This window comes from Streptomyces sp. 5-10, assembly GCF_014712245.1.
Classification (GTDB): Bacteria; Actinomycetota; Actinomycetes; order Streptomycetales; family Streptomycetaceae; genus Streptomyces; species Streptomyces violaceusniger.
This window is the reverse complement of the sequence record NZ_JACVYG010000017.1, coordinates 1-57,671: the sequence shown is the minus strand read 5'-3', so window position 1 is coordinate 57,671 and position 57,671 is coordinate 1. Positions and strand designations below refer to the sequence as shown.

Genomic DNA, 57,671 nt, shown 5'->3' with positions numbered 1-57,671 from the left:
CAGACCCCGCCCAGCAGGCGGTGTGCCGGGGGATGCCCGATGGGCATGTAGGTGACGCCTTCGTCAGGTGCCGGGCTGCCTGGGAGCACGGCGACTCCGAGACCGGTGCTGACGAGGCCGCGGAGGGTGGCCACGTCCTCGCCCTCAAAGGCGAGATCCGCCTTGAACCCCGCAGCCGCGCACATCTCGTCGAACACCTGCCGCAGCCCGTGCCCCAAGGTCAGGGCAATGAACCGCTCGCCCGCTGCCTGGCGGAGTTCGACCGTCTCCCGCTGAGCCAGCCTGTGCCGGGCGGGGACCGCGAGGAACAGTTGCTCGTCGCGCAGGACGACCGAGTGCAGGGTCTTGTCCTCGGGGATGGGCGCGGTGATGACGACGTCGATCTCCCCGGCGCGCATCCGGTCGAGAAGGGCCACCGCCGGGCCTTGGGTGAGGGCGAAGCGCACGTCCGGGTGGGCGGCGAGGAAGGCGTCGAGCAGCCGGGGGACGTCGCGCACGCCGAGGGTGTGCAGGAAGCCGAGGCAGACCTGCCCCCGCTCTGGGTCGATGACATCTGCCAGCTCCTGGCGCGCCGCGCGCAGAGTGGCGAGCGCCTCGCGTGCGACCGGCAGGAAGGCCCGGCCGGCTGCGGTCGGCACGACCCCGCGGCCGACCCGCTGAACCAGCGGCGCCCCGATGGTGTCGTTCATTCGGCGCAGGGCGTGGCTCACCGTCGGCTGGGGCACCCCGAGCCGGTTGGCGGCACGCGTCACGTGTTCTTCCTCGAGCACCGCCACGGCAATCGCCAGATTGGGGGCCATCAGCGCCAACCAATCCTTATCTGAATCAATCACAGTCAAAACATTATTGGATGTATCGAATGAAGGCGACCAGTGTGGAGGCGTCGAAGGAACCCGAGTCGAAAGCGAGAAACCCCGCGATGACCGAGATGACCGAACAGGGCGGGCGTCTGGTGCCCGGTTGGGACGGCCGGTATTTCGAGGACTTCACCGTCGGCGACGTCTACCGCCACCCGTTGGGCCGGACCATCACCCAGACCGACAATTCCTGGCTGACGCTGCTCACACAGAACACCGCGCCCCTGCACTTCGACGCGCACTACGCGGCGCAGACGGCCTGGAAACGGCCGCTGGTCGACTCGACGTTCACCCTCGCGCTCGTTACCGGGCAGTCGGTGACGGACGTGAGCCAGCACGTGTTCGCGAACCTCGGGTGGGACGAGGTGCGGCTGCCCGCCCCCGTCTTCGAGGGCGACACGATCTACTCGCAGTCCACGGTGGTCATGGCGCGGGAGAGCAAGTCCCATCCCGAGGCCGGCATCGTCCGGGTGGAGACCGTGGGCTACAACCAGGACGGCACCGTCGTCATCAGCTTCCTGCGCACGTTGATGGTCTTCCGGCGCGGACACGGTCCCGCTGGCGTGCCTGCGCCGAAGGAAGCGGGGGCGGACGCATGAACGTGGATGCCCGCAGCTGGCTGTTCACACCCGGCGACCGGCCGGAGCGGTTTCCCAAGGCCGTCGCCTCCGGGGCCGACGCGGTGATCCTCGATCTCGAGGACGCGGTCACGCCCGACGCCAAGCCCCAGGCGCGCAGGAGCGTGCTGGCGTGGCTGGCGCAGGGCCACCGGGCGTGGATCCGGATCAACGACCGTCGGTCCGGGTACTGGGCGGACGACGTCGGCGCCCTGGCGAGCAGCCACGGCCTGCTCGGTGTGGTCCTGCCCAAGACCGAGAGCGCAGCGGACGTCGCGGAGACCGCCGCATTGGCCGGAGTCGGCGTCGTCGCACTCATCGAGACCGCGCGCGGTGTGGAGAACGCCGGGCACATCGCGCGGGCAGCCGGGGTGGTGGCCCTTGCCCTCGGCTCGGCGGACCTGCGGCTTGACGCGGGACTCGGCGATGACCCCCTGGCATGGGCGTATCCGCGCAGCCGGCTGGTCTTCGCCGCCCGGGCGGCTGGGCTGAAAGGCCCGCTGGACGGGCCGGACATGCAGCTCGACGACGCCCTGATCACGCGTGTCCAGGCCGAGCAGGCCCGGGCGGCCGGGTTCGGCGGAAAGCTGTGCATCCATCCCCGTCAGGTCTCCGCCGTCAACGAGGCGTTCGGCTACACCCGTGAGCAGGCGGCCTGGGCCCGTGCCGTCGTGTCCGCCGCCGAGCACAGCCACGGCGCCGCCGTCCGGGTCGGCGGCGAAATGATCGACCGCCCTCGCCTCGAACTCGCCATGCGCATCGTCACCGCCGAACAGGAGAAGTGATCATGACAATCATGCCGGAACGCGTCGGCGGGCTGATCCCCGGCGACCCCGCCGACGTACTGCGATGGATCCGCAGGGACGCAAGGATCGTCGTGCCGATCGGCTTCGGCGAACCCCCCACCCTCCTCGACACCATCGAAGCCCATGCCGAAGAACTCGACGGCGTCCAGATACACCGCATGGACCCCTATGCGACTCGGCCCTACATCCAGGGCACCTACGGCAAGCATCTGCATCACGTCGACTACTTCCTCGGTCCCGGCTCGCGCCAGGCCTTCTGGGACGGTCAGTGCGACCTCGTGCCCAATCATTTCTCCGAGATGCCGCTGCTGCTGCGCCGGATCCGGCCCGACCTGGTTATCGCCCGTGCCAGCGGGCCCGACGAGCACGGCTACTTCAGTCTGGGCACCAACGCCGACTACGCCGCGGCCTTCATCGGCGAGGTCCCCTTCTTCCTCGAGGTCACCGAGCAGCAGCCGTTCACCTATGGACAGAACCAGGTCCACGGCAGCCAGGTCGCGGGCTGGATCAAGACCGACGCCGGGTTCCCGAAGGTCTCCCACCGCGCGCCCGCACCGCAGGACGGGGCCATCGCGGGCCACATCGCGGAGCTGATCCCCAACGGCGCCTGCCTCCAGGTCGGGGTCGGCTCCATCCCCGACGCCCTCCTGAACGCTCTGAGCGGCCACAAGAACCTGGGCATCCACACCGAGTGCCTCTCGGACGGGCTGATGCACCTCGTCGAAAGCGGAGCGGCCACGGGCATGCGCAAGCGCAACTTCCCGGGCAAGCACGTCACGACATTCTGCGTGGGCACCCCGGAGTTGATGCGCTGGCTCGACCACAACACTGCGGTGCAGATGATGCCGGTGAACTGGACCAACGATCCGCGCGTCGTGGCGACCGAGCCGAAATTCGTGTCGATCAACGCGACCACCGAGGTCGATCTGATGGGTCAGGCCGCCAGTGAGACCATCGCCGGACGCTACTGGTCCTCCTCCGGCGGACAGGCCGACTTCGCCCGCGGCGCCATGTACTCCGAGGGCGGCAAGGCGTTCCTGGTCCTGCGGTCCACCACGAGTTCGGGGCGCGGCCGGATCCGCTCCACGCTGACTCCGGGCAGCGTGGTCACCACCCTGAAGAACACCGTCGACCACGTCGTCACCGAGTACGGGGTCGCGAACCTGCGCGGCGCCAGCCTCCACGAACGAGCCCGCCGCCTCATCGCCATCGCGCACCCCGACCACCGGGACGAACTGCGCTTCAACGCCCGCAAGACCGGGCTTCTCCACTGAGAAGGGACCCTCACATGTCCACCACCGTCGCAGAACAGCTCATCGACGTGCTCCACGCCGCCGGCGTGCGCCGGATCTACGGCCTGGTAGGCGACAGCCTCAACCCGATCGCGGACGCCATCCGCCGGCACCCGGACTTCGAGTGGGTGCACACCCACAACGAGGAGGCCGCTGCCTTCGCCGCCTCCGCCGAGGCGCAGATCACCGGGCGACTCGCGGTCTGTGCCGGAAGCTGCGGCCCCGGCAACACCCACCTCATCCAGGGCCTGTACGACGCGCACCGCAGCGGTGCCCCCGTACTGGCGATCGCCTCCCACATCCCCTCGAGCCAAATCGGCACCGGCTACTTCCAGGAGACCCACCCGGAGCGGGTGTTCGCCGACTGCAGCCACTTCTCCGAAATGGTCAACAGCGCCGAGCAGATGCCGAGGCTGCTGCGCATCGCCATGCAGACCGCAGTCGGCAGAAGCGGAGTCTGTGTCATTACGATCCCCGGCGACATCGGGGCTCGGCCCGCGGCACACCCGACCGGTACAAGCCCCCTCGTGTACGGCACGCCGACCGGACTCCCGGCGGCAGAGGACATCCGCGAGCTGGCCGAACGCATCAACAAGGCCAGAACCGTGACCCTCTTCGCCGGAGCAGGGATCCGCGACGCCCGCAAGGAGGTGCTCCAACTCGCCGAAACGCTCAACGCTCCGATCGGCCACTCGCTCGGCGGCAAGGAGTGGATCCAGTACGACAACCCCTACGACGTCGGCATGAGCGGCCTGCTCGGCTACGGCGCCTGCTACGACGCCATGCACGAAGCGGACCTGCTCCTCCTGCTGGGCACGGACTTCCCCTATGACACCTTCCTGCCGGGCAGCCACACCGTCCAGATCGACCGGGACGCCTCCCGCCTGGGCCGGCGCACCCCGCTCGACCTCGGCGTGACCGGTGACACCGGCGCGACGATCCGGGCGGTCCTGCCTTTGCTGAAGGCCAAGACCGACCGGCGTTTCCTGGACCGAATGCTGAGCCGCCACGCCAAGGCCCTGGAGCACGTCGTGGCCGCGTACACCCGCGGCATCGACACGATGCGCCCCATCCACCCGGAGTTCGTCGCCGCCCAGATCGACGATCTCGCCGCCGACGACGCGATCTTCACCGTCGACACCGGCATGTGCAATGTGTGGTCGGCGCGCTACCTCACACCGTCCCCGCACCGCCGGGTGATCGGCTCGTTCCGGCACGGCTCGATGGCCAACGCCCTGCCGCAGGCGATCGGCGCCCAGACCGCCGCTCCCGCCCGGCAGGTGATCTCCCTGTCCGGCGACGGCGGCCTGGCCATGCTCCTGGGCGAACTGCTGACCGCCCGCGAACGGAACCTGCCGCTCACCGTGGTGGTGTTCAACAACGGCTCACTCGGCATGATCCGCCTGGAGATGATGGTCTCCGGCTACCCGTACTTCGCCACCGACCACGGCGCGGTGGACTACGCCGCCATCGCGGCCGCCTGCGGGCTCGACTCGATCGCCGTCGACGATCCGACCGAGGTCCGCCCCGCCCTGGCCAAGGCCTTCTCCTCACCCCGGCCCTTCCTGGTGGACGTCCGCACCGACCCCAACGCCCTCTCCCTCCCCCCGCACATCACCGCCCAACAGGTGCGCGGCTTCGCGCTCGCCTCCACACGCACAGTCCTCGACGGCGGGGTCGGCCGCATGCTCGATCTGGCCCGCAGCAACATCCGCAACATCCCACGGCCCTGAGCTTGCTGAGCGGGATGCGTACAGCGCGCTGGTCGATGGTATTGCTCGCGTACAGCAGCACCCAGACCGGCCGCTACGGGGTGGGCCGGTTCTCCATCGTCTTGGCACCGGCGAGGACCCTTCTCTGGGGTCGGCTGCACGTGATGCGGGCCCTCGACAGCGTTTCTTGCAGCTCAGTGAGGTTTTCTCAGCGACCTTGCGATGGGCTCTCTCAGCCGACGATGCGAGCCGTGGCGAGGTCGGCGAGGATCTGATCCACGGTTTGGTGAGGTGTCTGGTTCGACGTGTCCAGCCAGAGCCCGCGGCGTGGGGTGTCCCGGCGTACCTGAGTCAGAACTGCCGTGAAGCCCCTGGTAGGGCAGGTCTCACCACAAGATCATGTCCGTAACCACCTGAGGCTTCACATTGGTCACCTATGTTGCCACGCTCGATGTCCCCCGCCAGGTCGTGGGTTACCTCGCTCGGCTGCTGGCCGCGCACCGTCGCCAGATCGGCACTCCGCGCGAGCTCGCGGGCGCTCGGGCCGTTCCGGCAGGCCGTGCTGGTGCTGCGCTGGTTCCGGGAGCGTGGCTGCATGCACTGCCTGGCACGCGACGCCGGGATCTCGCAGGCCACCGGCTACGGCTACCTGCACGAGGGCATCGACGTCCTCGCCGACCAGGCCCCCGACCTGCACGACGTCCTGACGCGCTGCCAGGAAGAGGGAATGACGCACGTGATCCTGGACGGCACCCTGATCGAGTCAGACCGTGTCCTTGGCGAGCGCGAGAACGGCAACGACCTGTGGTTCAACCAGAAGCACAAGGCATTCGGCGGCAAGGTGCAGGTCTTGTCCGCCCCTGACGGCACCCCACTGTGGGCCTCCGATGTTGAACCCGGATCGACGCCCGACATCACCGCGGCCCGGATCCACGCCCTGCCCGCCCTCTACAAAGCGGCCGCCCGGGGTCTGCCGACCCTGGCGGACAAGGGCTACATCGGGGCGGGCATCGGCATACGCGTCCCCGTCCGCCGACCGAAGGGCCGCTCCGAGCAAGCCCTGCGAGGACGGTGGAGTTCGCCCACCGCGGCGCCGTCCTGCTGCGCCCGCTGCCCCAGGACCCGGCTCGGGGGCGCTGGCTCGGATACAAGGACACGGTGCGGGGGCCGGCACTGGACTGGCGCACCGACCTCGGTGTCATCCGGCTCGTGCACTGCGGCGACTCCAAGGCCGCCGGCGATGTCGCCTCGGCTGGGGCGACGTCGCGGCTCTGGCCGGCCAGGTGCTGCCCTGGTGGCCCGACCTGCTGCGTCTTCGGAGTGTGATCCGCGAGTGGAAGCCTGGTGCCCGGGCGGCCGTGGTCGAAATCCCGGCCAACAGCGATGAAAAGATCCTGCGCAGGGCCGCGGCCAGCGAAGACTTCCACGTCACCTCGCGGGTGGCCGCGACAGACATGGCCAACGACATTCGCAACAACCGGATCGACCACACGACGCACGAGATCGAGATCTTCTGCAAGGACGGGTACGGCGAGACACCGAACCAGGTCGTCGCCGGCGCTGTGCCCGACACCAGCCACCACCCGCTGCCGTGCGACGGGGACCGCCAGGCCCTCCAGGCCGGCTGGCACAGGATCGCCCTGCACACTCACCCTGACGCCGTCGCCGCGCTCGAGGTCGCTGTCGGCCGCGATCCGGAGCTGCTGCCCTTCGGAGCCGTGACCGAGATCCCCGTGCAGTCGGGCACGATCAGCGACCGGTGGACCCGCCGGCTGACGATGTGCGATCCGACCGCCGCCCACGCCGTCCTCGCCCAGGATTCCAAGGCAGAGGCGTTCTTCATCGACCCGCTCACCGACATGCCCGTCCTGCGCACCCCCGGCGACCGGGGCAAGCAGGTGTGGCGGTTCTATGCCCCGCTGTCCCTCCCGGCCGACGGCGCGGAACTCGCCTCGGTCGTCCTGCACCACACCGTGTGGGTCACCACCAGCGACGGCCACGTCCACCCCGCGCCATGCACGCCGACCGAGCACCTGTGGTGGGGCGACGGCTGGGGCGACCGGGCCAGCGAGGCCGCCGCCGTCGTCGACCAACTCCTGGACGACCTCGGCGCCACCGTCGACCTGCACCAGCACTGGGACGCGCCCAAGGGCCTGACCGCCCTGTTCAACGAGGAACACAAGAAGGGCGCTGAACTCACCCGTGCCGCTCTGCTGCACGCCCGGATGACCCCGCCGCGCACACGCTGAACCGCCCCTTTTACGCGCCCTGGCCCTGCTCGGCTGCTCCTGGCCTTTCCGCCGCCCGCAGGCCGACCGCCCTGGCGAACGAGGCTGCTGCGCTGCGCCGCCCATTCCGAGCTGGGGCTTACGGTGATCGGTGGTGCGGGCCGGGTGCTCTACAGCAGCCCTCCCAGCGGCAGGACACGCTCAGCAAGCTGTCCGCGCAGCCGGTCTCCGGCGGTGTCGGCTTCGGCGAGCCAGTCGGCAGTGATCAGCAGTCCGGCGTGCTCGGCGATTTCCTCGGGCGGCAGGGCGGTGAACGCGGCGGCCTGGTCCAGGTGCAGCCCGCCGTCCTCGGCGCGTCCGAGGCGGTCGTCGGGGCGGGCGTGGGCGGCGGTGTACAAGGCCAGGAGCCGGGTGGCGGCGCCCAGTTTCTTCATGCGGATCTTCCGGTCACCGACGACTTTCTGGGCCCGGCCGGAGATCCTCGCGCGGGTGGTCTTGCCGAAAGTGAACGGGCGGGGCTGCTCCGGCAGCAGTGTGGGGACGGTGACCTCGGTGGGGTCCTCGGGGCGGGAGGCCATCACCTCGGCGACGGTTCCGGGCAGGCGCAGCCAGCCGCCGCTGACCAGCCGCCCAAGCACTCGCTCGGCATCGTCTTGGAGCCAGCCGATCAGGTCCTGGCCGGTGACGTTCCCGGTGCCGGCGCGCGCGGCCCGCAGGGTGAGCATGAGCACCGCCAGGCGCACCTCGACCTCCGGGTGCGGGGAGTGGGCGGCGACGTAGTCCAGCACGGCCCGGGCGTGCACGCCCTGTGGCCGGGTCAGCAGCCGTTCGACCCCCTGCTGGTTGCCGCCTGCCTTGTCACCGACTGCCGGCTGGTTGCCGCCTGTCGTGTCACCGGCCGTCTGGCCGCCGCGGTTGGCGTGCATCTCGCGGGTGGTCTGCGCGGCCTTCTCGGCACGCTTCGCCTCGTGGCGCAGGGCGCCGTCGCCACTGACCTCGGCCCACCAGGCGAACGCGCGGGCCTTGCGCTCGTGGAGTCCGGCGAGGAGGGCGAGGTCGGGCTCGGTGCGCTGCTGGTAGGCGCGGAATGCGTCCCCGAGTTCGATGAGCTCCATCCGCAGGACGTCGGGCTGAAGGTCGTGCGGCACGATCCGCTGCGCGATCTTCCCCCACCGCTTCGCCCGCCGAGAGACCCTGGGCGAGTCGGCGCGGGCACGAGGGACCGACGTCGGCGCAGACGCAGCACCGGCCGCGGGGGAGGGGCCGTGGTCGGAGAAGACCGCCGCCGCACCATGACCGACCGTGCCGTCGGAGGGATCCCGCTGCGCGCCCGGTTTCCCCGCCGCCTGGCCCGTCCCGGCCGGGGCCGTACGGGCCGGGGGCGGGGCGGTGTCCAGGACGCGGCAGCCGGTAGTGGCGGCCGCGCACCGCGCGCACATCTCCGCGATCCGCCACAAGCCTCCCCGCACGGTGCGCGTACACCGTCAGGACCACCGGACCACCGGACCACCGGACCGCACCGCTTCTGCCACTGGCCGCGCCCTACCCCGCGGTCCGGCGGCGGGGCTGGTGTCGGTATCGGGGGTGTGCCATGCGCAGTCGGCGGTGCGGCAGGCGCACCATGCCTCGCTGCGCGGTCCGCCGCCTGTGCGAATGCGGGCCAGGAGCATGTTGACGTGTTCGACCGCGGCCTTGCGTCCCGCGGCGGCGCCGGGGAAGCGTTGGTCGGTGCAGGCCGGGCAGGAGCAGGAGAGCCGGACCGAGCCGGCGGAAGGGCGGCCGTAGGGGTCCAGGCGCACCGTCCATACCCGCCCTGCGACGCGGTCCTCCTGCCATGCGCCGGTCTCCACCGCCATGTACGTACTCCCAGCGTTGCTTGATCCGTTGCCCGGGTGGTCCCTCATCATCGGGGATGATTGCCGATCGGCCCCCGGGGAGCGGAAGTTTCAGCCCGGCGTGCCCTGCCGGCGCAGGAGAAGATCAGCATTCGGCTGGATCCGGCCACGCCAGATGGCTGGCTCGGCTTGGATAGTGCGTCGAGACCAGGCACCGGCCATAAGCCGGAGCACGAGCGCCGGGCGAGCACGCCGACGCCATGGCCAGGGACACCCGACAGCGTCGTGACCTGTGACCCGCCGCTCTCAAAGGCGGCGGGCAAAACTCTGCTGCGGTGGGCCCGCCCTTCAATCACTGGGCGCGATTGTTTCGAGCTGCGAACCGGGCTGCGCAACAACGCGAACGTCACGGAGAGTCGGTGGCGGATGAGCCGTTCGCTCAACCACAACACGTGCAGCGCGGTTCGGAGTCACCAAGGACGGGGGCATCCATCCGACTGGTGAATCAGCGCGCCACCTGCGTCAGGAGCGTCCTGGCTCTTGCGGCGCCGGCTCACGCGAGCATCCCGGCGGCGACCAAGGCTGCGGAGACCTGTGGGACTACGACTAGGTCAGGTCTCCGAACCTTGCGGTCCGTCTATGCCAGGAGCCCTCACCTAGGTACTGGTGTTGCGTGTACGTGCGGACGAACAAGGGGGAGCACATGAAGTTTCGCAGGACATCTCTCCGGCGGCGTCAAGCGACCGTTGCCGCGGCTGTCGTACTGGCGGGGGCCTTCCCTCTGGCTACGAGCACGCCAGCAGAAGCACATACTGTGTACAAGGAGATCCACCGCGGGTTCTGCCTGTACTCCATGACGAGTGCACATGGGTACGCCCAAACGACCAAGGACCGTCCCAACTGCAACGGTCACGCCTGGCTCTATGTACAGACCAAGAGCGGCTGGAAGAGCGGCTGGAAGCATAACGCCGAGCGGGTGACAATCACGGCGCCCGCCAACGACCCCATCAAGCACAGTTGGCACAAGACTCAACGCAACGAAACTGCTCGGCATGTGGCGCACTGACCAGTAGCACACGCTGGTCCCTGCGGAGCGACGCCGCTCCGCGGTGGGCAGCAGTGGTAGAGCACGGGGGCCAGGACTCTGTCGGCGGTGGTCAGCTTGTACCTCGACATAGGCCAAGGTGACCTGTAGTGAGGGCAGTTGCTGACCCGAGGCGACCTTGGACAGGGTCGAAACCGTGTACGGCGTGCGCCGAGCCAGCTCCCTGTAGGTGATCTGACCGGCGTCCTGGCGCAGTTTGCGCAGTTTCAGGGCGAACCGCTGCACCGGCCCTCTCCCAGGGTCCAACGGAGCCTCTGGGCGGCCTACTCGATCCCCCGCTCCCCGCGTTTCCTCTGTTCCCGTGTTCGACGTCGTCGCCTGCGGTCGGCACCGCGTGTACCGCAACCTACGGAGCCGCCAAAAAGCCAGGCAAGGCTCCGCCCACATCGGGGTGGTGCCGTTCGGCCACTGGCCCACCTGGGATGACGTGATTGTTGCGGACCCTGGATCGGGGGTGCGCAACAACTCAGGCGGCCCCAAGAGTTGGCGGCGGCCAACAGTTCGCTTAGCCGCTCACGGACCCGGCCCAGTGGAAGAGAGTCCGTGCTCTGTCAAACCGCAAAACCGCACATGAGGAGAACCAATGCGCACTCGATCGCGGACCAGCCGAGGGCTGGCGGCCGCTGCCCTGATCACCGGAGGGCTGACCGCCGCGACCACGGCACCCGCCTCTGCCGCACCCACCGCCGCCCAGTCCTGCTATGGCAACGCCCGCGTCTACTCAACGACGCAATACGGGACAGTTCACGAGTGGCCGGCACAGGGGTACGCCAAGACAACCTCAGCGTGCAACGACATCAACGTCAAAACCGGGAAGGCCGTCAGTGTGCGCGTCTGCTTCGAGCGGACCGCGACATGCAACAGCTGGAAGTGGACCAACGCTGACGGCTCCTGGAGGGCCGTCGCAACCGATGTGAGCGATGGGACCAACTTCTGGCTCCAGTTCGGGACGCCCAGTTGGGGCCACGTCGCCATGTAACTGAAGCGGCCCAATCGCCGGAGAACGGTAGCAGCAAAGTCGTCAAAGTAGACGGCTGGAATCCCCAAACCTGGACGAATATGGGAGGTCACTGTCATGCGTTCTTGGGTTCTCAAGGCGCCGGTCCCGCTGGCACTTGCTGTCGTACTGGCCGGAGCAACCACTGCCCAAGCTGACAGGAATCACTATCTGAGCAGCACTGGTGTATATGGCATTGCGAGCCACTACACGGAAAATGGCGCCAAGAAGATGAACGGCTACGTCCGCGACACAGCCGCTGACGGTCATTGCGCCATGCTGTGGATGGACTTCACGACAAGTCCGCACAACCACCATGACGCTCAGGCCTATATTGCCTGCGGGAGCGGCGATGAGGCATGGGGGGTTGCTCGTAGCAGCACGGACTCCTCCATCAACGGTATAAGGGCTGCCGTGTGCATTTCCGGAGTCCATGGCTGCTATGACCAGGACAATAAATCCCAGGAGTGGCCATACAGGTCATGGGACGCTAAGACCTGCTGGTGGTATCGAGTAGACACAGGGGCTAGCGGAAAATGCGGGGAGGGAGATCCCCTCGGCTGACCCATCGGCGACCTGCTGTGCGTCCTCGGCATCGCAGGCAGCCACCCGCGGGGTCCTGGCCCGGTCCACATCTGCCAGGACTTCGCGTCATGCCGCAGGGCAGGTCTCGCGGTATGACGTGCCGGGCAGGAACTGCTGCCACTCCTGCGGCGTGAGGTTGCGGCCCGCCGTGCGGCACAACTCCGCAGCAGCGTGCTTGGGGTTGATGTTCCACAGCATGACGGACTGGTCGTCGCCGCCCGTGGCCAGGGTACGGCTGTCCGGGCTGAAGGCGAGCGATCTGACCTGCTTGGTGTGGCCGGTCAGCGTGGCCAGCGGGCTGCGCCGGGAGATGTCCCACAGCACCACCGACTTGTTCGAGCTGGCCGTGGCCAGAATGCGGCCATCCGGGCTGAAGGCCACGGCGTGCGCGGGCCCGGTGCTGTCGGTGAGGCTGGCCACGGGAGCGCGTTCGGCCACGTTCCACAGCATCACTTTCTGGTCGATGCCCGCGGTGGCCAGCATGCGGCCGTCCGGGCTGAAGGCCACGGATCTGAGCTGCCCCGTATGCCCCGTCAAGGTGGCCAGCTTGGTCCGCCTGGCGACGTCCCAGAGCGTGGCTTTCCCATCGCGGTTGGCGGTGGCGAGGAACCGACCGTCGGGGCTGAAAGCCACGCCGTCGACGCCAGAGCCTGCTCTTCCGGATACGACCGTGAGGGTCTTCAGCCGGGTGCGGCGGAGTGCGTCCCACAGGATGACCTTCCTGTCCGCGCTGGCTGTCGCGATGGTGCGGCCGTCCGGGCTGTATGCGACATCCGTGATGCGATCGGTATGGCCGGTGAGCGTGACAGGCGGACGATGACCCGACGTACTCCAGATAGTGAGGACGTGGTTGCGGGTGTTCGCGGGCCGCGACTCGGAACCGCTCACCGCAGCGAGAGTGCGCCCGTTGGGGGCGAACGCGATGGCGTGTACCCCGGATCCGCTGGTGAACGTGGCGCGGCGGGCACGGCTCCTGGTGTCCCACAGCACGATGGTGTCGTCGCCGCTGGCGGTGGCGAGTGTGCGGCCGTCCGGGCTGAATTGAAGGTCGTTGACCCGGTCACGGTGGCCGGAGAGTGGAGCCCTTGCCGTGTCCCAGAGTACGACCTTGCCGTCCTCGCCGGCCGAGGCGAGGACACAGCGGCCGCGCGGGCTGAACGCGAGTGTGTAGACGTTGGTGGTCTGCCCGGTCAGCATGGTCAGGCGGGTGGCGCTCCGCACGTCCCACAGCATGACCGACTTGTCGTGTCCGGCCGTGGCGAGGGTGCGCCCGTCGCGGCTGAACACCACCGCTCTGACCTGCTCGTTGTGATCGGACAGCGTGGCCAGGCTGGTGCGGCGCCGGACATCCCACAGCCTCGCTGTTTTATCCTCGCTGGCGGTGGCCAGGGTACGGCCGTCCGGGCTGAAGGCCACGCCGTCGACGGACTGGGTATGGCCGGTGAGTGTGGCGATCCGCTTCCCCGTCGCCGTGTCCCATAGCCTCACCGTGCGGTCCGCGCCGGCGGTGGCAAGCGTATGCCCGTCCGGGCTGAACGCCACGGCGTAAACGACGCTGGTGTGGCTGGTGAGAGTGAGCCGCCGGGCCCGACGCTGGGTGTCCCAGAGCACGACGGTGCGATCGGCACCCGCACTGGCCACGGTCCGGCCGTCCGGACTGAACGCGATGTCCCTGAGCTCTCCCCTGTGGCCGGGCAGAGCAGCCAGCGGTCTGCGCGCCGCGACGTCCCAGAGCACCAGCTTCCCGTCATTGCCTCCCGTCGCCAGCGCGCGTCCGTCCGGGCTGAACGCCACCGCGCGCAGCCAGGTGGGGTGTCCGGTCAGAGTGGCCAGTCGCCGCCCCGTGCCCGCGTCCCACAGCACCACGGTACGGTCGCGGCTGACGGTGGCGAGCGTACCGTCAGGGCTGAAGGCCGCATCGGAGACGGCGTTGTCATGGCCGGACAGCTCAGCCCGGTAGTACTGATGGGCCGATACACTCAACACGGCACTACGCGCCTCGTACGTCGCCGCCCTACGCTGGGCCTCCACACTCAGCAGCATCGCCGCGCTCGGCCGGGACTCCATAAGGCCGAGCGCCTCGGCCGCCAGCTGCCGTGAAACGGCGACCCGCTGGGCCCTCAGCGCGTCCTGACGCTGCTGGACGGCGACCACGCTGACGCCTGTGACCACCAGGAGCAGCAGCGCAAGGCCCGCAGAGAAGAAGCGTAAATGCCGATGGCGCCGCACGGCCGCAGCCCGTTCGCCGTCCTCCAGGCTGAAGCTCGCGTCGACGAACGCGCGCTCCAGAGCATTGAGCTCCTCCCGGCTGCCGTCGCGGGAGGCCCATTCGCGCAGGGTCGCCAGCCGCGTGCCCCGGTACAGCGCGCCAGAGTCGCGCTCGAGCTCCTCCCAGGCCTGAGCGGCCTCGGCCAGCCGCCGGTGGACCCGCAGCCGCTCACGGTCCTCCTCAACCCAGGCACGGAGCCGAGGCCAGCCCTGGATCAACGCCTCATGCGCGAGATCGACAGTGTCTTCATCCAGCGTGATCAGCCGGGCACGGGCCAGCCGCTCCAGCACGACGGCGAGATCTTCGGCAGGTACCGTGGTGTCCAGCTCGGACCGGGCGACGGGACGACGGGTGTCCTGGGCCCCTTCGCCGGGGGTGATCAGCCTGAGCAGGACCCGGCGGGCGAACTCGCGACGTTCGGCGGTGAGGTCGGCGTAGGTGTGCTCCGCGGTGCGGGCGATGGCGCCGTGCAAGCCGCCCGCCGCCTCGTAGGCGGCCTTGGTCAACGCGCGGCCGCGGCGCCGCCGCCATGTCTCCAGTAGTACATGGGACAGCAGGGGCAGTCCCCCCGGCTCATCGGTGACTTCCTCGATAAGCCGGGCGGTCAGAGCCCGTTCCACGATCAGTCCCGCGGCTGCGGCCGGCTTCACGATCGCCTCCCGCAGCTCGGCCGGGCTCATCGACCCGACCAGCAAGGTCGCGCTCCGCAGCGCGTCGGTGAGTCCGCGGTGCTCGGCGCAGCGCCCGAGGAAGTCGGCGCGCACCGCTATGATCACGCGTAATCGGCTCCCGGGCTCACGCGCGGCCAGCAGCAGGTCGGTGAACGCCGCCCGCTCCTCGGGGTCGGCGCAGAGGGTGAAGACCTCCTCGAACTGGTCGACCACGACCACCGTGTCGCTCTCGGAGTCCTTCGGCGTGACCAGTGCGGCATGGGTACGGGCGGGGTGCGCGCCGGGCGTGAAGATCCGGATGGCCGCGGGACGCAGATCCTGCGAGGCCGCCTGCTGCAGGGCCGGGATCAGCCCGGCGCGCAGCAGCGAGGACTTCCCGCTGCCAGAGGCACCTACGACGGCGGACAGACGATGCTGCCGCACCAACTCCAGCAGGTCGGCGACCATCTGATCACGGCCGAAGAATCGCTCGTGATCGCGGGGCTCAAACCGGGCCAGCCCCTGATACGGCGACTCTGCATCACCGTGGTCGGCCGCATCGGCAGCAGCTTCCTCCGCCGCCCGCCTCCACCGCCGCTCCCACTCCTCCCGGTTTCCTCCGCACCCCTCAACGTAGGCCAAGGCAACCTCCAGCGACGGCAGCTGTTCGCCCGAAGCCGCCCTGGACAGGGTGGAGACGGTGTACGGGGTCCGCTGGGCCAGCTCCCGGTAGGTGACTGGGCCAGCGTCCTGGCGCAGCTTGCGCAAACCCAGAGCGAAGCGCTGCACGGGCCCGCCCCCCGGATTCAATGGCGCTTCTGGACGGCCCACTCGATCCCCCGCTCCCGTGTTTCCCCTGTTCCGTGTTCGGCGTCGTTGCCTGCGGTCAGCAGCGCGCGTACCGCAACCTACGCAGCCGCAACGGGCCCGGACAAGGCTCCGCAGAGGCCGAGTGATGGTCTTCGGCCACCGCCCCACCTGGGATGACGCGATTGTTGCGGACTGCGGACCGGGGCTGCGCAACAACGCAGGCAGCGTGGAAAGTCGGTGGCGTACGAAGACCCTTGCTCCTGAGCGGGACCGGCCTTCGCACGTCCCGCGCTGTGCGGCGAGAACACCAGAGGAAAGGGCTAATCATGCGGAAGTGCTGGAACAGGCCAGAATCCGGGCCGAGCATGTGCTGGAGACGGCGACCGGTTTCCGTGACGGGCCTCCGGCCCGGGCGAGACCGGGCGAACCGCAGCCTGCCTACGACCCGGCCCTGACGACGCTGACCGAACGCGGGTATGCGAAGGCCGCCGAGGTGAAGGCGATTCCCGTCCAGGAGGCGGCCCTGCTCGGGCTGAATATGCAGAGAACGAGAGTGCACGTCCCCAGACCGCATCCGTCCGGGGGCACGCTCCTCACCCGACTGTCGCTGCGGACCGCATGCTGCCTTCGGCCAGCGTCCCCTCTTTTCCCAGCCTGGGCGATCTCCGTTGCGAGAACTATCCGGGCCCAGGAACAGTCGGGGCATCAAGCCGTACACCAGAAAGGAATACCGCATCATGAAGCTCCGTAAGAGCTCCGCTATCGGCATCCTCGCCACCGCGATCCTGGGCAGCGGCCTCGCCGTCGCCCCTGCGGCAACGGCGGTCGAGGCGACGGGCATGGCCTCGGCCGCTCCCGCGAAGACCGCTGCCCCTGTGTGTCAGATGAGGATCTCCGGCGACTACATGACCGGTTCCGTGAAGTGCTCCGGGGCTGACAACGGCTACCGAGCATTGGTCACTTGCTCCAACGGCTCGAAGGTCGTTGGCGAGTGGACGACCGGCGGGTGGTCCAGCGCCACCTGCCCGCGCCCACAGGGTGTGACAAGGGTTCAGGCCCAGTACATTCTGGATTGACGCTCGTTCGAAGACGAGCCTGCTCAGGCCGAATCCGCAGAAGCTGGGGCAGCAGCCCCAGCGGGGCCGGCACCGGCGCACGGTGTCGCCCATCGGTTTGGGGCGGCGTCCCGCTTGGCGGTCAGTGAAGCCGGTGAGGCGGTTCGGTGTGCGGTCGCGCGGCCCACTCCCGCAGGGGTTCGGCGAGGACCGGCACGGACGATGCTCAAGCACGCTCACGACGCACCCGCCGACACGTCGGCAGCCTAGCTGTGACGGACACCTACAGCCCTGACGGTCCAGACCCGGATGTGCCCGGACCGCCGGCTTGGCACGAACTCGTTGACGGCCAGAGTGTCACGGCCCAGGTCATCGGCCGCATCTACCGCCTGCAGCTCCCAGACCGCAGCACGGTCGTACCCCATGAAGTCGTCTGCCGCGTCCTCGCTCGCCTGGTCACTCCCATCGAGGACATCGACTACTCCGGCGTGCCGACCCGACGGGAACGCCCGCCAGCGTCACTGAATCCCGGGTGCGGCTCAACGGACCACGGGAGGCCCTCGAGGAGCGCGGTGAGGGCGGCGGCGACGTATCTCGGCAGGTCCGGGTCGATCGGCGTCGGGGGCGGGGTGCCCGGGCGCCATGGTCGGCCCGGGCCGCGGTCGGTCGGGGTCGGCACGCGCAGCGCTTTCTTCAGCCGGGGCATGTTGGTGAAGCGGCGGGTGTTGGTAGGCGGAGGCGGCCGCGCCGCCGCGCGAGCGGCAGGGCGAGCCGGGCTGTGCGTCACACTTCGGACAGGCGTGCTGTTCGACGTCGTCGGCGTCCGATCGGTCGGCCGGGGAGGGCTGCTGAGGGTCTGTCATAGGTTCGGAGTTTCGTACAATGCAATTCTCAGAAGGGGGTCCCTCCCGCTTTTGAGTGAGAACAGGTTCTGAGAACGAATCTGGGATCGGCGGGGGTCCGGCAGTCCGTGATTGATCTTGCTCGCGCGTCGCTGCGACCTGTTTCGTGATCAACTGTTGCGTTCGAGTCTCGAAATCCCGGAACCCCGGGCGGATCGACGGGGAGTTTAGCCCTGATGCCGGACATGGCGGACGAACAGCCGGATGAGCTCGTGATCCTGGTCCACGGGACCTTCGCTGGTGACAAGGAGCGCCGTGACGAGGGCGACCGCTGGTGGCAGCGCGGCAGCTCCACGTGGCAGGCTCTGACCGCGACGCTGCCCAAGGGTGCGAGACTGCCGCCTGGGCGACTGTTCCACTGGAGCGGGGCCAATACGCAGTCGAAGCGCCTGTCCGCGAGCCTGGATCTACTGGTACTTCTGTTCGACCTGGAACGACGGGGCATCCGATACCACTTGGTTGGGCATAGCCACGGTGGTTCGGTGATTTGGGAGACGCTGGTTTCGGCGCAGGTCATGACTAAGCAGCAGAAGATCGCAGACCCGATCTGGGAGCGGCTCACCGAACCCGCGCCTGTGCCAAGGACACAACCGACTACCAATCCTGTGGAAATGTGGGCGGAGGTGCAGCAGCTGAGAGAAAAGTGGGAGGAGCAGAAACGGAAGCGGATGCTGCCAGCGTTCCTGTCCATGGCGCAGCTGCCCGGCTTGCGCAGCGTCACTACGGTCGGTACGCCGTTCCTGCGCTTCCTCCCTGAGCCCTCCTTCCGCTACCAGGGATGGCGTAGTCGTAGGTTCTCGCTCGCGGACGGCGGCATGTCGTGCAGAGAACTGATCGTGTGCTCTCTAATATTTATATACGCATTGTTTCTCTTAATTATTTTCGCGGTGTCCATCCCGTTCTGGATAAAGCCGGTTTGCATCCTGCTCTACTTCATCTTGCTTGCGACGGGGGAGCGGACGCAGCTGGCCAACTCGCTCGTGGTTCGGGAACGCGCCTGGCGCCAGGTCTTCGCCCGGTTCTCGGATCGGTGGCTGGGACTCTGGGCGCCGACCGACGAGGCGATCAGGTTGTTGCAGACCGCGGCCGAACCCCAGGCCCCCGACTACGTATGGCTCTGCACACCCCATACAGAACGCGAGCGGATCAGCATTGATCGCAAGACCAAGCGTGACCTGAATCTGCCCGTCAGACTGAACCCTAAAATGTCCGGATTGGTTGGCTTCGTGCCGACCACCCGCGCTGGCCGGGCGTTCTCACCAGTGTTCGGCACATGGCGTTTTGTTTTCAACAAGCTGGTCGGCCCGTGGATTTCACGCAAGGTGTCAAATGCGCTGCACGAAGGCGTGCAGGGAAACGACGTGTTCGATACGGCCTTGGTCTACACCTCACCTTGGCCCCTGCACACGGCCTATTTCGACGACCCAGACGTCCTAGCCTTGATCAGCCTTCACATTGAACGGCACATGGCCAAACCGCCGCGGGGCAGTAAGGCGCGGGCGGCCGCCAACCCGAAATTGACTGCCTGGCTCGACCAGAACGCTGTGGAAGTGGCGGCCCGCCTGGTGAACTTCCGCGCGCGGGTGCCGGACTGAGCCGCGACCTTGGCTGAGCCGATTCACCCGTCGCACCGGTTGGTTCCTGGCCGCGGCCCGAGCCCGCGCATCCCGCCCACCGGCTGAGCTGTGCCCGGACCTGCGGCTAAACGATCCAGCCGTCCCGCCGGCAACGACGGGAGTACAGGTCTTCAGGATGTCGCCCCCGCCGCTCCGTCCGTCGTCGGCTCGGGCGTTTCTGCCTCGGGCGAGGTGCGGGGCCCGGGCACCGTGAGCGCCGCCGTGAGGTCGAGCCGGTGGTTCATGTTCAGCTCGAACCGGCCGTAGGGGTTGATGTGCGTCCAGAACAGCGGGGACAGGGCCCGGCGGTCGGTGTCGGTGAGCCGCTTCTGCCACTTCTCCTCGCTCAGGATGTCCTGGAGCAGCAGGGTGTTGACGTGCACCAACGCCGACTGGAGCAGGTGCAGCGCCGGCATGGAGACCTCCTGGGGCTTCTTGTCGGAGCCGGTCAGGTCGCCGCCCTTGCCGTAGAACAGGTCGTGGTTGGCGGAGTTCCAGTTCTCCACGACCTGAAGCCCGTCGTTGATCTCGCGCCGCAGGTCGGCGTCGGCGAGGTAGTCGCCGATTCTGTGGAATCTGATTTGTCAAGTAGTTCAGCCTTTGCCCTGGTTGACAGCGACGATCGGCAGGAGCGTCGCGGTCACCGGGACTCCGATCTCGCCGGGTGTCGTCCCGGCTGGCGTGGGGACATCGACCAGCCGTTCCAGCAGCTGGCCGAGCGCAGCCTGCGAAACTGTGCAGACGTCGAGCAGTTCATGGCTTCGGGCAGCGCGGGCCCCTGCCGAGAATCTGGCAGGGGCCCGTGGTGTAGAGAGCCGAGGAGGGCCGGGACCTGTCCCTAGATGGGCAGCATCCTGGCCGACACGGCTTACCGTCTGCTGGTGGCTTGACGGCCCGGCGTCACTTCAGGTGCCGGGCGAGAAATCGGCCCGCTTCGTCGCCTGCGGACTGCGGGACGCCGGTGTGCCCGCCCATGTTGGCTTGCAGGGTCTTCTCCTTGGAGCCGAAGGCGTCGAACAGGTCCAGGGCCGCCTGCCGGTCGTTCCCTTCGTCGTCCCACTGCAGCAGGACGTGCAGCGGAATGGTGACCTGGCGGGCCTCCTCGAACATGGCCCGGGGGACGAAACTCCCGGCGAACAGAACGGCGGCCGAGATGCGCGGCTCGACCACCGCCAGCCGGGTCCCGATGGAGATCACTCCCCCCGAGTACCCGACCGGGCCGCCGATCTCGGGCAACGACAGGAGGGCGTCCAGGGCGGCCTGCCATTCTGGGACCGACTTGTCGACGAGCGGGAGGATGAGGGCGTCGATGATCTCGTCGCTGACCGGCTCGCCAGCCTCTATGGCCCGGCGCAGGTCGGCGCGGGCCCGCTCAGCGGCGGGCCAACGGGGCCGGTCGCCGCTTCCGGGGAGCTCGATGGTAGCCGTGGCGAAGCCGTCCGCCGCAGCGTGTCGGGCCCGGGCCACCAGCCGGGGGTACGTCTTGCGCAGCCCGAGGGGAGGGGGGCTGAGCAGGATCAGCGGCGCCGGTGCGGACGCGGGTGCGGGCGTCCACAGGATGCCGGGGATCTCGCCGAGGGTGAATTCGCGCTCGAGGACAGCGTCGTCGAGACGCTGTTCAGAAGTGAAGTGCATGGTCGTGCCTTTCGGGAGTGCCATTGAACGGCGCTCCCGGACGACCTATCGCCCGACCGTGACCCCGGAGGGGAGCACCCATGTCGATACGTTCACGGGTACCACCCCCTCGCTCTCTTGCACGGCCTCCGGAAACGTAGCAGTGGCTGCCGTGGTTCCGCCAACGGGTTTTTGCGGAGGCTCTGTGGCCGAACACCATGGCGTCGGATCTCGCCTGTCACTGGTCAGGAAGAGCACGTCCGCCACCGATTCGAGCACCGAAAAACCGGCATTGTGTGGAATCTGATTTGTCAAGTAGTTCGGCCTTTGCCCTGGTTGACGGCGACGATCGGCAGGAGCGTCGCGGTCGCCGGGACTCCGATCTCTCGGGGTGTCGTCCCGGCTGGCGTGGGGATGCCGACCAGCCGTTCCAGCAGCTGGCCGAGCGCGGCCTGACCGTCGTCGACGGCAGCGCGTTCTTCGTCGCTGAGCGGGACGCTCGCCAGCATGCGCTGAAGGTTGTCCTTGGCCTCCAGGAGCGGGGAGATCAGCAAGGAGAGCACCCATGGCTCCCTGGTCGATCACGAAACCGGTCGCGGACCTCGGCGGGTGCCGAGCGCCTCGGTGCCGAAGCCGCCGGGCGGCCGGTGGCCCGTGATGGAGGGTCTTCGAAGTTGAGCGGTGTGTGGCTTTGAGTGGGCTGATCGGCTGTCACGTTGTGTGAGATCCACCGGGGTGTTGGGTGGCCCCGACAGCAGGATGCCCGTGGGCGATCATTTCTGTTCTCTACGCAGAACGATCACCGGAAACCCCGGGCTTGGACAACGATACCGATGCGACGTTGCTGCTCGGCCTGGTGGACGGCCTGGCCGTCGCAACGGTGGAGCGGCTGGAGGACGGCACCCGCAGGGTGCATCTGGTCACCGCAGACCACGGCGCGCGGGCCTGTCCCGCGTGCGGGGTGTTCGCCACGAGGGTCAAGGGCCCGGCGGTCACCCGGCCGCGTGATCTGCCGGCTGGCGGTGGCCGCTTCCGTCACAGTCAGGCCCCGGCCGAGATGGCCGCCGAAGCGGCTGCGGGCGGATCCGCGGGTCAAGGTCGTGGTCTGCGACGTGCGCGGCCGGATCAAGGCCGGCGCGGCCGAGGCGGTGGGCAGCGGCCGGCTGCTCGACGCCGACGGCGCGGAGAAGGTCCGCCGGCTGCTCGGCCGCAAGTACCTGCTCGCCCGCCTGGGTGACCTGTACGCCAACGTGACCGGGCGGCGGCGCCGCCACCCGATCGTCGCCCTGGAGGTCACCTTCTGAGTCGACGCCCCAGGGCGTGGCAAGGCACCCATCCGCGACGGGTCATAGCAGGTGGGAGGCCTGTTAAGGCCGGCCGATCCCAATAGGTCTACAAGTGTATACTTGGAGATGTGGCCGGCCGCCGCTCGCACGAACAGGGCGCGAGGGCAGCCCGGCCGACGGAAAGGACTCAGCACCATGAACCTCGATCTCACCGGCAAGCGCGCACTCGTCACCGGCTCCAGCGCAGGGCTCGGCGAGGCGACCGCCAGGATGCTGGCAGCCGAGGGCGCCGCCGTGGTGATCCACGGACGCGACAAGGACCGCGTGGAGGCCGTCGCGGCGGCGATCCGCGCAGCCGGCGGGACGGCCGACACCGCGCTGGGCGACCTGGCCACCGACGAAGGCGCCGCCGACGCAGCCCGGGCCGCCACCGCCGGCGGACCCGTCGACATTCTCGTCAACAACGCCGGTTTCTACCGGCACCTGTCGTGGGCGGACGCCACTCCCCAGGAGTGGAACGACACCTACAACGTCAACGTCGTCTCGGGGGTGCGGATGATCCAGCACCTGGTCCCGGCCATGCGCGAACGCGGCTGGGGCCGCGTGATCACCATCGGCGGCGGACTCGCCTCCCAGCCGATGAACACCCACCCCCAGTACAACGCGACCCTCGCCGCCCGGCACAACCTGGCGGTCTCCCTGGCCCGCGACCTCAAGGGCACCGGCGTCACCTCCAACGTGGTCTCCCCCGGCGCGATCCTCGTCGACAGCGTCAAGACCCTCGTCACCCAGATCGGACCCGACCGCGGCTGGGGGCAGACCTGGGACGACATCCACCCCAACGCCATCGAGGCGCTCATCCCCAACGACCAGAACCGCTTCGGCGAACCCGACGAGATCGCCGCGGCCGTCGCCTACCTGTGCGGGCCGCACGCACAGTACGTCAGCGGAGCGACGATCCGGGTGGACGGCGGCCTGATCCGCTCGGCCTTCTGAGCCGGCGACATCCCGGCGGACCCGGCACGACGGCGCATCCGCCCGCTATGCCTCGCCGCCCCCGTCCTCGGCGCTCCGGGGCCCGGCGCCACGAGCCTCCGCCCCGTCCGTGACCGGCTGGAGCATCGCGGCCAGCAACTCCGCCAGCCGGTCGTCGTCGGCGTCCGCCAGCGCGCCGACGCCGACGACCGTGCGCAGCAGCCACGTCCCCGCGGCCAGTGCCAGACCCAACTGGGCGCGCAACTCGGCCTCCGGGCCGCCGACCAGTCCCGCCAGCCGGGCGCCGACGTGCGTCTCGATCCCCTGCCGGAGGATGGCGGCGGCCTCCGGGTCCGACGCGGAGCGGAGCATCAGCAGAAACGGGTCGAGGCGCTCGGCACCCGCACTCGTGCGCTCGGCGAGCGACCGGGCCATCGCCCCCGTCAGGCCACGGGATTCGGTGCCCACCACCGTCGGCGGCCCGAAGAGGCGATCCACCGCCTCGGTGAACAGGCCCTGCTTCGATCCGAAGTAGCGGTTGATCATCATCGCCGTGACGCCCGCGCGCTCGGCGATCTGCCGTACCCCGGCCCGGTCGTACCCGTGCTCGGTGAACTCCACCACCGCGGCCGCCAGGATCGCTTCGCGTGTCGCCGCCGCATCCCGCCGGCGAGGCGCCTGTCCACCAGTCATGGAACGAGCATACGACCCACCATCTACGACCGTAGACAACCGGCCGACCCAGCGGGCGGCCCAGCCGGCGGCCGCACCCACGGCGATGTGGATGCGGTCCGTCTCGCGCAGGTACCGGGACGGCCCGGAAGGCGCTGCCACCACGTTTATCGGTGGCAGCGCCTTCCGGTTCCCGTATGCGTGACGCCCGTTCCGCCACTTCTGGCCGGTCCGCTCGTCGATCCCGACGATCCGGCACGCTTCCCGGTTGCTCACGCCCTGCTGCATGAGCCGGGAGTATGCCTCCCGCTCCCGGGTGAGCTTCTTCCGCCCCTGAGGCTTCGTCCGGTCCTTACGGATCTCGAAGTCCATTGCATCCCCTGAACTGGGGTGTTGCAACGACTCCTAGAACCCAAGGCGCGTACCGGCCCCTTCGCCGTGAGTGCGTTACTGGGTCTTCGATTTTAGGCGGTGCGGAGGTGTCCGCGGGCTCGGCGGGTGGTGACGCAGCGTGTGCGTAGGCGTTGGTTGGTGGGGTTGCGGAAGCCGTGGGCTGCGCGGGCGACAAGCTTGATCACGCGGTTGATGCCCTCGCTTTCGGCGTTGCTGTGGCCGGTGTGGATGAACGCTTCGATCTCGGCCCACCAGCGGTCGATGGTGGTGGCGAGCTGGCGGACCTCGGGGATGTCGGAGTCGGCGCACCAGGTCAGGAACTTCCAGCGCAGGTGTCCGATGTAGCTCCGGTCGGCGCTGGTGCGGGCTGCGGCGAGCAGGTCCCGCAGCCGCTCTTTGGCGATCCAGGCGGTCAGCAGCGTCCGTGGCGGGCCGGTCGATTTCGAGGCCGTTGGTGAGACTGCGCAGGTGGCGCAGATCGACGGCGCGGGCGGCCATGATCCACTCGGTGAGTTTCACGTCGTTACCCTCGGCCGGTTTCAGCAGTGCGGCGAAGCCGCGTAGGAGATTGGCGAGTGCGGTCATCTCCGGGCAGGCCGTGGCAATCCTCTCCAACAGGCCGTTTCCTCCAGGCGCAGGTTTCGGGTCGGTGAGCAGGAGGCGGCTGGCGTGGCGCGGAGTGGTGACGGGGCGGTCGCCTTCATGCGGCCCTGGTTGTGGTAGCGGTGCAGCAGGTTGAGGCCGCCGGTGTAGCCATGTTCCTTGATCTCGCGGAACAGGTGCAGGACGGGCGCGGCGGGGTCGGCCTGGCGTCGTTCGCGGAAGTGGCCGCGGTAGGGGTCGACGAGGGTGGGCCGGTAGGCGGGGGCGATACGCAGGGTCTGGGGACAGACCAGCCGCCGTACGCGCAGGCGGATGACGACCTCGCGGCCGTCGACCAGCACGTCCGTCACCGACCGGGCGGCCCCGCTGGTACCTCATCTCGGCGCTCGTAGCGCAACTCCCGCTGGCCAGTTCGCGGCCCGCCTCCAGCGGGAGGGACTGGTCTGCATGTGGGCCTCGAAGGCAACGCGTTTGCACAGGTCCTCTCCCGCTGGCGCGGTGACCGGCGGGAGTCTCCCGCCACCTGGGAGTGCGCACGGATGAGGTCTGGACGATCCTCGCAGGCCAGACGGTGTTCACGGCGTCCGGGAGGCCGGTCAGGCCGTCGCAGACTAGCATCAGGACATCGGCCGCGCCGCGGTTCTTGATCTCGGTCAGGACCTGGAGCCAGTGCTTCGCGCCCTCCCCGCCATCGCCGATCCACAGGCCCAGGATGTCCCGGTGTCCCTCGGCGGTGACCGCCACCGCCAGGTAGACAGGCCGGTTGGCGACCTGCCCGTCCCTGACCTTCACGTTCACGCAGTCGATGAAGACGACCGGGTAGACGCTCGCCAGGGGACGGTTCTGCCATTCGCTCATGCCGGCCATCACGCTGTCGGTGATCGTGGAGATCGTGGACTTGGAGATCTCCGCGCCGTACACCTCGGCGGATGCGCGGAGATCTCCCCGTGCGTCAGCCCCTTCGCCGACAGCGACAGGACCATCTCGTCCACCCCGCCCAGACGCCGCTGCCGCTTCTTGACCAGCTGCGGCTCGAACGACCCGGCCCGGTCCCGCGGCACCGCGATCTCGACCGGCCCCGACACGGTGATCACCGTCTTGGAGCGGTGTCCGTTGCGGTAGTTCTCCCAGCCACCCTCGGCCCGCTCACCGGGCTCGTGGCCCAGATGATCGGTGCGTTCGCCTTCCAGCGCGGACTCCAGCACCCGCTTCGTGAGCTGCTGCAGCAGGCCGCTCTCCCCGGTGAGCTTCACCCCACCGGCCTGGGCCCGGGCCACCAGCTCGGCGACCAGCCCGTCATCCACGGCGCCCGCCCCACTCACAGCGGCCTTCCCGGCCCGGTGTCACTCGTCACGTCAGTCATCAACTGTCGCTTCTAGCTCGGGAGTTACACCACTCACCGTACAAACCCCCGTCCTGGGCACTGGCCGTTCACCTAACGGCCTGACGTGGAGCCAATGGAGCGCCGAGATCGCCGGCATGGCAATTCTCTGCCTGACCCACCCCCGACCCTCGCGACACTGAGCAACCGGAACTGTCGGCCCGCGCTACGACACTTCATCACCAGCCCACGCAACATCGGCGACATCGTCTGTGGACGGTCTGTGTCAGCCGCGGCGGTGTCAGGCCCGTCCTTGGCGTCGACGGGATATTGGCACATGGAAGCGAGCCAGACGCGGTTGTCGCCGACGTTCCGCGAAGGGTGATCGGCAATCCCGCGCCGAAACCGATCCCGAAGACGGAAGCGCCGGCGAAGAATCCGGTGGCCGAAGACGCTTCGACAGCCACCAGGGTGCCCAGCGAGCCGAGTACGAGTAGCGCGATTCCCAGGTACATCATCGTCTTGGCCGTCATACGCGCGAATACGATGATGGTGGTTGAGGAAACGACGGTGAGCACGAACAGTCCGAGAGCGCCGAGCACCACGGAGTTCGAACCGGACAACTGCCGGGCCAGGCCCGGTGCGAGTGAGCCGTAGAAACCGCCGAGTGACCATACGGCGAACAGCACCGGTGCCACGGCGAGGAAAGCGCGGCGCAAGTGGCGGGGCATCACGAGTTCGAGTACGAGTGCGGCACACAGTCCGGGCCTGCGCCCGGTACCTCGCGGCAGCAGCGCCACGCCGAGAGCCTGCACGGCGAAGATCCCGATGAACACGGCATAGACGAGCCGAGTTGGCGCCGGCAGGTACTGCACGATCAGCCCGGAGAACAGGGCGCCGGTCCCGGAACCCAGTCCGGGAGCGACGGCATTGGCGCGGGTGCCGCTTTCGCGGTCGATGTCCAGCATCATCGCGCCGAGCGTGCCCAAGGCGCTTCCGGTTGCGATCCCTTGCAGGATCCGCCCAGTGAACAGGGCCACAGTGCAATCGGCTTCGCCGAAAACGATCATGGCGGCGATCTGCAAGGCCAGCGCGCCCAGCAGCACCGGTTTACGGCCCAGGTGATTGGATGCCCTGCCGAGCACGAGCAGCGCGGCCAGAACGGTGATGGCATACACACCGAAGACGGTGGTGGTCGTTATCGGTGAGAAATGCCAAAGATCGGCGTATGCGGCGTAGAGCGGCGTCGGAGCGCTGGACGAAGCCAGGAAGGAGACGATGATCGAGGCCGGCAACAGGAGGTCGCGAAGGCCCGGACGCCGGAAGATCTTCATGAGGAATTCCAGGTAGGTGATCAGCCGCTCCTGGACTCGAGATCCGGGCTTGGACCCGGCCCAGGAGCGGCGGTCTGTCAGGACGGGTCGGGGTAGGCGGCCGTAGCGCGGATTTCAACGAGTAGTCCGGGGCTGGCCAGCCCGCTGACACCGATCAGTGACCAGGCCGGATAGGGAGGATTGATCAGACGCGCCTTGGCCGCGGAAAAGCCGGGCAGGTGCTGGTGGATGTCGACGTGGTAACTGGTCACATCGACGAGCGCGGACAGATCGAGGCCTTCCAGCCGGAGGATCTCCTCGATCTTCCGGATGGCGATCTCGGTCTGCTCCTCGATGTCGTCGGGGATGGTGCCATCGGCCCGACGGCCGATCGTGCCGGCGATGAACAGGTGCCCGTGCGAGCGAACGGCGGCGGAGTAGCCGAAGTTCGCGAATGCGCTGACGGTCTTCCCGAAGACTTCGGAGTCCTCGGGGACCTCGACGGTGTGGATGCTCATTACGGTGTTTCGCTTTCGTTGTTACTGAATCGTGGGTTTCAGTTGCCCCAGCGGGACGAGCGGAAGGACTGCTCCATCCTGGTCCGGCCGAACTCCTCGCGTTCACGGAGAAGTTCGCCGGGGATCGAATAACGGGGCGCGTTCTTCGGGTCTTTCGCGGCTTGCGCGACGATCGCGTCGACGAGCGAACCGACCATGTTCAGTCGCGGGTACACCGCGTGCACGGCATCGGCCTGCTCGTCGCTGAGCGCTTCGACGTACTCGTTTCCCATCGGGCCGCCGAAATCGAGCGCGACGCCTTCGCGGACGAGCATGCACAGGGTGCCGCAGCGTTCCGCGATGCCCGGGGAGGTGTGCAGGGCGATGGCCTGCCAGACCTGGTCGGCGTCGGACGCGGGCACTCCGCGGTCGATGAGGAACGCGGCGGCCCGGTCGGCGCCTTCGACCTCGAACCGCTGGCGGTGCGGGCCGTCCGACGCCACGCCGAGGTCGTGCATCGCGCACGCGGCGAACAGCAGGTCGTCGTGGTAGTCCTGGCCGACGGCCAGGCCGAGGCGGCTGGCCACCAGCCGGGCGAACAGGTAACTGCGGATGCTGTGGTTGAACACGGACGGCGTTTCCACCGGCCGGATGAGATCGACGACGGCGTCGGCAAGCGGTGTGCCGGGCAGCGTGCTCAGGTCGGCGGTCGCCTGGCGGGTAGGTCCGGTCATGTCTTCAGCCTGGCCGAGACCGCCTGACCAGGCGAGAGGCAAAATTTCCTCACTTCGATAGAATCTTGCCATGACAGTGCACCGAGTCGCGGTCCTGGCGCTGGACGGGGTCACCCCGCTCGACCTGGCGATCCCGGCGCAGATCTTCACCACCCGGCCGGAAACCTCCTACAAGATGACCCTGTGCGCGCTGGACGCGAAGGTGGCCACCACCGCGGGATTCGCCCTGGTCGCCGGTGGGGACCTGGAGCAGGTTCGCGGCGCCGACACCGTGATCGTGCCGGGGTACGAACCGCTCCTTCCGCTGCCGGAGGCCGTGCTCGGCGTGCTGGCCGAGGCCCGTGACCGAGGCAAACGTGTGGTGTCGATCTGCACGGGCGCCTTCGCACTGGCCGCGGCGGGCGTGCTGGACGGGCTGCACGCCACGACCCACTGGAAGCACATCGACGAGCTCGAGCGGGGCTTCCCGGCCGTCACGGTCGACCGCGACGTCCTCTACGTCGACGAGGGCGACGTCCTCACCTCGGCCGGGGTCTGCTGCGGCATCGACCTGTGCCTGCACCTCGTACGCCGCGACCTGGGGGCGGTGGTGGCCAACCAGATCGCTCGCGGTCTGGTGGCCGCCCCGCATCGAGAAGGAGGGCAAGCCCAGTACGTACCGGCTCCGGTCGCGGTGGCCGGCGAAGCATCGCTGTCCGGTACCCGGGGATGGGCCCTGGACCGGCTCGGCGAGCCACTCACGCTGCGTGTGCTCGCCCGGCACGCGGGTCTCTCGCAGCGCACCTTCATGCGCCGGTTCACCGAGGAGACGGGCACGACCCCGCTGCAGTGGTTGCTCAACGCCCGCCTCAGCAGCGCGCGGGAACTGCTGGAAACCACGGACCACTCGATGGACCGGGTGGCGCGGGACTGCGGGCTGGGCACGGCAGCCAACCTGCGGCTGCACTTCCGGCGCGCACTGGACACCACCCCCACCGCCTACCGCCGCACCTTCAAGAACTGACCGGCACGACAGAGACCAGAAGTGACGGTGACCGGCGCGGCGCTCAACCCCGCAATCAAGCCCGAAGTCGCAATCCCACGGGGTTCGGGCAACCCCGTCGATCGACTCGGCCCACTGCCCCCAGAGGGCGACCAGGTCTAGGTAGCCTCGGCCCGTCGGCAGCAGCGACCGCGCCGAGCGGTTCGGGGGATGAGGTCGTCCACCGGGTCAGCCCAGTCCGGTTGCTGGGTGACTCCCCGGTCTCACTATGGTGCGTCCGGGGCATAGTCCAGGACGCTGACCAGCGCCACCGGCCGCTTGAAGGAGCGTCGCGGACCGAGTCTTGTGTCAACCATTCGATACAACCGGGGCCGTGGCGCTGTCGATCTCCGCGAGTGGGCCAGGACCTGCCCGATTGGCGGGGAGTGACACCGGGCAGGTCCTGGCGGTTTGAGGGGAAGCTGCTGTTCTCTGTCGGGCCTATGCCGCGAGCCAGGCCGCCTGGTGGGGGGCGAGCAGGCCGCTTGTGACGGGGCCACTGGCCAGCAGGATCGAGGTGTGGTCGGGCAGCCGATAGGGCTCGGTGGAGAGGTTGACCACGCAGACGAATCCGGGGTCGCGCCGGAAGGAGAGGACTCCGGAGGGGGCGTCGAGCCAGGTCATGGTGCCGTCGCCGAGGGCGGGGTTCTCGCGGCGTATGCGGAGCGCGGTGCGGTACAGCTCCAGCATCGAACTCTCATCGCCGGTCTGCGCCTCCACGCTGCGTTCGCCCCAGTTCGCGGGCTGCGGCAGCCAGGGTTCGGCGGGAGCGTTCTCGGGGCTGAATCCGAAGGGGGCGCTCTGTCCGGACCAGGGGAGGGGGACGCGGCAGCCGTCGCGGCCGTGGTCGGTGTGTCCGGAGCGTTCCCAGATGGGGTCCTGGAGGACGGATTCGGGCAGGTCCTCGACCTCGGGGAGGCCGAGTTCGTCGCCTTGGTAGAGGTAGGCACCGCCGGGGAGGGCGAGCATGAGCAGCGCGGCGGCGCGGGCGCGGCGGGTGCCAAGTTCCAGGTCGACGTTGCCTTCGGGCTGGTAGCGCTCGTTGGGTACCCACCGTGCGACGGTCTTGCGGGCGTAGCGGCTGGTGTGGCGCATGACGTCGTGGTTGGACAGGACCCAGGTGGCCGGTGCGCCCACCGCGTGGAGCATGGCCAGTGAATCGTCAATGACCGCCCGCAGGTCCTTGGCGTCCCAGCTGGCCATGAGAAAGTCGAAGTTGAACGCGGTGTGCAGACCGCCGGGGCGGACGTAGGCGGCCAGCCGTTCGGGGGTGTCGGCCCAGGCTTCGGCGACGAAGCAGCGGTCGCCTTCGAACTCGTCGGCGACCTTGCGCCAAGTGCGGTAAATGGCGTGGACCTCGTCGCGGTCCCAGTGCGGGTGCTGGATGTGGTGGCGAGGTCCGTCCGCCGAGTCGAGGAGGGGCGGCAGGTCGGGCAGTTCGGGGTCCTTGACGAGTCCGTGGGCGACGTCGATGCGGAAGCCGTCGACGCCCCGGCTGAACCAGAACCGCAGGATGGACTCGAAATCGGCGTGGACGTCGGGGTGCTGCCAGTTGAGGTCGGGCTGTTCGGGGGCGTACAGGTGGAGATACCACTCGCCGTCGGGCAGCCGGGTCCAGGCGGGGCCGCCGAAGCAGGAGACCCAGTCGTTGGGTGGCTCGGCACCGTCGGGCCCGCGGCCGGGGCGGAAGATGTAGCGCTCGCGCTCCGGGCTGCCGGGGCCGGCCGCGAGGGCGGCCTGGAACCAGGTGTGCTGGTCGGAGGTGTGGTTGGGCACGATGTCGGGGATGATGCGGATCCCGTGCCGGTGTGCTTCGGCGATGAGCTGCTCGGCGTCGGCGACCGTGCCGAACAGCGGGTCGATCTCGCGGAAGTCGGCGACGTCGTAGCCGCCGTCGGCCATCGGGGACTTGTACCAGGGGTTGATCCAGAGGGCGTCCACCCCCAGCTGCTCAAGGTAGGGCAGGCGGGAGCGCAGACCGGCGATGTCGCCGACCCCGTCGCCGTTCCCGTCGGCGAAGCTGCGGATGTAGACCTGGTAGATGACGGCGCTGCGCCACCAGGGCGTGGTGGAGTGCATGGTGGTGGGAAGGGTCCTTTGAGAGGGGGCGTGGGTGAGCCGGAGGCTACTTGGCCGCGCCCGCGGTGAGTCCGGCGACGATGCGGCGCTGGAAGATGAGCACCATGATCACCAGAGGGACGGTGACTAGGATGCCCGCTGCCATCTGGCTGCCGAAGGGGATGTCGAACTGGGTGGCGCCGGTGAACTTGGAGATGGCGACCGGCGCGGTCTGCATCTGCTGCTTGTTCGTCATCGACAGGGCGATGAGGAACTCGTTCCACGCGGCGATGAAGCTGATGATGGCCGTGGTGAAGATGCCGGGTGCGGCGAGCGGGATGATGACCTTGCGGAACGCCTGGCCCCGGGTGCAGCCGTCGATCATTGCGGCTTCCTCCAGTTCGTCCGGCATCTGGCGGAAGAACGTGGTCAGGTTCCATACCGCCAGTGGCAGCACGAAGGACATGCTCGGCACGATCATCGCCTGGTAGGTGTTGATCCAGCCGATGTCCGCGAACAGCTTCAGCAGCGGGACCACGATCGACACCACCGGGAACATCGAGGTGGCGATGATCAGGGTGAGGATCAGTCGCTTGAACCGGAACTCCAGCCGTGCCATCGCGTACGCGGTGAACGTGGCCAGCAGCAGCGCCAGCGCGGTGGTGATGCCGGAGACGATCAGGCTGTTGAGCAGGGCGCGGCCGAATCCCTGGGAGGGGCTGAAGACCGCTCGGTAGTTCTCGAACGACACCGAAGAGGGGATCAGTGAGGTGTCGAAGATGTCGGAGGTGCGGCGCAGGCTGGAGACGAGCATCCAGTAGAAGGGGGCCAGACAGTAGGCCACCACCGCGGCGACTCCCAGGTAGAGCAGCCAGGCTCGCCATTTCGCCGTGGTCGTCATGCCGGCACCTCCGCACCGCTTCGCACCGAGGTACGTCGTAGCTTGCGCTTGGGCTTGCGCGGGCCGCCGACGTCACCGACGACGTCCGCGCCCAGCAGACGAACGAAGCCCAGCGCGATGAGGAAGACATATAGGAAGAGGAGCACCGCGTAGGCGGCGGCGGGTCCGAAGCGGACGTTGGACGCCTCGTTCTGGGCGAGCATGGACAGGGTTTCCACCGAGTTCTTCTGGGCGCCGATGAGGATGTAGGGCAGGTCGAACATCCGCAGCGCGTCCAGGCAGCGGAAGAGCACCGCCACCAGCAACGCGGGCTTCACCAGCGGCAGGGTGATCCGCCGGAACTGGGCGAGCGGGCCGGCCCCGTCGATCCGGGCCGCCTCGTACACCTCCTTCGGGATGACCTGCAGGCCGGCCAGGACCAGCAGCCCGATGAAGGGGGAGGTCTTCCACACCTCGGCGATGATGACGGCGACCTTGGCGTGGAAGCCCTCGGTGGTCCACAGGACCTGGTGGCCGAGGAGGGCGTTGGCGATGCCGTCGCTGTTGAAGATCCACCGCCACAGCAGGCCGGAGATGGCCGTGGGCACGGCCCAGGGGATGAGGATGCTGGCCCGGATCAGGGCCCGGCCGCTGAACGCCTTGTGCATGATCAGCGCCATGGCCACGCCGATCAGGGTCTCCAGTCCGACCGTGACGACGGTGAAGAAGGTGGTGTTCCAGAAGGCGTTCCAGAACCGGTCTCCGGCGGCGCTGAAGATGTCGGCGTAGTTCTGCAGCCCCACGAACGGTTCGGTGTCGCTGATGAAGCCGGTCTTCGGGTCCAGGCCCTTGGCGCCCAGCAGCGACTCCCGGAACGCCATGATCGTCGGGTAGAGCACGACGACGGTCAGCACCAGGAGGGTCGGCGACACCAGCAGTGCCGCCGTCCGCCCCGAAGCCGCGCTCGCCCAGGCCCGCTTGCTTCCCTTCACCGGCACGGTGGGCGTTCCTGGACGGCCGTCTGCCGTACTGACGGGGCTGGCCGCGGCGGTGCCGGGTGGGATCTCGGTGTCGACCACGGCTTTCCTCCTCACTGTGCCGCGGACTTCCGCAGCTCGGCCTGCAGGTCCTTCAGCGCCCGCGCGCTGCTCTTGTCACCGTTCAGGGCCGCGTACGCCTCCTGCTGGATCGCCGAGGACGCGTCGCCGTACTGGACCACCCGGGGGCGTGGCACGGCGTTGAGGATCGACTTCTTCAGCACCGGCAGGTACGGGTACTGCTTGACCAGCGCCTGGTCGTCGTACAGGGCCTGGTACGGCGGGGCGAGCGAGGCCTCCTTGAGGAACGTGCTCGCGCTGTTCTGGCTGGTGAAGAACTTCATGAAGTCCAGCGCTGTGGCCTTGTTCTTGGCGAAGGAGGACAGGGCCACGTTGTGGCCGCCCAGGCTGGAGGAGCCGGGCCCGTTCAGGCCGGGCAGCGGCGTGACCGCGAACTTGCCCGCGACCTTGCTCTTCTCGGCCTGCGAGTACATGTACGGCCAGTTGCGCAGGAAGATCAGCTTGCCGGACTGGAACGCCTGGCGGCCTTCCTCCTCCTGGTAGGTGATGGCCTCCTTCGGGATCGTGCCGTCCTTGAAGGAGTCGACGAGGAAGTCCAGGCCCTTCTTCGCCTCAGGCGTGTCGACGTCGGGCTTGCCCTTGGCGTCGGTGACGGCGCCGTCGGCGGAGTTCACGGCCTCGGCGAAGTTGACCGTCAGGCCCTCGTACTTCTGGAACTGGCCGGCGTAGCAGGACATGCCCTTGGCCTCGGGCAGCTTCTTGACCTTGGCGCAGTCGGCCTTCATTTTCGCCCATGTCGTGGGCGTGGCGCTGATCCCGGCCTTCTTCAGGAGGTCGGTGCGGTAGTACAGCAGGCCGCCGTCGGAGGCCGCCGGGACCGCGTACGGGTTGCCGCGGTACTTGGCCGTCTCCACTGTCGGCTTGAGCATCTTGTCCAGCGGGAACTGGTCGGTGGGCAGCTGGTCGATCCACCGGTGGGCGGCGAACTCCGAGGTCCACACCACGTCCAGGGAGAGCACGGTGTAGGCGTCGGACTTTGTCTCGGCGTTCTGGATCATCTGCTGGCGCTGCTGGTTCACATCCGCCGGCAGCTGGACGAAGGTGACCTTCTCCTTCGGGTGCGCCTTGTTCCAGCGATCGATGACCTTCTGGACGACGCCGGAGCTGTCCTTGGCGGCCGCGTACGTGATCGGGCCACGACCGGTGAACGACGGGATCTTGGACTGCCCCGAGGAACCGCCGCTGTCGGAGGAGCCGCAGGCGGTGAGGACGAGCCCAGCGGTGACGAGCACGGCCGAGCACTGAAGGACTCTGGTGGTTCTGGCGTTCAACACTGTCTCTCCTGGACGTGCGGAACCGAAGTCTCGGCGGGGCGCCCTGTAGGGAGTAGCTACCGAGATGACTCTGGGATGGCTCTGTTGCGAGACTGTGCTGTCACGGCGGTCTTGTCGATCAAAAGCGCAGGTCAAAGCCCAGAAGGATGACTTCACGGCGACGGCTCCGCCTTCGCTGAGACAACGCTTGCACGCTAGGAGTGCACTCACCGGAAGTCAATGCGTAACGTCGCGGTAGCACGAACGATCCAGGCAATCGATACCGCACCGATGCTGGGCGTAACCGGCATTCCATCCCCCGAAGGTCACCGTGACAGCGCTGTCACAGAGTCTCCCGTCAGAGCCATGAACTGTGCTAACTTCCGCTCATGGCACCAGCTCAGCGGCACCCCACGTTGGCCGACGTCGCCAAACGGGCGGGGGTTTCCCCGTCCACCGTCTCGCGCACGATGCGCGGCCTGGCATCGGTCTCACCCGAGGTCCGTGCCCGCGTCGAGAAGGCCGCCCGCGAGCTGAACTTCGCGATCTCGCGGCAGGCGTCGAGCCTGGTCACCGGCCGGACCGGCGTCATGGCGGTGCTCGTGCCCACGCTCGACTCGTGGTTCATGGGGGCGGCGCTGTCCAGCCTGGGGCCGCTGCTGCGCGAGGCCGGCATGGAACTGACCGTGTACGTGGTCCCTGATCTGGACGAGCGGGCCGCGTTTTTCGAGCGTCTGCCAGCCCGGCGCAACGCCGACGCGCTCCTGGTGTTCTGCTTCGACCTCAACGAGGAAGAGACCGCTCGGCTGGACAGCCTCGGCATGCCGGTCATCTACATCAGCCAGCACGTCGAGGGCCGCCCCAGCGTTTACGTCGACGACGTCGCCGGCGCATCCAAGGCCACCCGCCACCTGATCAACCTCGGACACCGCCGGATCGCCTTCGCGCACACCAGCAATGCCCGCGGCTTCAGTTTCAGCTCACGCGAGCGCCTCCTCGGTTACCAGCAGGCACTCACCGAGGCGGGCATCCCCCTGGACGACGACCTGGTGGTCACCACCCCACCCCGCGACAAGCGCGGCACCACCCAGGCCGTCGGGAAACTGTTGAGCCTGCGCGAACCCCCTACGGCGATTTTCGCCGAGCAGGACGAACTGGCGGCCTCCGTCATCCTGAGTCTGCGCATGGCACAGATCGACGTACCCGAACGGATCTCCGTCCTCGGCTTCGACGACCAGCTGATGGCCGAATGGCTCGACCTGTCGACCGTGGCCCAGTCCCCCTCGGACATGGGCCGAGCTGCCGGCGAACTGGCCCTGAAACTGATCAACGACTCCGAGGCAGACCGCGAACAGCACGTCGTCCTCCCCACGCACCTGATCCCGCGGGGAACCACTGCCCCGCCACCCAGCCCTCAGGGCGAGCGAGAGACCGACGGACAGCCGAATGGAACTCTTCGCCACGTCGTTCGATGAGCGACGTGGCGCCAGGCTCGCTGCGCTGTCGACGGTGGGCCCGCGATCAGACGTCGAGGTGGGCGATGAGCTGACCTCGGTAATCCTGCAGGGCGGCATGAACAAGCTGGTGAGTCGGGCTGCGGCGGACGCGCTGTTGGTCGGGGTTCTCAAGCCATACGGATTCGCAGACGGCGGCATCCCACAACTGTTTGCAGGGAGTGCCTCGTGTGGAGCGCACAGTCGGGACTTGAAGGAGTGCGGAGCCTCAGCCAGCGCAGCGAGACGAACGTCCCGCCACAACGGCCAGTCGTCAGTCGAGGGGACCCGCAGGCACACCACGCGAACGAGTCTGCCGGGCTGTGTGTGAGCGGTCCAATGTCGCGCTGAGGAAGTGACACGCTCCTGAGACAACAGCTCAGCGACACGGACGGAGACAAGGAGAAGAACCGCAGGTCACAGAACCGTCGCCTGACAGCGAAGTTGAGAACCTACGAAGCCCACCGCGCCGGCCACCCGGCGGGGTCACCCCAGCCTAAACACGCGAGCGGCAGAGTGCCCAGCTCAGGCCGCTGTCCGCCTGATGCAGACTCTGGGTGCGCAGAGGCTGCCGACGGGCGATGCCGGGTCTGCCGACTTCAGGACGGCGGGAGATGGCGGGCATCGCAGGCGGTGCATGGTTCGCTACCCGGTTGAGCTCGCGCAGCGCCTGGTCGAGCGTGAGGTCTGCATCGCCGGCCGGTATCCAGCACGATTCGTGGTGGATGACCCGGCGCCTGGGGCCGCCGGCAGGCGCGGGCAGGTGCTGCACGCTCCACCGGCCTGCCGGGGCGGTGGGGGAGGAGTGGGGCGGTCGGGCTGGCCGGCGTTTCCGCCGGGTCGGTACGGCGGAGTAGTCGCTGCCCTCGATGGCGCTGATCAGGCGGGCGGGGACGCGCATCACGATCGAGTCGGGCTCGACCGTGATGCGGTTCGGCAGCTACTGGTGAAGAGGCAGTACTTCGACGTTGCGCAATTCCCTGCGTGCCGGAAGGCCGACACCCCGTGGACGGGATGCCGTAGGGCGCTCCGTGGCCTCGGTGCAGCAGCGCTTTGGTCTTCAGCGAGAACCGTGCTCATGTACGGGGGTCAGCGTGTTGGGGAGAGCAGACGGCGAAGAGCTGTCGGTGTGTGACCGAGGTGTTGGCGCATCGTGCGGGTGAGGTGGGCCTGGTCGGCATAGCCGAGGTCGGCGGCGAGGGTGCTGAGGCTGTGCTCGCCTGCCTCCAGGCGGTCGAGGGCCTTGCCGATCCGGACGCGCTGGCGGTACTGGGTGACTGTCACGCCGAGTTCGCGTGGGAAGGCCCGGCTGAGGCTGTAGGGGGAGACGCCGAGGAGCTTGGCGAGCGAGAACAGCGTGTCCGACGCAGGGTGGGCTTCGATGATCGCCTCGCGGGCGGCCGCGATGAGGGGCCGGTCGCGCCCCGAGGAGGTGGGAGCGAGCGGGGTCGGTCCGGTCACGGTGCGGCCGATGGCGGTCGACAGGAGGGTCAGCAGCTCTTCGGTGAGCGCATAGTCGACGTCTTCGGAGCAGGCGGCGGTGAGCAGGCGGCGGTGGGCGAGGTCGAGGTGTGGGTCGACGTAGAAGGTCTGGACGGCCGGTGCCTCGGTGTCTCCGGCGAGGGAGCGCCACAGCTTCGGTGTCACGCTGATCGACGTGCACACGTCGCCGCCGGTGGGATGGGCGAAGCTCTCTTCCTCGCCCGGTGCGCCCACGTAGGCCAGGGTCGCATCGATGTCGGCTGGGGTGCCTGCGGCTTTTCTGCGGAACCGGCCGCGGCGCACGAGCACCACGCGGTAGTCGGCGCGCACCTCCGGCGCCGACCAGCGGTCGTGGTCGGAACGGCAGGTCACCGCGCTGATGTTGAAGTCGGGGCGGCTGGCAACAGAAATGGCTCTGAGCACCCGTCGCACGCTACGTGGGGGGTCTGACAACCGCGCCCCCGCTGCAAGGATCTTCAAGACCGGATCCCGCCGCCGGGAGGACGCTTGCAGCATGCGAGGGCTTCCGGGCTCCTCGTACGCCGTTGCGTTCATTCCCCCTACTCGATTCCCAGGAGTCATTGGCATGTCTGCTCTAAAGCAGCTCGGCACGGTCGTCTTCGACTGCGCCGACCCGGCCGCGCTCGCCGCGTTTTACCAGAAGGCCACCGGGTGGGAGATCACTCACAGCGACCAGGATTTTGCCTCCCTGGGCGGCGGCACCCCCGTCCAGCTCGCCTTTGTCCGCGTGGACGGCTACGAGGCGCCGAGCTGGCCCGAGGACCTGAAGTACATGCACCTCGACTTCACGGTCGCCGACTTGGACGCCGCGGCCGGGGCACTGCTCGACCTAGGTGCGTCCCGGCCCGATTTCCAGCCGGGCGAGGGTCAGTGGATCGTCCTCACCGACCCCGAGGGCCACCCGTTCTGCCTCACCGCCGCTCCGACCGGCGACTGACCTCTCCACTCGAGAAGGAGACAGACTCATGGCATCCATTCACCGCGAAGTGCTGATCGAAGACACTCCGGATAACGTGTGGGCGGCGGTCCGCGACTTCGGAGAGGTTCACCACCGCCTCGCACCGGGGTACGTCACCGATACCCGCGTCGACGGCGACGTCAGGACCGTCACCTTCGCCAACGGCGCCGTGGTGCGCGAACTCATCGTCGACATCGACGATGAGACAAGACGAATCGCTTACGCGGTGGTCGGTGGCTCTCTGGAGCCCACGCATCACCACGCTTCCATGCAGGTGGTTGCCGAGGAGGAGAACCGCAGCCGCTTCGTCTGGATCACCGACGTGACGCCGGATAGCCTCGGTGCGCCCATCGCCGAGATGGTCGATCAAGGACTCCGAGTCATCAAGCACACCCTGGACCGCGAGGCCACCCCGATCGGCTGACCGGTGACACCAGCGAGGATAAGTGTGCAGCCCGGACGGCGCGTCAAGGGCTACTGCGGCGATCTGCAGAGACAACGGCGTGCTGCGGGTTGCCCCCGACGCCGAGGGCCGCGAGGGAGCCGGCCCAGCTGTCCTGGGCCAGAGCCGCCCACTGAGTGGCGGTGTTCCTGTGGATTCCGAACAGGTCGCACATGATGATCGGCGGAAGCTCACCGGCCATGCCGAACAGGGCTGTGTTGCGGGCTGCGAGGGTGCGCAGACCGTGCTTGGCGAGCTGTGCCGACAGGCCACCAGGGTTTCGCGGGCGGACGGCTCGGGAGGAGTAGCTCCTGATGCTCGCTGTCCGGCAGGGATCCCACCGCCGAGTGCCTCCGGCCCTCAGCGATCTGTCGTTCGATGAGACGAGCCAGCGTCGCTCGCCGCGAGCGTGGCCAAAAGGCGGGCGCTCGGGCTTCGGCGGAGCCATGCCAGGACGGATCTGGGCCGCGGCGCTGAGGAGAGAGCTTGGGCAAGCGGAGCGAGCACCGTGGCGACCTGCCCGTTTTCATCGGCGATGAGCTCGTGGACTCGGTCGACGGCAACACAGCGTGTGCAGCATCCGTCCGTGCTGATGTCCGCCGACGAACCGCATCGGCGGCAGGTGAAGTCGATGTCGGTGCCGCAGCAGAGTCCGCAAGTTCCAAGGCCATCGTCGCTGCGACCGACCAGTATGCGGGTGACACCGCAGAGGGCACAGGGCTCCGGGTTGCGTCGACGCCTGTTGGAGCAAGGCGAGCAGAGGGGGCCGACCGGCCATGTGGTGACGGTGGCCTTCTTGTTGCGGCCACAGTCGACGCATCGGTGCGTAGGCCGGGGGCGGCATGGGTCGCAGAGGAAGACTCCGCTGGCTCTGCTGCTGCGCGCGCCGTCGCGGAAGCGCCCGCAGATGGTGCACACCCCCTTCGAAGGTGTAGCAGCGGTGGCAGACGCCTGGTTCGCCGTTCTTCCCCCGCTTGGCGAGCTGCGCCAGCTGGCCGCATTTGCCGCAGAGCTTGGCAGGAGCGGTGTAGCAGCGAGAGCAGAGTGGCCCGTCGCGGGAGTTGGCCTGGACTGGGCGTACGGCGCCGCAGCGGACGCACTCACGGTCGGGGTAACCGGCGCAACGGCGGCAGAGAGCGACCAATGAGTTCTTCCGGCGTCGAAGCCGGTAGGCGCCGTGTCGGCCGCAGTCGGCGCAGGGGCCGGTGAAGCGGCGCTCGTTCTGGTAGCGGCAGACCGCCCCTTCGTCTTCCGAGCGGGTGACGATGTGGCTGTTCTCCCCGCACCGGGAGCACGGACGGAGCTCAGTGCGGGCGACGCACCAGCCGCAGGCACGGCCTCGGGGGGTGGGGCGTGAGACTTTCCGCAGGGTGCGGCCGCAGAGCGGGCAGTCGAGCTGGGTGACGGCATTGCCGTGGCCGGCCGCCTCCAGCGTCTGCAGCAGCCGGGGCAGGGACCCCGGGCAGCGCGGGGACGGGGCGGTCAGTGCGTCCGGGTGCTCGGCTATGTGGGCGTGGAGTTCGCGGGCCATGGGCGGGCTCCATGCCTGGGCCTGCTCCAGGAGCGACTGGGCCTCCTCCGTGGTCAGGGCGGGTCCGATGGTGTGCTGCAGGAGGGCGACGAGCCGGGCCCGGATCTGGGCGAGTTCGCGCCGGGCGGCCGCCTCGGAGGGCTTGACCCGCCGAGTGCTCACGACTGTCCGGGGCGGCGGTTGACGGTCCGCCGCGGAGTACTCGGCGCCGGGCCTGTCTCACCGCCGGCGGTCTTACGGACCTGGACATTGACGATCTCGGGCTTGATCAGGTCGTTCGGGGTGCACTCCAGGATGTCGCAGAGGGCCACGAGGGTGTCCATGCTCATCCGCTGCGGAGCCTGGGTCACCAGCCGGTAGACCTGTTCACGGGAGAGTGTGATGCCGCGTTCTGCGAGCAACGGCACCAGATCGGAGGTCTGAAACATCTGGCGCTCGGCCATGAGCTGCCGCAGCTGCCACTGGTAGCCCATCTTCTTGATCACGGTGTCACGTCCCAGTAGTCGCCCAGTCGGTTCTTCATGGAAGCTCCAGCATGGTGTTGCGGTACTCGTTCGAGCCCCCCATGTAGATCGCCGTGGTGGATGCGTGGGAATGGCCGACGTTTTCCTGTACGAACCGGACCGGATAGCCGAATTCGGTCGCGTGTGTGATCCAGCTGTGCCGCAGGCAGTGCAGATCGAGGTCCTCGTCGAGGTCGGCGTCCCGGCGGGCGGCGACGAATGCCTCGTTGATCGACCGCGGGGAGAGCCGACCGACCCGCTCGGTGACCCACAGAGCGGGGTGCCGCCCGGGGGAGAACTGCGGGCGGACCTCGGCCAGATAATGGTCCAGCGTGTCGGTGACCCAGTCCATCTCCGGAATCAGCAGCACGGTCCGCCGCTTCGGCGGTGCCCCCTTGCTCGACTTGCCGAACCGCACCATCACGCTGCCGTACTTTCCGTACTGCGGCATCTTGCGATTCCGGCGTAGATCGGCCAGATCGACCTTGGACGACTCTGTGCGGCGGGTGCCGTAGGCGTAGACCGTCTTCAGGACGGCCGCATCGCGCAGAGTGGAAAGGGCTCCCTTGCGACCCAGGCCGCGTATTCGGCCCGGCCGGGCGTCGGCGGCGTCGAACAGGGCCTGAACCTCGTCATAGGTCAGCGGACGGCGGCGCGGGTCGGCCTCGTACTCGACGGTGTGCAGGACCGAGTTGCCCTCATGGAAGACCGCCTGGGGAATCTCCCCGAAGCGCTCCAGGCACGCATCGATCCACTCGTAACGGGCGTCCAGCAGGTACTCGAGGAACAGGCTGACCGTCACCTCGTAGGTGCGGGCCGTGGACATCTGGATCGGATCGGACCCGCTCCGCAGGTGCGCGATGAACGCCTCGCCGTCCGCAGGAGTCCACTGCCACGGGTACAGGCCGGTGAACTCCTCAAGCCGCTTGATCAGCCGTAGCCGCGGGCGGATCGTCTTCTCCTTCAGAAACCGGGCAGCCTGCTGCCTCGCCCACCCCTCCAGCATCGCGTCAAAGACAGCCGGCGCCGGGTCAAGATGAATGACATTCCGCGCCAGAACGAGACGCGCCGAACCCGGCGCTTGCACACTCACACACCTGTTGTATCAGATGCAACATTGTTAAGTCTGCATGCTAGGGTGCAGGTCGGTGCCGTGATCAACCTGGCAACAGTGCTGTCTTCCGAGGTTGCCGACCAGCGACAATGCTGCTGCCGTCACCGTACGCAATGTTGCATCTGATGCAATTCTGCGCGTTTTCCACCTCGGCCCATACAGGCAAACGGACCTCGTACCACCAGCCGTCTCCGGCGCCGCGGCGGTCGAGGCGGCCGATGACCTGGGCTGTGACGCTCTGGCCGTCAGCCAGCTTGACCCACGCCGGCGGTCCGGGGGCGTCCGGGTCCGGGGTGTCGGGGCTGAGGGCGTCCACGGCTACGCGGCGGGTGCGGCAGGTGCAGCGTCGTGGGTGTGCTTGAGCTGCGTCCGCGCGGTGACGAGGTCCGGGCCCTCGAAGGCTGCCCAGAAGGGGTGGGTGACGACGGTGATGGTCAGCTCCCGCTGCCGGTCCCGCAGCCGCTGTACCTCCTTCTGGTCCTCCACCGGCCAGCCGTCGGTCGCGGGGCGCTGCCGCGGGCGCCAGATGTCGGGGTCACTGAATCCCGGGTGCGGCTCAACGGACCACGGGAGGCCCTCGAGGAGCGCTGTGAGGACGGCGGCGACCTGCTGGAGTTCTTCCTGCGCGGCGAGCAGGTCCGGGGGAAGCCGTAGGCTCTGGCCAAGGCCCGGAATGATATGTCTGTTCGATTCTTGATGAGGGGCGGTGAGCTGACGCCCGGTGTGTCGTTGTGACTGAGCGCATCAGGTGGCGGATGAGCGGCCGAGTTGGCGGGGCTGAGCGAATGAGTTGGCGGGCAGGATAGCGGGCAGCCCGCTCACCTGCGGCGCTTTCACGGAAGGTGTTACGCAGACCCGTATGGTCCGGCTGTCCTGAAGGGTGTGGAGATCTCGATCCGTACACCGGCCGTCGAGCCCCGGGCGGTGCGGTCGCATAGCTGCACCCTGGATGATCTCGTCACGCCGTATGCCGTCGACCCGGGGGTGGCCGCACGGCTGGAGGCCGGGCCCGGATGGGCTCGTCGGTGGACGGCGGTGTGGAGGGCGTCCCGGGCACAGGTGGTCTGCCCGGTGCAGGACCTGGCTGGCTTCCCCGCGCTCGCCTCGGCACCCGTGCGGAGCTTCACCTGGCAGGCTCGGCAGCGGCACCGCCCGGGGCTGCAGTTTGTGCTGGCAACGAGCCGGATGCACGGCTTTGAGAGCTTGGAAGAGCGCCGCCTGCTGAGCTCATCGGACGGCGGATCCCACGAGGCGGAAGCCCCAGGTCAGCCCACTCGCGCAGGCACCGTTCGATTCATGAGCCGGGAAACGCTCAGCTCAGGGTCGAGAACAGGTACTTACCTGCGATACCAGGGGTGGGAGTGCGATGCACGGTGCCCTTCTGCATGACGAAGTCGATGCCCGCAACGGCCGTGATGTCGTCGAAGGGGTCGGCGGGCAGTGCGACCAGGTCGGCGGTCGCGCCGGGCTGGAGGCGTCCGAGGTCGGGCCGGTCGAGCAGGTCAGCGGCGACGCTGGTGGCAGCGCGAAGGGCCCGCACGGGGGCGATACCGGTCTTGACCATCGCCGGAAACTCGCGCCAGTTGTCAGCGTGCGGGAACATGCCGGCGTCGGTGCCGAACGCGATGCGCACGTCGCTTGCGGCCACGTTGTGCGCGGACTCCCGGAGCTGGTCGGAGTAGCGGGTGAACTTCACCCGTTCCGCTGGATCCTTACCCTCCCAGTAGCTGTCGTCGTCGAGGTGGTCGAGCGCGTCGAGGACCATGAACTGGGTCGGCACGAGGAAAACGCCCCGTTCAGTCATCTGGGTCAGTGTCGATGCCGAAGCGAGGTTGCCGTGCTCGATCGAGCGAACACCGGCGGTGACGGCACGCGAGACGCCCTCGTCGCCGTAGGCATGCGGCGTGCAGGGGATACCCAGGCCACGCGCCGTGGCGACCAGCGCATTCATCTCCTCCTGCGTGTAGGTGGTCTGTATGGGATCGTCCGAGGGAGTGGCGAAGCCGCCGGTGGCGCCGAACTTGATCCAGTCGGCGCCGGCACGGATGTTCTCGCGTACCCTGCGCGTGATCTCGTCCGCGCCGTCTGCCAGCGCGCCGATCTCGCGGTCGAAGTGTGACGCGAGCAGTGTCGAGGCGTCGCCGTGCGCGCCTCGCGCGGAGATCAGGTACGGCGCGACGATCATCCGCGGCCCCACGATGTGACCACGGGCGATGGCGTCGCGCAGATACAGCGTGACCGGCTCGGCGGCGAAGGTGGCCAGGTCGCGGATCGTGGTGAAGCCACGGTGGAGCAGGTTACGCAATACCGGCAGGGCGCTGAGCGCGATCGCCGCAGACCCGTCGGATGCGAAGGCCCGCAGGAGCCGACTGGGATCGACGGTGGTGTGGATGTGGCAGTCGATCAGTCCCGGCAGCAGCATGCGATCGCGGAGTTCGACCACCTCAGCGCCGATGCGGTCGACGGTCGGCCCCACCTCGGCGACCCGACCGTCGCGCACCACCACCTCGGTGTGCCCGGAAGGCCGGTCCGCGAGCCCGTCCCAGCTCCGGTCGGCGATCAGCACCACCGCGCCCTGTTCCGTGTCACAGCCACGTCTCGTCACAGCGTTACCCTCCGCTTGCGCCCCACCAGGTATCACTCGCTCGCCATCGGTCCCGCCGGGATCCAGGATGACAGCGCGGCGACAGGCCGCGCATCGCGTGTCGGCCGTTCAGGCCAACGCGGTGCGCGCACTGTGACCTGGTGAGACAGTGCCGAGGACGTCAAGACGAGCGACGGCGGGAGGTGCGAGGGGTCGACGATGCACGGCTATGGAATGTTGCACCTCGTACTCGACCTGCTGGGCACCTTCGCGTTCGCGTTGAACGGCGCGCTCACCGCGACGAGGGTGGCACGTCTGGACATCGTCGGCGTGCTCGCGCTCGCCATGGTGACCGCCCTGGGCGGTGGCGTGCTCCGGGACGTACTCGCCGGCGCACTGCCCCCGGCGACGTTCAGCGACTGGCGGTACCTGGCGGTCGCGGTAGCCGGCGGCATAGCTACGTTCCTGCTGTGGCGGCACCTGGAGCGCTACACGACGCTGATCACGGTGTTCGACGCGGCCGGCCTCAGCCTGTTCGCGGTCACCGGGGCGACCACCGCGCTGGAGTATCACATCGGCGCGCCGCAGGCGGTGCTGCTCGGCATGGTGACCGGGGTCGGTGGTGGCACGTTACGCGACGTGCTGGTGTTGCGCTTGCCGACGGTGCTGTACGCAGATCTGTACGCGATCCCCGCGCTGCTGGGGGCCGGGATCACCGTCGTATGCGAACGCACCGGTGTCTACGGTGTGCCCGCCGCGCTGGGGGCGGCTGTCGCCTGCTTCACGCTGCGGATGGTCGGCGTCCACTACGGGCTCAACGCGCCAGGGCCGCACCGCGCCGAAGGCATCGCCGGGTCCGACGACAAATCGGCCCGGTAGCCACGGAAATGGCCGGGCAGCAGTACTGCTTCTCGCCCGCTCAGCCATGCAGTTGGCCGAAGACCGGTCACATCCGACCTGGGCCGATGCAGCTCCTGCTGAGCTACGCCCGTACCTGGGCAGCGATCTCGCTCATGTCCCGCCCTCTCACCCGGGTCAGCGGCCCCGACGGACAAGGCCGCCTGGGATGGGTTGTGAAGGTCTGCCAGGACTGCCCGGCAGATGCCGGGCACCCCAGCATCCACACCAGGCACTCGACCTAGGTGTGCTGTCCGGGGACGTTGGTGACGGGCGACGCGCCGTGAGGGGTGCTTGAACGGGGCGAGGGCCTCTGGTTTCGGTGTGGATTGCGACATCTGCACCGATGCCCAGGAGGCCCTCGTTGATCCACCGTAACGCCCCGCTGACCCCCACTGGCAGGCTGCGTCTGGCCCGGTGTGTCGTCGAGGACGGCTGGCCGCTGCGGCGAGCGGCCGAACGCTTCCAGGTCAGCCACACCACCGCCGCCCGCTGGGCCAGGCGCTACCGCCACCACGGAACAGCGGGCCTGCACGACCGCTCCAGCCGCCCCCACCACTCACCACGCCGGACACCCGCCACCGTGGAGGAACAAGTGCTGCGGATGCGCCGCGAACACCACATCGGCCCACTGCGGCTGGCCGCCCGCACCACCGTCGCCGCCTCCACCGCACACCGCATCCTCCAACGCCACGGCCAGCCCCCTCCGGCCACGCTGGACCGGGCCACCGGCCAACCCATCCGCCGCTACGAACGCTCCCGGCCAGACGAACTGGTCCACATCGACGTCAAGAAACTCGGCCGTATCCCCGACGGCGGCGGCCACAAAGCCCTCGGCCGCGCAGCCGGCCGCACGAACCGCAACGGCACCGGCTACGCCTACCTGCACACCGCCCTGGACGACCACTCCCGCCTGGCCTACACCGAGAACCTGACCGACGAGACCGCCGCCACCCGCGCAGCCTTCCTGCGACGGGCCACCACCTGGTTCGCCGCCCAAGGCGTCACCGTCGAGCGGGCGCTGACCGACAACGCCTGGGCCTACAGCAAGAACACCTGGCGCGACACCTGCCGTGACCTGGGCATCAGCCCACGCTGGACCCGCCCCTGGCGGCCGCAGACCAACGGCAAAGTCGAACGCTTCCAGTGCGCCACGAGGCGCTCTGTCGTATCCCCGGCATAGCCGGGAGGAAATCGAGAGGAGGTTCCTGGGTCTAATGGCTTACCTGGATCCGAAAGGTGAAGGGGACCAGAGCATGCCAGGAAACCAGCAGCCGGGCCCAGGCGTCAGGGACGGTGTGCTGGGAAGGCCCGCGTGATACGGCGAAGGCTTGACTGCTTGAATCCCAATCTCCAGGAGATGGAAGTTCACATCCGCCGGAAAGACGCCCGAAACCGGCGCCAGCCCTGCGGAGGCCGCGTTGAACGGACTCCGCAACTCTCGGGGCCAGGAGCGATGCCCAATGAAGGCATTCAAGGAGATGAATGGGGCGCCTAAGTCACGCTATGACGTGCGACAGAGACGAACGTGGGATCGCCTAACGGGTGCGAGCCCCATGGCGACGGAGGCCCCGTAGTAGTCGCCGGAGTCACGACCGGCCAAGGAGGACGGGAAAGCCGTCCGCATCGGGCGAAGGGGGCCAGGTGATTGGACACCCGAAGTCGGGAGGTATGCGAAATGCAGAGCGCCGAAACGGTGCTGGGTGTCCTGCGTGAGCGCGGCAGGCGTGGTCTGCCGTGTGAGGAACTGTATCGACAGATGTTCAATCCGCAGTTGTATCTGCGGGCCTACGGCCGCATCTACTCCAACAAGGGGGCGATGACGCCAGGGGTCACGCAGGAGACCGTGGATGGCATGTCGACGGGGCGGATCGACCGCATCATTGATGCGATGCGCCACGAGCGCTATCGGTTCCGCCCCGCGAGGCGAGTTCACATCCCGAAGAAACAGAGCGGGAAGACTCGACCTCTCGGCTTGCCTACTTGGTCGGACAAGTTGGTCGGCGAAGTGGTGCGGCTCCTACTGGAGGCGTACTACGAACCGGTCTTCTCCGGCAGGTCCCACGGATTCCGTCCCCGGAAAGGCTGCCACACCGCGCTTCGCGAAGTGGTCAACACCTGGACGGGGACGGCCTGGTTCATCGAGGGCGACATTGCCGACTGCTTCGGCAGCCTCGACCACGAGGTCCTGCTCGGAGCCCTGGGCGAGAAGGTCCACGACAGCCGGTTCCTGCGGCTGGTACGGAACATGCTGACAGCCGGATACCTGGAGGACTGGACCTGGCACACGACGCTGAGCGGAGCCCCGCAAGGCGGCGTGGCCTCGCCCGTCCTGTCCAATATCTACCTGCACAAGCTGGACACCTACGTCGAGCAGACACTGATCCCGGAATACACCCGAGGCAGGCTCCGAGCACGCAGCACGGAATACCGCCGGGTGGAATCGGCAATCGCACGCGCACGCCGCAAAGGTGACCGCGCCGAAGTGCGGTCGCTCTACAAGCGGTTACACCGTCTCCCCAGTCAGGACCCCAACGATCCTGACTATCGGAGGCTGCGATACGTGCGCTATGCCGACGACACCCTCCTCGGATTTGTCGGGCCAAAGGCCGAAGCCGAAGAAATCAAACAGCGTCTGGCGACGTTCCTGCGTGAAGACCTCAAACTGGAGCTGTCGCAAGAGAAAACGCTGATCACCCATGCCCGAACAGGCAGGGCCCGGTTCCTCGGCTACGAGATATCGACGGCGAGCACGGACCGCAGAACACGACGGCCGTCCGCGACGGACCGGCGCAACCGTCGATCCCTCAACGGGACGATCGTCCTGCACGTGCCCTCCGACGTGATCAAGGCCAAGTCCGCCCCTTACATGGCACGCGGAAAACCTGCCTGCCAGAACTCACTCGTGAACGAGTCCGATCACGTCATTGTCGGCAAGTTCGCTATCGAGTACAGGGGCGTCGTCCAGTACTACCTGATGGCCGGTGACGTCTTCCGACTCCACCGGCTGCGCTGGGTTATGGAGACCTCCATGCTCCGGACTCTGGCGCGAAAGCACGGCTCGACGGTGTCGAAGATGGCGGCCCGCTTCAAGGCCAAGATCCAGACGCCCTATGGGCCGCGCACCTGTTTCGAGGCTCGTATGCCACGGGACAACAGGAAGGAACTGGTGGCCCGATTCGGAGGGATTCCCCTCAAGCGGCAGAAGACGGCGGAACTGAGCGACCGTCTGACAGGTCCCGTCTATCCCCACAAGAAGTTGATCAGTCGACTCCAGGGAAATCGGTGCGAGATCTGCGAGCGAACCGGTGAGGTGGAGGTTCACCACATCTGGTCACTCAACGACCTCAGCCGAGTGGACGGGCCGTCCCCCGATTGGGCGAATCTTATGGCAAGGCGCCGGCGCAAGGCCCTCGTGGTCTGCGGCGCCTGTCATGAGCGCATCCACACCGGGAAGCCGAAAACGACGCTCACGCAGTAGTCACTGGAGAGCCGGATGCTCGGAAATCGGGCCCGTCCGGTTCGGAGGGAGGCCGAGCGGAAAAGGCCCTGTCCGGCAGGGACCTCGCCGCTCGGCCGACCCTACCCCGCACCCTGCTGGACGAATGGGCCTACCTGCGGCCCTACACCAGCAACGCCGAGCGCACCGCCGCCCTGGCAGACTTCCTCCACACCTACAACCACCACCGCTGCCACACCGCCCTCGGAGGCCACCCACCCATCAGCCGGGTAAACAACGCTCCGAGTCAATACATCTAGCACCTAGCAGCCCCTGGGCCCAGCGCTCCGACGGCCGACTGGCAAGCTAGAAACGAACCGGCCACAGTCCCAGCGCGACACACAGCAAGGCCGGCCCCGGGCAGCGAAGCCCGAGACCGGCCAAAGAACACTAGTTCTCAGGGGCAGACGGTCTCCCAGTACCGCACCGGAGCCCAGTTGGCGGACCAGTCCGCCGAGCTCGGGTACGGCGTGTTGTAGATATTGACCCAGCTGTTGTTGTACATCGCAACGTAGGCGCCGGACAGGTTGTTCTGCCACCAGCCTCCGGCGGGAGAGACTCGCCAGCTGCTCGGGACGTCGAAGCCGAGCCCGCAGCTTCTGGCTACCGCGACCTCCCCGGTGTTCGAGCTGTACGCGCAGAAGTTCGTGTCACAGACCGCCGCGAGCTGCTCCGACGAGGTGACGCCCCGGTAGAGCGTCACTCCGTTGATCACACCGACTCGCTCCAGACCGTCGCCGCGGCTCGCAGAAGCGGCACCAGCCGAAGCCCCGGCAGTCCCCAGCACCACAGCGGTGACCATCATGACGACCAGTGCCATCACCGTACGTAGACGGCGCACGTGAACCCCCTTCATTGCCCCCTGTGTTCCCTGACACCGATTGGTGACGCGGGCTTGCACACAGCACCATGCAAGAACACCAGCACATCCGTCCTTGTCCATCTATGCCCACCACTTGACTATCCGTGCCGCCGCCCGCTCGCTCCAGGACCAGCACGCCACAGGCGCCTGACGGCCCCTGCCCGGCGAACAGCACCTCGCCGAAACCCTCGCCCGCCACGACCTCGCCCCCACCGTGTCCGGCTCGAGCTGGGCACTGCCCCACCGGCCGTGCGCCGCGGCCGCCAAAGCGGCTGGCCGCGACAAGCCGTAGCGGCGGGCGAAGGCCGGCCACTGGGGGCGCCCTGCTTGCTCTCGGTCGCGGGCAGCCCGCACGCGCGCACCTGCTCGTGGGTAAGCAGGGCCCGGGTGACGTGGCTCCAGAAGCCGGTGCGCTCCTGCCCGATCCCGCTCGATGGCCAGATGCGCGTCGGCCCTGCCACCAACACCTGCGTGTGCTGCGCTCTCACGGTTCTGGCACGCAGCCGCAACAGCCTGGCAGGGATCGTCAAGGACATTGCCGATTGCGGCCTCCACTCTCGATAGAACCCGACGCCGCTGTGCCTGCGGACAGCAAGCCCGGCTTTCCGTCGTGTCGGTAGCGGATGCAGGGCCATACAGGATGACGGTCTGGAACATCGGTGTTTCGTCAGACATCGAGAATCCATGCCATGCGCGCTTCGGGAAGATTCCGAGAACGAACGGAGGAGATATGCACGGACGGTGGAAGCCGTTCGCCGTGTCGGCAGTGGTGGCTTCGGCGGCATTCGTCGCGCTGCCGCCGACCTCGGCCAGCGCGGCGGCGGCAGTAACCTGTACAACCCATGCCTCAACGCCTTCATACGCCTCGGGGACCGTGGTGGCTAGTGCGACGGTGTCCTGCTCCGCAGTGGTGCCCTCGCTTGAGATCACCGCACAACTGTGGCGTGATGAGAGCACTCTGGCCGGCGCAGACGAGAAGGAGTGTTCGAACTCTTCCTCCTGTGGCGTCACAGTATCCGGCCAGAACATTTCGGGGAATCAGTTGTGGTGCACTCACGCGACAGGCTGGCTCGGGGGATCTTACGTCGGCCCTGACGTGGCATGCGAGAATCAGGCGTGGATATCCGCGCACGACGAAACGCAAGGGCAGGCCAAATAATTCCACCCGTCGTCTTTCAGAGGCCGGGTGTTTCACGGCAGACGACGGCGAGGCCGTATCTCGCGCCAGCTTGATGGCCCTGAAGGGAAGCAGCACCTGCCTGCCGCTGTGCCGGGTACCGGCGAGGGGCAGGCGGGTGCTGCTTGCAGGACGCCGCGTGATCCCCAAGCGGAGAGTTCACAGGCGGTGGGGATCTCGGCTGCTCGCATAACGGGGGCGGGCAACATGACCCTGGTCAACTGCGTTGCGCGGAAGTTTCCTTCGGCGATGGCCGGATGAGCCCCGAGACGGCGAGTGAGCAGCGAAGGTGCCACGAGCAGCCGCTCGCGCATACCGCTTTCCCTCTCAGAAAAGGTGTCCGAGACTGACACCGCGTCCGGGACCATCGAGCCGCGGTGCCTGCAGCCTCTGCCCGGGCGAACAGGACCTGGCCGAGACCCCCGCCCGGCACGGCCCCGCCCCCACCCAGGCGTCCGGCTTGAGCTGGACGCGGCCCCGGCAAGAACCGCACCCCCTCTGCGGCGGTGCCACAGGGCGGCCCTGCGGCACGGCACGCACTGCTATTCATGCCTGGTCATCGTTGATGCGTGTTCGAGCCCAGCTTGCGGGGCCACTCGCCGGTAGTCCTGCGGCGGTATGCCGTAGGCGGTTCGGAATAGGCGGCTGAAGTGGGCCGGGTTGGTGAAGCCCCAGCGGGCGCCGACGGTGTGCACCGGGTGGGCGGCCAGGCGGGGGTCGGCCAGGTCGCGGCGGCAGCGCTCCAGGCGGCGCCGGCGGATGGATGCCGCCGGTGAGGTGTCCTGCCCGGCGAGCAGCCGGTGCAGGTGGCGCAGGGAGATGTGGTGGGCGTCCGCGATCACCTGGGGAGACAGGTCGGGATCGGCGAGGTGCTGCTCGATGAATGCGTTGATCCTGGCCCGCAGGGCGGTCTTGCGGGTCTCCGGGGTCAGTGACTCCTCAACCTCCAGGCAACGGGCGATCACAGATGCCAGGAGATCCAGGCTGACCGAAGTGAGGGTGGGGATGTCGGCTGGGGTGAATTCGTGGGCACGCGCGTTGAGGTCGGACAGCCAGCGGGCAAACACCCCACCCATGCCACGGCGCCCGCTGATCGGGACAGCGAGCAGGCGCTGGACCGCCTTCGCCGGTAGCGGCAATAGCCCGCGCGGACACTGCACGGTCACATGCGACCACCTGCCCGGGTCGGCGTGGACATCGCCTCGGAAGGAACGGCTGCTGTCCATCACCACCAGGTCACCGGTACCCAGCGTCGTGTCACGCCTGTCCTGAGAGACAACCCCCTGCCCACCGAGAAAGTAATTGATCTGGTATACCTCGGGGTCGGACTGCCGTACCAGCTTCGCGGTCCGCACGACCTCCAGATGCGGGTAGGCCAGCGCGGACACCTGTACCTCCCCCAAGTCCAGGCCGCGCATCCTGGCACGGAAGTCGTTGTGGTCGTTGCTGCGCAGTCGATTACGCATGTGCGATTGTTCCGTCGCTCCCTCCCACAACGCGAACCGCTCCGGCGCCGCCACGACCTCCGTACTGAACTCCGTCACCAGCATCCCAAGCCCCCCGTAGCCGGTTCCCCCGCGGCTTCGAACGTGGCATGGGGAGGTACACCCAGTCCAGCAGCACTTCGGTCACATGTGCCGCCACGCACCTCCTGGCAGCAACGAAGCCTCAAGATCAAGAAGCATCAGGGATAAGAAACTTCCCAATGCCGTTGTCAAGTCGTTGAGGCGGCCGTCGGCGCCCCCTGGTACCACGCTCCGTCTCGGATCATGGCCCATAGGACGTTGACGCGGCGGCGGGCGAGGGATCGTAGGGCCTGCTGGTGGTTCTTGCCTTCCTTGCGCTTGCGCTCGTAGTACGTCCGCGAGGCCGGGCAGACTCTGAGACTGGCCAGCGAGGAGAGGTAGAAGGCCCGGAGGAGTCCGCGGTGGAAGCGGCTGGGTCGGCGCACGTTGCCGTTGACGCGGCCGGAGTCGCGTGGAACGGGCGCCAGGCCGGCGAAGGTGGCCAGGCGGTCGGCGGTGCCGAAAGGCTCCAGGTCACCACCGGTGGCGGCGATGAACTCCGCTCCGAGCCGGGGTCCCATGCCAGGGAGAGTGTTGATCACCTTGGCGTGTTGGTGCTGGTGAAATCGGGCCTCGATGAGGGCGTCGATCTCGGCGATTTCCTCGTTGAGGGCGATCACCCCTTTCGCGAGGCGGGCCACCAGGGACGCGGCGAGCTTCTCGCCGGGCAAGGCGGTGTGCTGGGCCTGTGCCGCCTCGACCGCTGCCCGGGCGAGTTCGGTGGCGCCTCTGATCTTGCGGTTCTTCAACCAGGTCTCGATGCGCTTGGCGCCGGTGCGGCGGATGGCCGCCGGCGTCTGGTAGCCGGTCAGGAGCATGACCGGGCCCTGGTTAGTCAGGGTCAGTGCGCGTTCGAGTGCGGGGAAAATCTCCAGCAGCTGGGCGCGGAGCCTGTTGATCTGCCGGGTGCGGTCGCAGACCAGGTCGGTGCGGCGGGTGATAAGGGGCCTCAGGTCGATGGCTACCTCGTCGCCGGGCCGCAGGATGCCGAGATCGCGGCGCATCCGGGCCTGGTCGGCAATGATGTGCGCATCCTTGGCGTCGGTTTTGCCCTGCCCCCGGTAGGCAGCGGAAGCGTGGTGCACGGCCAGGCCCGGCAGGTAGACCACGGGCTGGTCGTGGTCGAGCAGCAGACCGATGAGCAGGGCGGCGCCGCCACGGTTGATGTCCACCGCCCACAGCACGTCCTCGGAGAGGGCCAGAACGTCGCCGATCAGCTGCAGGAGCTGGGCTTCGTCGTTGAGGACCCGCCGCGACAGAAGTCGCTCTCCTGCCGAGTCGATCACCACGCAGTGGTGATGTTCCTTGCCGATGTCTAACCCAGCCCAGATCTCGGGCACGGTCACCTCCGCCAGGTCGCCGTCACGTTCACCCTGCAGACGACCTCGCCGGCACTGTCCTACGAAGCGATGGAGTCGCGTATCCCAATCAGCGGTCGAGTCGTCGCGGGCTCCGGGCGGCCAAGTTTCTGAAGCCATCCGACGGCTACACGCACTGAGCCATACCCGGAGCCCCGGGCCCCACCGATCCTACGAATGACCGGCCCGAGCCCGCCCTTGAAACGTAGGACAGGCACTCACGCGGCAGCCCTCCGACGGACAGATTCCCGACGCCGGATGGTCCTCGCCCTGGGCGTAGCTACCGTTGTCCTCGGTCCTTGTCCTGGCTGGCGGCACGGTACTCGCTTGGAGTCATGCCGGTGGCGGCACGGAAGGATCGGGTGAAATCGGATGGCCTCGGGTATCCCCAGCGCATCGCGATGGCGGCGATGGGGACGGTGCACTGGGCTGGGTCGGCCAGGTCTCGTCGGCAACGGGCGAGGCGTTGCTGCCGGATGACGTCACTGACTGCGGTGCCGTGCTGCTGGAAGATACGGTGCAGATAGCGCGTGGAGATGAAGTGTGCCGCCGCTATCGCGCGGGGTGTGAGGTGGGGATCGCCCAGGTGGGTGGCGATGTGGGCGCTGATCTGCTCGAACAGTACACGCTGCCGTGAGCCAGTCGGAAGCAGTGTCTGCCGGTCAGCATGGTGGGCGAGTAGGGCGGCGGTGAGGTCGACTGCGGTGGTGCCCAGCCGGGCGCTGTCACCGGAGGTGAGATCGGCGTGTGTGTCGGCGAGGCCGGTGAGCAGCTGGCGCAGGAGCAGACCGACCCCTGCTCGTCCGTCAAGCGCCGCACCACACAGCGGTGCTACGGCCTTCTCCGGCAACGGCAGAAGGTGCCGGGGGAACTGCAACAGCATCGCTCGGGCTCCTGGTGGGTTCGGGCCCACGGTGGCGGTGAACGGCCGTGAGCTGTCATACAGGAGCAGGTCGCCGGGACCGACCGAGGCGTACGTCCGGGCCTGTTCGATGCTCTGCTGTCCCGCGATGGTCAGCGCGAGCTGGAACATCTCAGGATCAGACTGACGGATGAGCCGGGGCGTGCGCTGGGATGACAGCGGTGTATAGGAGAGCACCGACATCTGGACCGGGCCCAGGGCCATGGCTTGGATCCGTGCTTCGATCTGGTCGGACTCAAGGAAGCTGACGCGGGTGGAGATCAGAGCCTGCCCCGTTGTCTCCACCCAGGCCGCCGCTCGTTCAGCCGGTGGCAGGTCAGCAGTGTCCAGCACAGTGGTCAGCATGACGCCCCCCGAGTGATGCCGCCTGGTGACGCGGTGCGGACGGGGACTGCCCATCCACCCGCGCCGACACACGAGCATCGCCGGTAGGCACTGACGTCAAACAGTGCGTTGTACGCCAAGTTGAGTGCGCTGCCTGCTCACGACGCCACCGGTGCCATGCCGGAATGCTGCATGGCGTACGCGACCACCACTACAACCGCTGATGCGAAAGGGGACTTGCATGTTCAACCCCACCCGCCGGACGTCTGTGCGGCAGCTTCTCGTGGCCGCTGGGGCGCTCACCGCCATAGCGCTGTCCATGGCCCCGTCGAACGCTGCGCAGCCTGCAATACAGTCCGCGCCAGCTGACTGCCCCAAGGGTTACTTCTGCGGCTACAAGAAGAACAACTTCCAACAGCTCGGATTCCGGTACAAGGACTGCTACAAGCAGGAAATTCCCGACGGCATGGGTAGTGGAGGTTCCTGGTACAACAACCAGACACGGGGCACGGATACGTATTTCTACAACGAGGATGGGGACTACATCAACCATGCCGGCGGCGCCCCCTCCTCGGACGCCTACGCACACTGGGGCCCCGTCTGGTACGTCAAGAACATATGCTGAGTGCCTCGGGGATCGGTCACAGTGACCGATCCCCGAACGCTCGCGCAAGCTCCTAGAGCCGACCGCGGTCATCGACCGGGCCCGCGGCGTGGTGATGGCCCTGTGTCCGTGCCCTGCCAGCCGACGCCAACGTCGCTCATCCTCCCCAGGTCGGTGCCTGGAGGTACCGACCTGGGGAGGATGAGCTCGGCCACCTGGTCGAGGAGCCGGGTGCCGGCCACAGAGTCCTGCACGCTGGCCGCGGTGACCAGCACCGCGAGCAGGAGGCCGATCGTGTCGATGACGATGCTCCGCTTCCGCCCGACGATCTTCTTCCCGGCGTCGGTTCCCTGACTGGAGGCCGGGACGCTGGTGGAAGTCTTGACGCTCTGGGCGTCGATCACGCAGGCCGAAGGTTCGGCATCCCGCCCCTCCTTCTGCCGCAGGAGTTGCCTGAGCAGGCCGTTGAGCTGGGCGAACATGCCCTCTGCCGCCCACTTGGCGAAGTATCCGTAGACCGTGTTCCAGTGCGGGAAGTCGTGCGGAAGGTAGCGCCGCTGGACGCCGGTGCGGTCCACATACAAAATCGCGTTCATGATCTCGCGCAGGTCGTGTTCGGGTGGCCGTCCGAAGTCCAGGGCCCTGCCGCGACGCTCGAAGCGCCAGGCGGACAGCACTGGCTCGATCAACTCCCAGCGGGCATCGGACAGATCGCTCGGATAGGGGCGTCGCGTAGGCATGCTCCTGACGTACCGCTCTGGACCGAGTGCGCCCAGGCGTACGGCAACGATGACGGAAGCACACATCGCCAGGTCCGGCTTCTTGGGATGAGACAGGCACAGGCCACCTCTCGCCCCACTTGTCACCCCACCTGCCCGTTAGGTATCAAACCCATCAACAATCACCGCACCACCACAACCCCGTGCCGCGAAAATTGACAGGCACCAGGGCATTCAAGGTGAAAACGACCTCTTACTGGCCCGGTGGATACGGGACGTTGCCGCAGAGCGCGGGGCCTGACCAGAGCCTGTCCGGCTGACCGCGAACACGGGTGCCGCTCGGCGCAGCCGCGGACCGCGCGGTCGGACACCTGCCGTCACGGGGTCGGCTGTTGCCCAGGTAGGGGCCGGCTGTCCGTGCTCAGTTGTGGGCGCGGAGGAGCTCCTTGGTTCCGGTGACCGTCCCGTCGGCGTGCTGGGTGAGGCGGACGACGAGGACGTGGTTGCGGTCCTCCGGTGCGGTCACGGTCCAGGGCTTGCCG

General features: G+C 68.1%; 46 protein-coding genes and 5 pseudogenes (1 of these 51 running past the window's edge). 21 read left to right on the top strand and 30 right to left on the bottom strand.

The features are described 5' to 3' along the window. Positions 1–800 carry the 5' portion of a LysR family transcriptional regulator gene (locus tag IEJ02_RS20420; protein WP_191066185.1) on the bottom strand. It extends 88 nt beyond the left edge of the window, so 800 of the gene's 888 nt are visible here — the first part of the coding sequence; its start codon is at positions 798–800; its stop codon lies off the left edge, out of view. A gap of 119 nt (positions 801–919) precedes the next feature. On the opposite strand from IEJ02_RS20420, the gene IEJ02_RS20415 reads away from it, so the two are divergent. The 6 genes from IEJ02_RS20415 (at position 920) to IEJ02_RS20390 (ending at position 7,533) form a co-directional block, all read left to right on the top strand. After that, entirely contained in the window at positions 920–1,456 is a 537-nt protein-coding gene (locus IEJ02_RS20415) for a MaoC family dehydratase (protein ID WP_223864133.1), read from the top strand. Continuing rightward, positions 1,453–2,259 carry an HpcH/HpaI aldolase/citrate lyase family protein gene (locus tag IEJ02_RS20410; protein WP_191066184.1) on the top strand — a complete coding sequence of 269 codons (807 nt, stop codon included), beginning with the start codon at positions 1,453–1,455 and terminating at the stop codon, positions 2,257–2,259. Before IEJ02_RS20415 ends, IEJ02_RS20410 begins: the two co-directional genes overlap by 4 nt. A 2-nt stretch (positions 2,260–2,261) precedes the next feature. Continuing rightward, positions 2,262–3,554 (top strand): acetyl-CoA hydrolase/transferase family protein, encoded by a 1,293-nt coding sequence (locus IEJ02_RS20405; protein ID WP_191066183.1) that lies wholly within the window; start codon positions 2,262–2,264, stop codon positions 3,552–3,554. A 14-nt stretch (positions 3,555–3,568) separates the two neighbouring features. After that, positions 3,569–5,305 (top strand): pyruvate dehydrogenase, encoded by a 1,737-nt coding sequence (locus tag IEJ02_RS20400; protein WP_191066182.1) that lies wholly within the window; start codon positions 3,569–3,571, stop codon positions 5,303–5,305. A 538-nt stretch (positions 5,306–5,843) separates the two neighbouring features. Beyond that, entirely contained in the window at positions 5,844–6,671 is an 828-nt protein-coding gene (locus tag IEJ02_RS51090; RefSeq protein ID WP_370467088.1) for a transposase family protein, read from the top strand. Continuing rightward, positions 6,643–7,533, top strand: a complete 891-nt coding sequence (locus tag IEJ02_RS20390; RefSeq protein ID WP_223864132.1) for a hypothetical protein — start codon at positions 6,643–6,645, stop codon at positions 7,531–7,533. Before IEJ02_RS51090 ends, IEJ02_RS20390 begins: the two co-directional genes overlap by 29 nt. A 149-nt stretch (positions 7,534–7,682) precedes the next feature. Here IEJ02_RS20390 and IEJ02_RS20385 read toward each other — a convergent pair whose 3' ends face one another. Together IEJ02_RS20385 and IEJ02_RS48675 are read right to left on the bottom strand one after the other, a co-directional pair. Further along, the gene (locus IEJ02_RS20385; RefSeq protein ID WP_317985855.1) at positions 7,683–8,981 is read right to left on the bottom strand and encodes a hypothetical protein; all 1,299 of its coding nucleotides are present in this window, start codon (positions 8,979–8,981) and stop codon (positions 7,683–7,685) included. A 15-nt stretch (positions 8,982–8,996) separates the two neighbouring features. Then, positions 8,997–9,368, bottom strand: coding sequence for a hypothetical protein (locus IEJ02_RS48675; protein ID WP_223864131.1), 372 nt, complete (start codon positions 9,366–9,368; stop codon positions 8,997–8,999). A gap of 793 nt (positions 9,369–10,161) precedes the next feature. On the opposite strand from IEJ02_RS48675, the gene IEJ02_RS50425 reads away from it, so the two are divergent. Continuing rightward, positions 10,162–10,413, top strand: coding sequence for a hypothetical protein (locus tag IEJ02_RS50425; protein ID WP_275562444.1), 252 nt, complete (start codon positions 10,162–10,164; stop codon positions 10,411–10,413). Between the two features lie 114 nt (positions 10,414–10,527). On the opposite strand, the pseudogene IEJ02_RS50420 reads toward IEJ02_RS50425, so the two are convergent. Next, positions 10,528–10,839: pseudogene (locus tag IEJ02_RS50420) on the bottom strand (helix-turn-helix domain-containing protein); the annotation flags it as partial. Between the two features lie 196 nt (positions 10,840–11,035). On the opposite strand from IEJ02_RS50420, the gene IEJ02_RS20375 reads away from it, so the two are divergent. Continuing rightward, positions 11,036–11,431 carry a hypothetical protein gene (locus IEJ02_RS20375; RefSeq protein ID WP_223864130.1) on the top strand — a complete coding sequence of 132 codons (396 nt, stop codon included), beginning with the start codon at positions 11,036–11,038 and terminating at the stop codon, positions 11,429–11,431. A gap of 669 nt (positions 11,432–12,100) precedes the next feature. On the opposite strand, the gene IEJ02_RS20370 is transcribed toward IEJ02_RS20375, so the two are convergent. Next, a complete protein-coding gene (locus tag IEJ02_RS20370; RefSeq protein WP_191066181.1) occupies positions 12,101–15,742 on the bottom strand; it encodes an nSTAND1 domain-containing NTPase in 3,642 nt (1,213 codons plus the stop codon). Positions 15,743–16,500: 758 nt separating this feature from the next. Between IEJ02_RS20370 and IEJ02_RS20365 the strand changes: the two genes are divergently transcribed. Next, a complete protein-coding gene (locus IEJ02_RS20365; RefSeq protein WP_191066180.1) occupies positions 16,501–16,839 on the top strand; it encodes a hypothetical protein in 339 nt (112 codons plus the stop codon). Between the two features lie 1,057 nt (positions 16,840–17,896). Then, the gene (locus tag IEJ02_RS20360) at positions 17,897–19,315 is read left to right on the top strand and encodes a hypothetical protein (protein ID WP_191066179.1); all 1,419 of its coding nucleotides are present in this window, start codon (positions 17,897–17,899) and stop codon (positions 19,313–19,315) included. Between the two features lie 152 nt (positions 19,316–19,467). Here the strand turns inward: IEJ02_RS20360 and IEJ02_RS20355 are convergent, their stop codons facing one another. The 3 genes from IEJ02_RS20355 to IEJ02_RS20345 form a co-directional block, all read right to left on the bottom strand. Beyond that, positions 19,468–19,902 (bottom strand): Tn3 family transposase, encoded by a 435-nt coding sequence (locus IEJ02_RS20355; RefSeq protein WP_317985858.1) that lies wholly within the window; start codon positions 19,900–19,902, stop codon positions 19,468–19,470. Between the two features lie 334 nt (positions 19,903–20,236). Then, positions 20,237–20,971, bottom strand: coding sequence for a dienelactone hydrolase family protein (locus IEJ02_RS20350; protein ID WP_191066178.1), 735 nt, complete (start codon positions 20,969–20,971; stop codon positions 20,237–20,239). A 290-nt stretch (positions 20,972–21,261) separates the two neighbouring features. After that, positions 21,262–21,513, bottom strand: a complete 252-nt coding sequence (locus IEJ02_RS20345) for a hypothetical protein (protein ID WP_223864129.1) — start codon at positions 21,511–21,513, stop codon at positions 21,262–21,264. Positions 21,514–21,972: 459 nt separating this feature from the next. On the opposite strand from IEJ02_RS20345, the gene IEJ02_RS20340 reads away from it, so the two are divergent. Both IEJ02_RS20340 and IEJ02_RS20335 read left to right on the top strand, forming a co-directional pair. Next, positions 21,973–22,254 carry a PNPOx family protein gene (locus IEJ02_RS20340; RefSeq protein ID WP_191066177.1) on the top strand — a complete coding sequence of 94 codons (282 nt, stop codon included), beginning with the start codon at positions 21,973–21,975 and terminating at the stop codon, positions 22,252–22,254. 177 nt (positions 22,255–22,431) lie between these two features. Next, positions 22,432–23,232 carry an SDR family NAD(P)-dependent oxidoreductase gene (locus IEJ02_RS20335; protein WP_191066176.1) on the top strand — a complete coding sequence of 267 codons (801 nt, stop codon included), beginning with the start codon at positions 22,432–22,434 and terminating at the stop codon, positions 23,230–23,232. Positions 23,233–23,277: 45 nt separating this feature from the next. Here IEJ02_RS20335 and IEJ02_RS20330 read toward each other — a convergent pair whose 3' ends face one another. The 8 genes and pseudogenes from IEJ02_RS20330 to IEJ02_RS20300 all read right to left on the bottom strand — a co-directional run bounded on the left by IEJ02_RS20330 (position 23,278) and on the right by IEJ02_RS20300 (position 28,744). Then, on the bottom strand, positions 23,278–23,904 hold the full coding sequence (locus tag IEJ02_RS20330) for a TetR/AcrR family transcriptional regulator (protein WP_191066175.1): 627 nt from the start codon (positions 23,902–23,904) through the stop codon (positions 23,278–23,280). 81 nt (positions 23,905–23,985) lie between these two features. Continuing rightward, a pseudogene (locus IEJ02_RS51375) lies at positions 23,986–24,255 on the bottom strand (helix-turn-helix domain-containing protein); the annotation flags it as partial. Between the two features lie 92 nt (positions 24,256–24,347). After that, positions 24,348–24,656, bottom strand: a complete 309-nt coding sequence (locus IEJ02_RS50785; protein WP_369075651.1) for a transposase — start codon at positions 24,654–24,656, stop codon at positions 24,348–24,350. A gap of 201 nt (positions 24,657–24,857) precedes the next feature. Then, positions 24,858–25,229, bottom strand: coding sequence for a hypothetical protein (locus IEJ02_RS20320; protein WP_191066277.1), 372 nt, complete (start codon positions 25,227–25,229; stop codon positions 24,858–24,860). 172 nt (positions 25,230–25,401) lie between these two features. Further along, positions 25,402–26,242: pseudogene (locus IEJ02_RS20315) on the bottom strand (IS256 family transposase); the annotation flags it as partial. Between the two features lie 197 nt (positions 26,243–26,439). Beyond that, a complete protein-coding gene (locus IEJ02_RS20310; RefSeq protein ID WP_191066174.1) occupies positions 26,440–27,534 on the bottom strand; it encodes an MFS transporter in 1,095 nt (364 codons plus the stop codon). A gap of 77 nt (positions 27,535–27,611) precedes the next feature. Next, positions 27,612–28,031, bottom strand: coding sequence for a RidA family protein (locus tag IEJ02_RS20305; RefSeq protein ID WP_191066173.1), 420 nt, complete (start codon positions 28,029–28,031; stop codon positions 27,612–27,614). 38 nt (positions 28,032–28,069) lie between these two features. Then, positions 28,070–28,744, bottom strand: coding sequence for an HD domain-containing protein (locus tag IEJ02_RS20300; protein WP_191066266.1), 675 nt, complete (start codon positions 28,742–28,744; stop codon positions 28,070–28,072). Between the two features lie 70 nt (positions 28,745–28,814). On the opposite strand from IEJ02_RS20300, the gene IEJ02_RS20295 reads away from it, so the two are divergent. After that, positions 28,815–29,747, top strand: a complete 933-nt coding sequence (locus IEJ02_RS20295; RefSeq protein ID WP_191066172.1) for a GlxA family transcriptional regulator — start codon at positions 28,815–28,817, stop codon at positions 29,745–29,747. 459 nt (positions 29,748–30,206) lie between these two features. On the opposite strand, the gene IEJ02_RS20290 is transcribed toward IEJ02_RS20295, so the two are convergent. From IEJ02_RS20290 to IEJ02_RS20275, 4 genes are read right to left on the bottom strand one after another with little or no spacing between them, the layout of a single operon-like run. Beyond that, positions 30,207–31,844 carry a glycoside hydrolase family 13 protein gene (locus IEJ02_RS20290; protein ID WP_191066171.1) on the bottom strand — a complete coding sequence of 546 codons (1,638 nt, stop codon included), beginning with the start codon at positions 31,842–31,844 and terminating at the stop codon, positions 30,207–30,209. Between the two features lie 46 nt (positions 31,845–31,890). Next, on the bottom strand, positions 31,891–32,724 hold the full coding sequence (locus IEJ02_RS20285) for a carbohydrate ABC transporter permease (protein WP_191066170.1): 834 nt from the start codon (positions 32,722–32,724) through the stop codon (positions 31,891–31,893). Then, positions 32,721–33,782, bottom strand: coding sequence for a carbohydrate ABC transporter permease (locus IEJ02_RS48670; protein ID WP_275562408.1), 1,062 nt, complete (start codon positions 33,780–33,782; stop codon positions 32,721–32,723). Before IEJ02_RS48670 ends, IEJ02_RS20285 begins: the two co-directional genes overlap by 4 nt. 11 nt (positions 33,783–33,793) lie before the next feature. After that, on the bottom strand, positions 33,794–35,092 hold the full coding sequence (locus tag IEJ02_RS20275; protein ID WP_191066169.1) for an ABC transporter substrate-binding protein: 1,299 nt from the start codon (positions 35,090–35,092) through the stop codon (positions 33,794–33,796). Positions 35,093–35,490: 398 nt separating this feature from the next. On the opposite strand from IEJ02_RS20275, the gene IEJ02_RS20270 reads away from it, so the two are divergent. Continuing rightward, complete coding sequence (locus IEJ02_RS20270; protein WP_191066264.1) at positions 35,491–36,549, top strand: LacI family DNA-binding transcriptional regulator; 1,059 nt, start codon at positions 35,491–35,493, stop codon at positions 36,547–36,549. Positions 36,550–37,656: 1,107 nt separating this feature from the next. Here IEJ02_RS20270 and IEJ02_RS20265 read toward each other — a convergent pair. After that, entirely contained in the window at positions 37,657–38,472 is an 816-nt protein-coding gene (locus tag IEJ02_RS20265) for a helix-turn-helix domain-containing protein (RefSeq protein ID WP_275562400.1), read from the bottom strand. A 163-nt stretch (positions 38,473–38,635) separates the two neighbouring features. Here IEJ02_RS20265 and IEJ02_RS20260 point away from each other — a divergent pair, with 163 nt between their 5' ends. Together IEJ02_RS20260 and IEJ02_RS20255 are read left to right on the top strand one after the other, a co-directional pair. Further along, the gene (locus tag IEJ02_RS20260; protein ID WP_191066167.1) at positions 38,636–39,007 is read left to right on the top strand and encodes a VOC family protein; all 372 of its coding nucleotides are present in this window, start codon (positions 38,636–38,638) and stop codon (positions 39,005–39,007) included. 28 nt (positions 39,008–39,035) lie between these two features. Further along, positions 39,036–39,452 (top strand): SRPBCC family protein, encoded by a 417-nt coding sequence (locus tag IEJ02_RS20255; protein WP_191066166.1) that lies wholly within the window; start codon positions 39,036–39,038, stop codon positions 39,450–39,452. Between the two features lie 1,707 nt (positions 39,453–41,159). On the opposite strand, the gene IEJ02_RS20250 is transcribed toward IEJ02_RS20255, so the two are convergent. The 4 genes from IEJ02_RS20250 to IEJ02_RS20235 form a co-directional block, all read right to left on the bottom strand. Further along, complete coding sequence (locus IEJ02_RS20250; protein WP_191066165.1) at positions 41,160–41,486, bottom strand: helix-turn-helix domain-containing protein; 327 nt, start codon at positions 41,484–41,486, stop codon at positions 41,160–41,162. A 34-nt stretch (positions 41,487–41,520) separates the two neighbouring features. Beyond that, the gene (locus tag IEJ02_RS20245; protein ID WP_317985853.1) at positions 41,521–42,510 is read right to left on the bottom strand and encodes a tyrosine-type recombinase/integrase; all 990 of its coding nucleotides are present in this window, start codon (positions 42,508–42,510) and stop codon (positions 41,521–41,523) included. Between the two features lie 426 nt (positions 42,511–42,936). Then, positions 42,937–43,254, bottom strand: coding sequence for a DUF8825 domain-containing protein (locus IEJ02_RS51370; protein WP_223864150.1), 318 nt, complete (start codon positions 43,252–43,254; stop codon positions 42,937–42,939). A gap of 676 nt (positions 43,255–43,930) precedes the next feature. Further along, a complete protein-coding gene (locus tag IEJ02_RS20235) occupies positions 43,931–45,187 on the bottom strand; it encodes a metal-dependent hydrolase family protein (RefSeq protein ID WP_317985851.1) in 1,257 nt (418 codons plus the stop codon). Positions 45,188–45,436: 249 nt separating this feature from the next. On the opposite strand from IEJ02_RS20235, the gene IEJ02_RS20230 reads away from it, so the two are divergent. The 4 genes and pseudogenes from IEJ02_RS20230 to IEJ02_RS20215 form a co-directional block, all read left to right on the top strand. Continuing rightward, a complete protein-coding gene (locus tag IEJ02_RS20230; protein WP_191066163.1) occupies positions 45,437–46,081 on the top strand; it encodes a trimeric intracellular cation channel family protein in 645 nt (214 codons plus the stop codon). A 364-nt stretch (positions 46,082–46,445) separates the two neighbouring features. Beyond that, complete coding sequence (locus IEJ02_RS20225; protein WP_263407960.1) at positions 46,446–47,282, top strand: IS481 family transposase; 837 nt, start codon at positions 46,446–46,448, stop codon at positions 47,280–47,282. Between the two features lie 495 nt (positions 47,283–47,777). Next, on the top strand, positions 47,778–49,580 hold the full coding sequence (locus IEJ02_RS20220; RefSeq protein WP_191066162.1) for a reverse transcriptase/maturase family protein: 1,803 nt from the start codon (positions 47,778–47,780) through the stop codon (positions 49,578–49,580). A gap of 107 nt (positions 49,581–49,687) precedes the next feature. Beyond that, positions 49,688–49,858: pseudogene (locus tag IEJ02_RS20215) on the top strand (integrase core domain-containing protein); the annotation flags it as partial. A gap of 137 nt (positions 49,859–49,995) precedes the next feature. Here IEJ02_RS20215 and IEJ02_RS20210 read toward each other — a convergent pair. The 4 genes from IEJ02_RS20210 to IEJ02_RS20195 form a co-directional block, all read right to left on the bottom strand. Beyond that, entirely contained in the window at positions 49,996–50,439 is a 444-nt protein-coding gene (locus tag IEJ02_RS20210) for a hypothetical protein (protein ID WP_191066161.1), read from the bottom strand. A 1,740-nt stretch (positions 50,440–52,179) separates the two neighbouring features. Beyond that, on the bottom strand, positions 52,180–53,187 hold the full coding sequence (locus tag IEJ02_RS20205) for an AraC-like ligand-binding domain-containing protein (RefSeq protein ID WP_191066160.1): 1,008 nt from the start codon (positions 53,185–53,187) through the stop codon (positions 52,180–52,182). A 164-nt stretch (positions 53,188–53,351) separates the two neighbouring features. Beyond that, the gene (locus IEJ02_RS20200; protein WP_498067045.1) at positions 53,352–54,542 is read right to left on the bottom strand and encodes an IS110 family RNA-guided transposase; all 1,191 of its coding nucleotides are present in this window, start codon (positions 54,540–54,542) and stop codon (positions 53,352–53,354) included. A 298-nt stretch (positions 54,543–54,840) separates the two neighbouring features. Next, positions 54,841–55,827 carry an AraC-like ligand-binding domain-containing protein gene (locus tag IEJ02_RS20195; RefSeq protein WP_191066158.1) on the bottom strand — a complete coding sequence of 329 codons (987 nt, stop codon included), beginning with the start codon at positions 55,825–55,827 and terminating at the stop codon, positions 54,841–54,843. Between the two features lie 220 nt (positions 55,828–56,047). Between IEJ02_RS20195 and IEJ02_RS20190 the strand changes: the two genes are divergently transcribed. Then, a complete protein-coding gene (locus IEJ02_RS20190) occupies positions 56,048–56,431 on the top strand; it encodes a hypothetical protein (RefSeq protein WP_191066157.1) in 384 nt (127 codons plus the stop codon). Positions 56,432–56,625: 194 nt separating this feature from the next. On the opposite strand, the pseudogene IEJ02_RS20185 reads toward IEJ02_RS20190, so the two are convergent. Further along, positions 56,626–57,150 (bottom strand): annotated as a pseudogene (locus IEJ02_RS20185) (IS5 family transposase); the annotation flags it as partial. Positions 57,151–57,671 lie beyond the last annotated feature (521 nt).

Bases quoted from the DNA above. Each gene is read 5' to 3' on its own strand.
- IEJ02_RS20305 (WP_191066173.1), bottom strand. From the start codon at position 28,031: ATGAGCATCCACACCGTCGAGGTCCCCGAGGACTCCGAAGTCTTCGGG.
- IEJ02_RS20350 (WP_191066178.1), bottom strand. From the start codon at position 20,971: ATGCACTTCACTTCTGAACAGCGTCTCGACGACGCTGTCCTCGAGCGC.
- IEJ02_RS20195 (WP_191066158.1), bottom strand. From the start codon at position 55,827: ATGCTGACCACTGTGCTGGACACTGCTGACCTGCCACCGGCTGAACGA.
- IEJ02_RS20225 (WP_263407960.1), top strand. From the start codon at position 46,446: ATGCCCAGGAGGCCCTCGTTGATCCACCGTAACGCCCCGCTGACCCCC.
- IEJ02_RS20220 (WP_191066162.1), top strand. From the start codon at position 47,778: ATGCAGAGCGCCGAAACGGTGCTGGGTGTCCTGCGTGAGCGCGGCAGG.
- IEJ02_RS20400 (WP_191066182.1), top strand. From the start codon at position 3,569: ATGTCCACCACCGTCGCAGAACAGCTCATCGACGTGCTCCACGCCGCC.
- IEJ02_RS20375 (WP_223864130.1), top strand. From the start codon at position 11,036: ATGCGCACTCGATCGCGGACCAGCCGAGGGCTGGCGGCCGCTGCCCTG.
- IEJ02_RS20335 (WP_191066176.1), top strand. From the start codon at position 22,432: ATGAACCTCGATCTCACCGGCAAGCGCGCACTCGTCACCGGCTCCAGC.
- IEJ02_RS20415 (WP_223864133.1), top strand. From the start codon at position 920: ATGACCGAGATGACCGAACAGGGCGGGCGTCTGGTGCCCGGTTGGGAC.
- IEJ02_RS20410 (WP_191066184.1), top strand. From the start codon at position 1,453: ATGAACGTGGATGCCCGCAGCTGGCTGTTCACACCCGGCGACCGGCCG.
- IEJ02_RS20245 (WP_317985853.1), bottom strand. From the start codon at position 42,510: ATGCTGGAGGGGTGGGCGAGGCAGCAGGCTGCCCGGTTTCTGAAGGAG.
- IEJ02_RS20365 (WP_191066180.1), top strand. From the start codon at position 16,501: ATGAAGCTCCGTAAGAGCTCCGCTATCGGCATCCTCGCCACCGCGATC.
- IEJ02_RS20330 (WP_191066175.1), bottom strand. From the start codon at position 23,904: ATGACTGGTGGACAGGCGCCTCGCCGGCGGGATGCGGCGGCGACACGC.
- IEJ02_RS20310 (WP_191066174.1), bottom strand. From the start codon at position 27,534: ATGAAGATCTTCCGGCGTCCGGGCCTTCGCGACCTCCTGTTGCCGGCC.
- IEJ02_RS20360 (WP_191066179.1), top strand. From the start codon at position 17,897: ATGCCGGACATGGCGGACGAACAGCCGGATGAGCTCGTGATCCTGGTC.
- IEJ02_RS20300 (WP_191066266.1), bottom strand. From the start codon at position 28,744: ATGACCGGACCTACCCGCCAGGCGACCGCCGACCTGAGCACGCTGCCC.
- IEJ02_RS20190 (WP_191066157.1), top strand. From the start codon at position 56,048: ATGTTCAACCCCACCCGCCGGACGTCTGTGCGGCAGCTTCTCGTGGCC.
- IEJ02_RS20295 (WP_191066172.1), top strand. From the start codon at position 28,815: ATGACAGTGCACCGAGTCGCGGTCCTGGCGCTGGACGGGGTCACCCCG.
- IEJ02_RS20260 (WP_191066167.1), top strand. From the start codon at position 38,636: ATGTCTGCTCTAAAGCAGCTCGGCACGGTCGTCTTCGACTGCGCCGAC.
- IEJ02_RS20405 (WP_191066183.1), top strand. From the start codon at position 2,262: ATGACAATCATGCCGGAACGCGTCGGCGGGCTGATCCCCGGCGACCCC.
- IEJ02_RS20255 (WP_191066166.1), top strand. From the start codon at position 39,036: ATGGCATCCATTCACCGCGAAGTGCTGATCGAAGACACTCCGGATAAC.
- IEJ02_RS48675 (WP_223864131.1), bottom strand. From the start codon at position 9,368: ATGGCGGTGGAGACCGGCGCATGGCAGGAGGACCGCGTCGCAGGGCGG.
- IEJ02_RS20230 (WP_191066163.1), top strand. From the start codon at position 45,437: ATGTTGCACCTCGTACTCGACCTGCTGGGCACCTTCGCGTTCGCGTTG.
- IEJ02_RS20285 (WP_191066170.1), bottom strand. From the start codon at position 32,724: ATGACGACCACGGCGAAATGGCGAGCCTGGCTGCTCTACCTGGGAGTC.
- IEJ02_RS20290 (WP_191066171.1), bottom strand. From the start codon at position 31,844: ATGCACTCCACCACGCCCTGGTGGCGCAGCGCCGTCATCTACCAGGTC.
- IEJ02_RS20205 (WP_191066160.1), bottom strand. From the start codon at position 53,187: ATGCTGGTGACGGAGTTCAGTACGGAGGTCGTGGCGGCGCCGGAGCGG.